61 protein-coding genes, 1 tRNA gene and 2 pseudogenes (1 of these 64 only partly in view) are annotated in these 56469 nt (G+C 71.6%); 58 read left to right on the top strand and 6 right to left on the bottom strand.

All coding sequences use genetic code 11. From position 1 onward, the window contains the following. Positions 1 to 881 (bottom strand): SGNH/GDSL hydrolase family protein (locus HH311_RS26745; RefSeq protein ID WP_169186771.1); only part of this gene is annotated, 881 nt, incomplete at its 3' end. Between the two features lie 78 nt (positions 882 to 959). Further along, positions 960 to 2210 (bottom strand): pyridoxal phosphate-dependent aminotransferase, encoded by a 1251-nt coding sequence (locus HH311_RS26750; protein WP_169186772.1) that lies wholly within the window; start codon positions 2208 to 2210, stop codon positions 960 to 962. 212 nt (positions 2211 to 2422) lie between these two features. Between HH311_RS26750 and HH311_RS26755 the strand changes: the two genes are divergently transcribed. The 50 genes and pseudogenes from HH311_RS26755 (at position 2423) to HH311_RS27000 (ending at position 47067) form a co-directional block, all read left to right on the top strand. Then, positions 2423 to 2495 (top strand) — tRNA-Trp (locus HH311_RS26755). Between the two features lie 104 nt (positions 2496 to 2599). Then, entirely contained in the window at positions 2600 to 3010 is a 411-nt protein-coding gene (gene secE, locus HH311_RS26760) for a preprotein translocase subunit SecE (protein ID WP_169186773.1), read from the top strand. Positions 3011 to 3116: 106 nt separating this feature from the next. Continuing rightward, positions 3117 to 4133: a transcription termination/antitermination protein NusG gene (gene nusG / locus HH311_RS26765; protein WP_312030431.1), complete on the top strand. Its 1017-nt coding sequence runs from the start codon at positions 3117 to 3119 to the stop codon at positions 4131 to 4133. A gap of 111 nt (positions 4134 to 4244) precedes the next feature. Next, entirely contained in the window at positions 4245 to 4679 is a 435-nt protein-coding gene (gene rplK, locus HH311_RS26770; RefSeq protein ID WP_169186774.1) for a 50S ribosomal protein L11, read from the top strand. A gap of 76 nt (positions 4680 to 4755) precedes the next feature. Next, complete coding sequence (gene rplA, locus HH311_RS26775; RefSeq protein ID WP_169186775.1) at positions 4756 to 5469, top strand: 50S ribosomal protein L1; 714 nt, start codon at positions 4756 to 4758, stop codon at positions 5467 to 5469. A gap of 334 nt (positions 5470 to 5803) precedes the next feature. Beyond that, positions 5804 to 6397, top strand: coding sequence for a 50S ribosomal protein L10 (rplJ, locus tag HH311_RS26780; protein WP_169186776.1), 594 nt, complete (start codon positions 5804 to 5806; stop codon positions 6395 to 6397). A 43-nt stretch (positions 6398 to 6440) separates the two neighbouring features. Continuing rightward, positions 6441 to 6830 carry a 50S ribosomal protein L7/L12 gene (rplL, locus tag HH311_RS26785; RefSeq protein ID WP_169186777.1) on the top strand — a complete coding sequence of 130 codons (390 nt, stop codon included), beginning with the start codon at positions 6441 to 6443 and terminating at the stop codon, positions 6828 to 6830. A gap of 357 nt (positions 6831 to 7187) precedes the next feature. Further along, positions 7188 to 8186, top strand: a pseudogene (locus HH311_RS32270) (ABC transporter ATP-binding protein); the annotation flags it as partial. 695 nt (positions 8187 to 8881) lie between these two features. Beyond that, positions 8882 to 9676 (top strand): ABC transporter permease, encoded by a 795-nt coding sequence (locus HH311_RS26795; protein ID WP_169186778.1) that lies wholly within the window; start codon positions 8882 to 8884, stop codon positions 9674 to 9676. 52 nt (positions 9677 to 9728) lie between these two features. Beyond that, positions 9729 to 10568 carry an ABC transporter permease gene (locus HH311_RS26800; RefSeq protein WP_169186779.1) on the top strand — a complete coding sequence of 280 codons (840 nt, stop codon included), beginning with the start codon at positions 9729 to 9731 and terminating at the stop codon, positions 10566 to 10568. Continuing rightward, a complete protein-coding gene (locus HH311_RS26805) occupies positions 10565 to 11980 on the top strand; it encodes an MCE family protein (protein WP_169186780.1) in 1416 nt (471 codons plus the stop codon). The genes HH311_RS26800 and HH311_RS26805 overlap by 4 nt, the downstream gene beginning before the upstream one ends. After that, entirely contained in the window at positions 11977 to 13032 is a 1056-nt protein-coding gene (locus HH311_RS26810) for an MCE family protein (protein ID WP_169186781.1), read from the top strand. Before HH311_RS26805 ends, HH311_RS26810 begins: the two co-directional genes overlap by 4 nt. Further along, positions 13029 to 14252 carry an MCE family protein gene (locus HH311_RS26815; protein WP_312030432.1) on the top strand — a complete coding sequence of 408 codons (1224 nt, stop codon included), beginning with the start codon at positions 13029 to 13031 and terminating at the stop codon, positions 14250 to 14252. The genes HH311_RS26810 and HH311_RS26815 overlap by 4 nt, the downstream gene beginning before the upstream one ends. Next, on the top strand, positions 14249 to 15571 hold the full coding sequence (locus HH311_RS26820; protein WP_169186783.1) for an MCE family protein: 1323 nt from the start codon (positions 14249 to 14251) through the stop codon (positions 15569 to 15571). The genes HH311_RS26815 and HH311_RS26820 overlap by 4 nt, the downstream gene beginning before the upstream one ends. A gap of 14 nt (positions 15572 to 15585) precedes the next feature. Then, complete coding sequence (locus HH311_RS26825) at positions 15586 to 16806, top strand: MCE family protein (RefSeq protein WP_169186784.1); 1221 nt, start codon at positions 15586 to 15588, stop codon at positions 16804 to 16806. A 1-nt stretch (position 16807) separates the two neighbouring features. Continuing rightward, positions 16808 to 18280 carry an MCE family protein gene (locus tag HH311_RS26830; RefSeq protein WP_169186785.1) on the top strand — a complete coding sequence of 491 codons (1473 nt, stop codon included), beginning with the start codon at positions 16808 to 16810 and terminating at the stop codon, positions 18278 to 18280. A gap of 137 nt (positions 18281 to 18417) precedes the next feature. Next, the gene (locus tag HH311_RS26835; RefSeq protein WP_169186786.1) at positions 18418 to 18891 is read left to right on the top strand and encodes a hypothetical protein; all 474 of its coding nucleotides are present in this window, start codon (positions 18418 to 18420) and stop codon (positions 18889 to 18891) included. Between the two features lie 16 nt (positions 18892 to 18907). Beyond that, a complete protein-coding gene (locus tag HH311_RS26840; RefSeq protein ID WP_169186787.1) occupies positions 18908 to 19885 on the top strand; it encodes a hypothetical protein in 978 nt (325 codons plus the stop codon). Between the two features lie 463 nt (positions 19886 to 20348). After that, the gene (gene rpoB, locus HH311_RS26845; protein WP_169186788.1) at positions 20349 to 23834 is read left to right on the top strand and encodes a DNA-directed RNA polymerase subunit beta; all 3486 of its coding nucleotides are present in this window, start codon (positions 20349 to 20351) and stop codon (positions 23832 to 23834) included. 96 nt (positions 23835 to 23930) lie between these two features. Continuing rightward, positions 23931 to 27842, top strand: a complete 3912-nt coding sequence (locus HH311_RS26850; RefSeq protein WP_169186789.1) for a DNA-directed RNA polymerase subunit beta' — start codon at positions 23931 to 23933, stop codon at positions 27840 to 27842. Between the two features lie 611 nt (positions 27843 to 28453). After that, on the top strand, positions 28454 to 28828 hold the full coding sequence (gene rpsL / locus HH311_RS26855) for a 30S ribosomal protein S12 (protein ID WP_169186790.1): 375 nt from the start codon (positions 28454 to 28456) through the stop codon (positions 28826 to 28828). Position 28829: 1 nt separating this feature from the next. Beyond that, positions 28830 to 29300, top strand: coding sequence for a 30S ribosomal protein S7 (gene rpsG, locus HH311_RS26860; protein ID WP_169186791.1), 471 nt, complete (start codon positions 28830 to 28832; stop codon positions 29298 to 29300). Between the two features lie 111 nt (positions 29301 to 29411). Continuing rightward, positions 29412 to 31514, top strand: coding sequence for an elongation factor G (fusA, locus tag HH311_RS26865; protein ID WP_169186792.1), 2103 nt, complete (start codon positions 29412 to 29414; stop codon positions 31512 to 31514). A 177-nt stretch (positions 31515 to 31691) separates the two neighbouring features. After that, positions 31692 to 32885 carry an elongation factor Tu gene (gene tuf, locus HH311_RS26870; protein ID WP_169186793.1) on the top strand — a complete coding sequence of 398 codons (1194 nt, stop codon included), beginning with the start codon at positions 31692 to 31694 and terminating at the stop codon, positions 32883 to 32885. 438 nt (positions 32886 to 33323) lie between these two features. Further along, positions 33324 to 33629 (top strand): 30S ribosomal protein S10, encoded by a 306-nt coding sequence (gene rpsJ / locus HH311_RS26875; protein ID WP_116708461.1) that lies wholly within the window; start codon positions 33324 to 33326, stop codon positions 33627 to 33629. Between the two features lie 8 nt (positions 33630 to 33637). Continuing rightward, complete coding sequence (gene rplC / locus HH311_RS26880; protein WP_248304259.1) at positions 33638 to 34327, top strand: 50S ribosomal protein L3; 690 nt, start codon at positions 33638 to 33640, stop codon at positions 34325 to 34327. Between the two features lie 215 nt (positions 34328 to 34542). Further along, positions 34543 to 35193, top strand: a pseudogene (rplD, locus tag HH311_RS26885) (50S ribosomal protein L4); the annotation flags it as partial. Next, positions 35190 to 35489 (top strand): 50S ribosomal protein L23, encoded by a 300-nt coding sequence (gene rplW, locus HH311_RS26890; protein WP_169186794.1) that lies wholly within the window; start codon positions 35190 to 35192, stop codon positions 35487 to 35489. The pseudogene rplD and the gene rplW, both read left to right, overlap by 4 nt. A 15-nt stretch (positions 35490 to 35504) precedes the next feature. Beyond that, on the top strand, positions 35505 to 36344 hold the full coding sequence (rplB, locus tag HH311_RS26895) for a 50S ribosomal protein L2 (protein WP_169186795.1): 840 nt from the start codon (positions 35505 to 35507) through the stop codon (positions 36342 to 36344). A gap of 20 nt (positions 36345 to 36364) precedes the next feature. Beyond that, on the top strand, positions 36365 to 36646 hold the full coding sequence (gene rpsS, locus HH311_RS26900) for a 30S ribosomal protein S19 (protein WP_169186796.1): 282 nt from the start codon (positions 36365 to 36367) through the stop codon (positions 36644 to 36646). 52 nt (positions 36647 to 36698) lie between these two features. After that, the gene (gene rplV, locus HH311_RS26905) at positions 36699 to 37121 is read left to right on the top strand and encodes a 50S ribosomal protein L22 (RefSeq protein ID WP_169186797.1); all 423 of its coding nucleotides are present in this window, start codon (positions 36699 to 36701) and stop codon (positions 37119 to 37121) included. Continuing rightward, the gene (gene rpsC, locus HH311_RS26910) at positions 37121 to 37957 is read left to right on the top strand and encodes a 30S ribosomal protein S3 (RefSeq protein WP_169186798.1); all 837 of its coding nucleotides are present in this window, start codon (positions 37121 to 37123) and stop codon (positions 37955 to 37957) included. The genes rplV and rpsC overlap by 1 nt, the downstream gene beginning before the upstream one ends. Before the next feature lie 3 nt (positions 37958 to 37960). Further along, positions 37961 to 38377, top strand: coding sequence for a 50S ribosomal protein L16 (gene rplP, locus HH311_RS26915; RefSeq protein ID WP_169186799.1), 417 nt, complete (start codon positions 37961 to 37963; stop codon positions 38375 to 38377). After that, positions 38377 to 38613 carry a 50S ribosomal protein L29 gene (gene rpmC / locus HH311_RS26920; RefSeq protein ID WP_169186800.1) on the top strand — a complete coding sequence of 79 codons (237 nt, stop codon included), beginning with the start codon at positions 38377 to 38379 and terminating at the stop codon, positions 38611 to 38613. The genes rplP and rpmC overlap by 1 nt, the downstream gene beginning before the upstream one ends. Continuing rightward, complete coding sequence (gene rpsQ, locus HH311_RS33775; RefSeq protein ID WP_396027464.1) at positions 38610 to 38987, top strand: 30S ribosomal protein S17; 378 nt, start codon at positions 38610 to 38612, stop codon at positions 38985 to 38987. The genes rpmC and rpsQ overlap by 4 nt, the downstream gene beginning before the upstream one ends. Positions 38988 to 39051: 64 nt before the next feature. Further along, positions 39052 to 39420, top strand: coding sequence for a 50S ribosomal protein L14 (gene rplN / locus HH311_RS26930; protein WP_018330916.1), 369 nt, complete (start codon positions 39052 to 39054; stop codon positions 39418 to 39420). 4 nt (positions 39421 to 39424) lie between these two features. Then, positions 39425 to 39745: a 50S ribosomal protein L24 gene (gene rplX / locus HH311_RS26935; RefSeq protein WP_169186801.1), complete on the top strand. Its 321-nt coding sequence runs from the start codon at positions 39425 to 39427 to the stop codon at positions 39743 to 39745. Then, a complete protein-coding gene (gene rplE, locus HH311_RS26940; protein ID WP_169186802.1) occupies positions 39745 to 40305 on the top strand; it encodes a 50S ribosomal protein L5 in 561 nt (186 codons plus the stop codon). The genes rplX and rplE overlap by 1 nt, the downstream gene beginning before the upstream one ends. Position 40306: 1 nt before the next feature. Beyond that, complete coding sequence (locus HH311_RS26945; RefSeq protein WP_169186803.1) at positions 40307 to 40492, top strand: type Z 30S ribosomal protein S14; 186 nt, start codon at positions 40307 to 40309, stop codon at positions 40490 to 40492. Positions 40493 to 40497: 5 nt separating this feature from the next. Then, positions 40498 to 40743 carry a hypothetical protein gene (locus HH311_RS26950; RefSeq protein ID WP_169186804.1) on the top strand — a complete coding sequence of 82 codons (246 nt, stop codon included), beginning with the start codon at positions 40498 to 40500 and terminating at the stop codon, positions 40741 to 40743. After that, the gene (gene rpsH / locus HH311_RS26955) at positions 40740 to 41138 is read left to right on the top strand and encodes a 30S ribosomal protein S8 (protein ID WP_169186805.1); all 399 of its coding nucleotides are present in this window, start codon (positions 40740 to 40742) and stop codon (positions 41136 to 41138) included. The genes HH311_RS26950 and rpsH overlap by 4 nt, the downstream gene beginning before the upstream one ends. A gap of 19 nt (positions 41139 to 41157) precedes the next feature. After that, positions 41158 to 41694 carry a 50S ribosomal protein L6 gene (rplF, locus tag HH311_RS26960; protein WP_169186806.1) on the top strand — a complete coding sequence of 179 codons (537 nt, stop codon included), beginning with the start codon at positions 41158 to 41160 and terminating at the stop codon, positions 41692 to 41694. Then, a complete protein-coding gene (rplR, locus tag HH311_RS26965) occupies positions 41694 to 42095 on the top strand; it encodes a 50S ribosomal protein L18 (protein WP_169186807.1) in 402 nt (133 codons plus the stop codon). Before rplF ends, rplR begins: the two co-directional genes overlap by 1 nt. 34 nt (positions 42096 to 42129) lie before the next feature. After that, positions 42130 to 42723: a 30S ribosomal protein S5 gene (gene rpsE / locus HH311_RS26970; protein ID WP_169186808.1), complete on the top strand. Its 594-nt coding sequence runs from the start codon at positions 42130 to 42132 to the stop codon at positions 42721 to 42723. 3 nt (positions 42724 to 42726) lie between these two features. Next, complete coding sequence (gene rpmD / locus HH311_RS26975; RefSeq protein ID WP_169186809.1) at positions 42727 to 42906, top strand: 50S ribosomal protein L30; 180 nt, start codon at positions 42727 to 42729, stop codon at positions 42904 to 42906. A gap of 2 nt (positions 42907 to 42908) precedes the next feature. Further along, positions 42909 to 43361 carry a 50S ribosomal protein L15 gene (rplO, locus tag HH311_RS26980; RefSeq protein ID WP_169186810.1) on the top strand — a complete coding sequence of 151 codons (453 nt, stop codon included), beginning with the start codon at positions 42909 to 42911 and terminating at the stop codon, positions 43359 to 43361. A 292-nt stretch (positions 43362 to 43653) separates the two neighbouring features. Next, complete coding sequence (secY, locus tag HH311_RS26985) at positions 43654 to 44973, top strand: preprotein translocase subunit SecY (protein ID WP_169186811.1); 1320 nt, start codon at positions 43654 to 43656, stop codon at positions 44971 to 44973. A 97-nt stretch (positions 44974 to 45070) separates the two neighbouring features. Then, positions 45071 to 45628, top strand: a complete 558-nt coding sequence (locus tag HH311_RS26990) for an adenylate kinase (protein ID WP_169186812.1) — start codon at positions 45071 to 45073, stop codon at positions 45626 to 45628. A gap of 114 nt (positions 45629 to 45742) precedes the next feature. After that, positions 45743 to 46534: a type I methionyl aminopeptidase gene (gene map, locus HH311_RS26995; RefSeq protein ID WP_396027467.1), complete on the top strand. Its 792-nt coding sequence runs from the start codon at positions 45743 to 45745 to the stop codon at positions 46532 to 46534. A gap of 56 nt (positions 46535 to 46590) precedes the next feature. Continuing rightward, on the top strand, positions 46591 to 47067 hold the full coding sequence (locus tag HH311_RS27000) for a DUF1707 domain-containing protein (protein ID WP_169186813.1): 477 nt from the start codon (positions 46591 to 46593) through the stop codon (positions 47065 to 47067). Positions 47068 to 47165: 98 nt separating this feature from the next. Here HH311_RS27000 and HH311_RS27005 read toward each other — a convergent pair whose 3' ends face one another. Beyond that, on the bottom strand, positions 47166 to 47960 hold the full coding sequence (locus tag HH311_RS27005) for a 3-hydroxyacyl-CoA dehydrogenase (RefSeq protein WP_169186814.1): 795 nt from the start codon (positions 47958 to 47960) through the stop codon (positions 47166 to 47168). Positions 47961 to 48318: 358 nt separating this feature from the next. Here HH311_RS27005 and infA point away from each other — a divergent pair, with 358 nt between their 5' ends. The 8 genes from infA to truA all read left to right on the top strand — a co-directional run bounded on the left by infA (position 48319) and on the right by truA (position 53247). After that, the gene (infA, locus tag HH311_RS27010) at positions 48319 to 48540 is read left to right on the top strand and encodes a translation initiation factor IF-1 (RefSeq protein WP_030532868.1); all 222 of its coding nucleotides are present in this window, start codon (positions 48319 to 48321) and stop codon (positions 48538 to 48540) included. A 22-nt stretch (positions 48541 to 48562) separates the two neighbouring features. Next, complete coding sequence (gene rpmJ / locus HH311_RS27015; protein ID WP_169186815.1) at positions 48563 to 48676, top strand: 50S ribosomal protein L36; 114 nt, start codon at positions 48563 to 48565, stop codon at positions 48674 to 48676. Between the two features lie 171 nt (positions 48677 to 48847). Continuing rightward, complete coding sequence (gene rpsM / locus HH311_RS27020; RefSeq protein ID WP_169186816.1) at positions 48848 to 49228, top strand: 30S ribosomal protein S13; 381 nt, start codon at positions 48848 to 48850, stop codon at positions 49226 to 49228. Positions 49229 to 49270: 42 nt separating this feature from the next. Continuing rightward, positions 49271 to 49681, top strand: a complete 411-nt coding sequence (gene rpsK / locus HH311_RS27025) for a 30S ribosomal protein S11 (RefSeq protein WP_169186817.1) — start codon at positions 49271 to 49273, stop codon at positions 49679 to 49681. A gap of 20 nt (positions 49682 to 49701) precedes the next feature. Continuing rightward, a complete protein-coding gene (gene rpsD / locus HH311_RS27030; protein WP_169186818.1) occupies positions 49702 to 50307 on the top strand; it encodes a 30S ribosomal protein S4 in 606 nt (201 codons plus the stop codon). Between the two features lie 110 nt (positions 50308 to 50417). Further along, positions 50418 to 51482, top strand: coding sequence for a DNA-directed RNA polymerase subunit alpha (locus tag HH311_RS27035; protein ID WP_169186819.1), 1065 nt, complete (start codon positions 50418 to 50420; stop codon positions 51480 to 51482). A gap of 101 nt (positions 51483 to 51583) precedes the next feature. Further along, complete coding sequence (gene rplQ / locus HH311_RS27040) at positions 51584 to 52267, top strand: 50S ribosomal protein L17 (RefSeq protein WP_169186820.1); 684 nt, start codon at positions 51584 to 51586, stop codon at positions 52265 to 52267. A gap of 158 nt (positions 52268 to 52425) precedes the next feature. Next, on the top strand, positions 52426 to 53247 hold the full coding sequence (gene truA, locus HH311_RS27045) for a tRNA pseudouridine(38-40) synthase TruA (RefSeq protein ID WP_312030437.1): 822 nt from the start codon (positions 52426 to 52428) through the stop codon (positions 53245 to 53247). A 16-nt stretch (positions 53248 to 53263) separates the two neighbouring features. On the opposite strand, the gene HH311_RS27050 is transcribed toward truA, so the two are convergent. The 3 genes in view from HH311_RS27050 to HH311_RS27060 are tightly spaced (at most 38 nt apart) and all read right to left on the bottom strand, a layout consistent with a single transcriptional unit that may run on beyond the window. Then, entirely contained in the window at positions 53264 to 53932 is a 669-nt protein-coding gene (locus HH311_RS27050) for a hypothetical protein (RefSeq protein WP_169186822.1), read from the bottom strand. Positions 53933 to 53970: 38 nt separating this feature from the next. After that, on the bottom strand, positions 53971 to 55137 hold the full coding sequence (gene eccE / locus HH311_RS27055; protein WP_169186823.1) for a type VII secretion protein EccE: 1167 nt from the start codon (positions 55135 to 55137) through the stop codon (positions 53971 to 53973). Continuing rightward, on the bottom strand, positions 55134 to 56469 hold the 3' portion of the coding sequence (locus tag HH311_RS27060) for a S8 family serine peptidase (protein ID WP_169186824.1). 38 nt of this gene lie beyond the right edge of the window; only the last 1336 of its 1374 coding nucleotides appear in the window; its start codon lies off the right edge, out of view — the gene reads right to left on this strand; its stop codon occupies positions 55134 to 55136. The genes eccE and HH311_RS27060 overlap by 4 nt, the downstream gene beginning before the upstream one ends.

Raw genomic sequence — 56469 nt, forward strand, 5'->3', positions numbered from 1 at the left:
CTGGCCGCCGCGGTCGACCCGCCGCCGAGTGCCGCCACCACGGCCCGCGAGAGCGCCGCCGAGCCCAGCGCGTTCGGGTGCACCGGGAACGCGGGCGCGGTCGGGACGATGCCCTCGATCCACTTGGTGCCGGGCGCCTGGCAGATGTCGTGGCCGACCGTCGAGGTGTAGGTGTCCACGTACGTCGCCGACCCGGCGCCGGCGCTGCGCTGGATGCGGGTGTTCAGGTCACCCAGCACCCCGCGCAGGTACTCCACGTCGCCCGGGGTGATCGGCACCGCCGGGTAGCAGCCGGGGCCGGTGGCCGGCAGGACCGACGGGTAGCCGACCAGCGCCACGCGCGCGGACGGCGAGCGCCGGTGGACCTCCTTGAGCACCGTGGCGAGATTGCCGCCCAGCGCGTTGATCCGCTGCCGGAGCTCGTCGGTGCCGCCGGCGGTGTAGCGGTCCTTGCAGGGCGTCCCGAACGGCGTGGCCGACAGGCAGCTCCGCACGATCTCGGAGAACCCGATGTCGTTGCCGCCGATCCCGACCGTGACGAGCTCCGTGGCCTTCGTCAGCGCCGAGTACTGCGGCGGGTTCACCCCGGCGTCGGTGGTCTGCGCGGTCCCGAACTCCTTCGTGGTCGCGCCGGAGCAGCTCACGTCGGTGAGCTGCGCTCCCAGCGCGGTCGCCGTGAGGTGCGGGTAGTTGTTCACCGAGCGGAAGCACCCGGGGGGCGGGCCCGCGCTCGCCCCGGTCAACGGGGAGGCGGTGTAGGAGTCGCCGAGCGCCACGTAGGGCGATGTCCCCCCGCCCGCCGGGTCCGCCGACGCGACGCCGGCCGCGCCCCACAGCAGTGCGCCCGTGACCAGGCAGCACAGGACCGACCGAACCCCCACGTGTCCCCCTCGCCGATGTGCTCGGTGCCCGACGCGGCGGCCGGCTCGCCCCGGCGCCCTCGTCGATCCTGGCGGTCGTCAGGACATCTCGGCGAGCAGGTCAGCCATCCGGCTGACCCCGGTGCGCAGGTCGTCGTCCCCCAGCGCGTAGGAGAGCCGGAAGTAGCCCGGCGTCCCGAAGGCCTCGCCGGGGACGACCGCGACCTCCGCGTGCTCGAGGATCGCCGCCGCGAGGTCCACCGAGGTCTGCGGGCGCTCCCCGCGCAGCTCGCGCCCGAGCAGCCCCCGCACGTCGGCGTAGGCGTAGAAGGCGCCGCGCGGCGTCGGGCACTCGACCCCGTCGATGGCCGAGAGCATCTCGACGATCGTGCGGCGGCGGCGGTCGAAGGCGGCGCGCATCTCCTCGACCGCGTCCAGCGACCCGGTCACGGCCTCGAGGGCGGCGCGCTGGGCCACGTTGCAGACGTTCGAGGTGACGTGGGACTGCATGTTCGCGGCGGCCTTCACCACGTCGTCGGGGCCGATGAGCCAGCCCACGCGCCACCCGGTCATCGCGTAGGTCTTCGCGACGCCGTTGACGACGATGCAGCGGTCGGCGACCTCGGGGACCGCGACGGGCATCGACACGTGCTCGGCGCCGTCGTAGACGAGGTGCTCGTAGATCTCGTCGGCGATCACCCAGATGCCGTGCTCGGCGGCCCAGCGGCCGATCGCCTCGACCAGCTCGCGCGGCGCGACCGCGCCGGTCGGGTTGGAGGGCGAGCACCACAGCAGCACCTTCGTGCGCGGGGTGCGGGCGGCCTCGAGGGCCTCGACGGTGGGCAGGAAGCCGGTGGAGGCGTCGGTGTCGACCTGCACCGGGTCGCCGCCTGCCATGCGCGCGGCCTCGGGGTAGGTGGTCCAGAACGGGGCGGGGAGCAGCACCTCGTCGCCCGGGTCGACGATCGTCGCGAACGCCTCGAACACCGCCTGCTTGCCGCCGTTGGTGATGAGGACCTGGGAGGGCCTGACGTCCCACCCGGAGTCGCGGCGGGTCTTCGCGGCGACGGCCTCGCGCAGCTCGGGGAGCCCGCCCGCGGGGGAGTAGCGGTGGTTCTTCGGGTCGGAGCACGCGGCGACGGCGGCGTCGACGACCGGCTGGGGCGTCGGGAAGTCGGGCTCGCCGGCGCCGAAGCCGATGACCGGGCGCCCGGCGGCCTTGAGTGCCTTGGCCTTCGCGTCCACCGCCAGCGTCGCCGACTCCGCGATGCCCCCGATGCGCGCCGAGATGCGGCGATCGGTGGCGGCAGGCGCGAGGTGGGACGAGCTGGAGGACGTGACTGCGGTCATGCCCGGGATTCTCGCAGACGTGCTCCCCCCGCCAGCGAGCAGATTCTCCTCGTCGGTGGGGCCCCAGGAGGGCGGCCGACCGTCGCGCGTCGGGGGTGCCGTAGGATCGGCCGCACGGGACGACGGGTCCTCGGTCTCGGCATGCGTGCACCGCGGTGGATGCGCGCCGGGCAGGGGATCCCGGCGTCCGGCGGCTCCCGACGGGCCGCCACAGGGGCGTAGCTCAATTGGCAGAGCAGCGGTCTCCAAAACCGCAGGTTGCAGGTTCAAGTCCTGTCGCCCCTGCATTCCGGGCCGCCCGCGGCGCGGACACGACGGACGCGGTGACCCGGCCGGGCCGCCGGGCGGAGCCGGTGGAGATGGTCCAGCCGGGGTGAGGACGGGAAGAGTTGAGCGAGGACACGGGCGGGCGGCGCCGCTCCGGTGCCGACGGCGCCGGGCGCCCCGACGCCTCCGGCTCCCGTCCCGTCACCGCGGCCGGCCGCCGTCGCCGCGGGGCGGCGGACGGGGACGGCGAGACCGGGGGGACCACCCGGGTCGCCACCACGGCGCGCGGGGACAAGGGCGCCCCCACGCCGTCGCGCGACGCCGCCCGGGCGTCGTCGGAAGGCTCGGTGATCGCGCGGCTGCAGCGCTTCCTGCGCGAGGTGGTCGCGGAGCTGCGGAAGGTCCACTGGCCGACGCGGCGCCAGATCGTCGTCTACACGGTGGTCGTCCTGGTGTTCGTCGCGTTCATGGTCACGCTGGTCGGGCTGCTGGACGTCGGGTTCCAGAAGCTCACGTTCGCCCTGTTCGGCTGACCGGCGTCCCGGCCGTCCGCGGTCGGGCACCACGACGGCCGGCACCACCGCGCGGGAGGGCCGCGCACCACGCCCGGACCCGCAGTTGAGGGAAGTGAGACGAGAAGTGACCTCCGGAGAAGTTGGCGAGCACGGCAACGACGGCGAGCCCGAGCTCGTCGCCGAGGCCCGCACGCGCGGGGTGATGGTGCGGGAGGGCTCGGACCTCAGCACCGAGGAGGCCCCGGCCACCCTCGACGACGCCCAGGTGGCCGCGGCCGCCGCGCAGGCGCGCGAGGAGGCGGGGGACGACGGGACCGACGCCGACGCCGACGCCGGTGACGCGGAGGCGGAGATCGCCGCCGCCCGCGAGGCGCTGGGCGCGTCGTCCGACGACGAGCCCGCGGACCTGCCGGAGCAGGCGGTGACCGACGCGGACGAGACGGCCGTCGGCGCCGAGGGCGCGCCCGCCGAGGAGCCCGTGGCCGCCGAGCCCGCCGAGGACGCCGAGCCCGCCGAGGACGAGGACCCGGTCGCGACGCTCAAGGCGCAGCTGCGGCTGCAGCCGGGCGACTGGTACGTCGTGCACTCCTACGCCGGCTACGAGAACAAGGTGAAGACCAACCTCGAGACGCGCGTGCAGACGCTCGACGTCGAGGACTTCATCTTCCAGGTCGAGGTGCCCACCGAGGAGGTCACCGAGATCAAGAACGGGCAGCGCAAGCAGGTCCAGCGCAAGGTGCTGCCCGGCTACATCCTCGTGCGGATGGACCTGAACGACGCCTCGTGGAGCGCGGTGCGCAACACCCCGGGCGTCACGGGCTTCGTCGGGGCGACGTCGCGGCCCTCGCCGCTCACGCTCGACGAGGTCACCAAGTTCCTGCTCCCGCGGCAGGAGACGCCCAAGAAGGCCAAGGGCGCCGACGCCACGACGGGTGCCGCGGCCGCCGCGAGCGGCCCGTCGCCGGTGGAGGTCGACTTCGAGGTCGGCGAGTCGGTCACCGTCATGGACGGCCCGTTCGCGACGCTCCCGGCGAGCATCTCCGAGGTCAACGTCGACGCCCAGAAGGTCAAGGTCCTGGTCTCCATCTTCGGCCGCGAGACCCCCGTCGAACTGGGGTTCAACCAGGTCTCGAAGATCTGAGCGGGAACACCGAACCGTCCCCCGGCGCTGTACCCACGGCGTCGGGGGCGACGCCGGTCGTGGTCCGGACACGACCGGTCGCCCCGATGAACACGTGAGGAAGCTGTAGGGATGCCCCCGAAGAAGAGGCGACTGTCCGCGGTCGTCAAGCTGCAGATCAAGGCGGGCGCGGCGACGCCGGCCCCGCCGGTCGGCCCCGCGCTGGGCCAGCACGGCGTCAACATCATGGAGTTCTGCAAGGCCTACAACGCCGCCACCGAGGCGCAGCGTGGTCAGGTCGTGCCGGTCGAGATCTCGATCTACGAGGACCGCTCCTTCGACTTCAAGCTCAAGACGCCGCCGGCGGCGAAGCTGCTGCTGGCCGCCGCGGGCATCCAGTCGGGCAGCGCGACGCCGCACACCAAGAAGGTCGGCTCGGTCACCGACGCGCAGGTCCGCGAGATCGCGCAGACCAAGATGGCCGACCTCAACGCCAACGACATCGACCAGGCCGCCAAGATCATCGCCGGGACCGCCCGGTCGATGGGCCTGACGGTCACCGGCTGAGGACCCTCACGCCGGACCCGTGGGAGGGCGCGCGCCGCCCGTCACCACACCTGATCCACGAAGGAACGGACAGCTCATGAAGCGCAGCAAGGCCTACCGCCAGGCCGCCGAGCTCATCGACGAGGAGCGGCTGTACGCGCCGCTCGAGGCCGTCGAGCTCGCCAAGAAGACGTCGACGACGAAGATGGACGCCACCGTCGAGGTGGCGATGCGTCTCGGCGTCGACCCCCGCAAGGCCGACCAGATGGTGCGCGGCACCATCAACCTGCCGCACGGCACCGGCAAGACGGCCCGCGTCATCGTGTTCGCCACCGGTGACAAGGCCGCCGAGGCCGAGGCCGCCGGCGCTGACGTGGTCGGCTCGGACGACCTCATCGAGCGCATCCAGGGCGGCTGGCTCGAGTTCGACGCGGCCGTCGCCGCGCCGGACCAGATGGCCAAGGTCGGGCGGGTCGCCCGCATCCTCGGCCCCCGCGGCCTCATGCCGAACCCGAAGACCGGCACGGTCACCCCGGACGTGGCCCGTGCGGTCTCCGACATCAAGGGCGGCAAGGTCAACTTCCGGGTCGACAAGCAGGCGAACCTGCACCTCGTCATCGGGAAGGCCAGCTTCGACGCCGAGAAGCTCGTCGAGAACTACGGGGCGGCTCTCGACGAGATCCTCCGCGCGAAGCCCTCGGCCGCCAAGGGCCGGTACGTCAAGAAGATCACCGTCACGACGACGATGGGCCCCGGCATCCCCGTGGACCCGAACCGCACGCGGAACCTGACGGCGGCCGAGACCGCCTGACGTCCCCTCCCGCGCCGCACCGGCCCGGGCCACCCCGCTCGACGGGGAGGCCCGGGCCGTCGCGTATCCTGGTAAGGACACCTCCGGTGGAGCGCTCTCGTCCACCGGCATCGTCACCGAGCTCCACCCGAGACCGCTGGTCTCCTCCCCGTCCGCGGGGAGGACGAAGGTCCGATCGACGGACGGCCCGCGCAGGAGGACGAGGCAGCGATGCGTGCCGGCCCCAGGCCTGCCGCCCCTCACGCCCCGTGCGCCTGCGCACGGGGCGTTCGTCGTCTCCGGCCCCCGGGTGGTCCTCGCCGAACCGACGCCCGAGTGAGGAAAGGAGGCGCGGATGGCCGAACGTGCACCGGCCGCCGAGAAGGTGGCCGCCGTCGCCGAGATCACCGCGGAGTTCCGCGACGCCTCGGCCATGGTCGTCACCGAGTACCGGGGCCTGTCGATGTCGCAGATCACGCAGCTGCGGCGCTCGCTGGGCTCCGACGTGAACTACACCGTCGCCAAGAACACGCTGGTCAAGCGGGCCGCCGCCGACGCCGGCGTGGAGGGCCTCGACGACCTGCTCGTCGGGCCGACGGCGATCGCCTTCGTCTCCGGGGAGCCCGTCGACGCCGCCAAGGCGCTCCGCGAGTTCCAGAGGGACAACAAGGCACTCGTGGTCAAGGGCGGCTACATGGAGGGCCGCGCGCTCTCCGCCGCCGAGGTCGACCAGCTGGCCGACCTCGACTCCCGCGAGGTGCTGCTGGCCAAGCTGGCCGGCGCCATGAAGGGCAACCTCGCCAAGGCCGCCGGCCTGTTCAACGCCCCGGCGTCCCAGATCGCCCGCCTCGCGCAGGCCCTGCAGGACAAGCGGGCCGCCGAGGGCAGCGGGAGCACCGAGGAGGCCGTCGCCGCGGTCGAGTCGGCCGACGCCGCTGCCGAGTCCTGATCACCGACACCACCCCCTGAACGCAGAAAGAGGGACCGCCACCATGGCGAAGCTGTCCACCGACGAGCTGCTCGACGCCTTCAAGGACATGACGCTGCTCGAGCTCTCGGAGTTCGTGAAGAAGTTCGAGGACACCTTCGAGGTCACCGCCGCGGCGCCGGTCGCCGCCGCGGCCGCCCCGGCCGCCGGCGGTGCCGCCGCCCCGGTCGAGGAGGAGAAGGACGAGTTCAACGTCGTCCTCGAGGCCGCGGGTGACAAGAAGATCCAGGTCATCAAGGTCGTCCGCGAGGTCGTCTCGGGCCTGGGCCTCAAGGAGGCCAAGGAGCTCGTCGAGAGCGCCCCGAAGCCGCTCCTCGAGGGCGTCAACAAGGAGGCCGCCGAGGCGGCCAAGGCCAAGCTCGAGGAGGCCGGCGCCAAGGTCAACCTGACCTGAGCCGACCACCTGAGCTGACCGGTCCGCCCGCTGCGACGAGGGGCGGTCGGGTCCTCCGCCACGACGGGGCGGGGTCCTCCGGGACCCCGCCCCGTCGTCGTTTCACGGTCCGTTCGGCCTATTGCGCCCGGCCTCGACTCACCTGAACGGTCCCGTCCGACGTGCCCCCACCGGGGCGCTCTGCCACCCACGGGTGAGCAGAGTTACCCCTCCAGTAACCTCCCCTCGCGCCCGTCGTTGTCGCTGTGATGCCCGACTCGTCGGGGGACCGCGCCGTCGCTCGGCGCACATCCGCGCGAGGTCGAGCCACGGCCGTTCGCCGCGGCGAGGTCGGACACCATGCCGGGAGGAGACTCGATGGGTGGCGTCGAGGTCGGGATCAAGAATCTCTCGAAGTCGTTCGGGAGTTCGAACATCTGGTCCGACGTGACGTTGACGCTGCCGGCGGGTGAGGTCAGCGTGCTGCTGGGTCCGTCGGGGACGGGCAAGTCGGTGCTGTTGAAGTCGATCATCGGGCTGCTCAAGCCGGAGAAAGGATCGATCTTCATCCACGACACTGACCTGGTGCGGTGTTCGGAGTCGAAGCTCTACGAGATCCGCAAGTTGTTCGGGGTGCTGTTCCAGGACGGCGCGTTGTTCGGGTCGATGAACCTCTACGACAACATCGCGTTCCCGCTGCGGGAGCACACCCGCAAGGGCGAGTCCGAGATCAAGGACATCGTCATGGAGAAGCTCGACCTGGTCGGGCTCGGCGGCGCGGAGGACAAGCTCCCGGGGGAGATCTCGGGGGGGATGAAGAAGCGGGCCGGGTTGGCGCGGGCGCTGGTGCTGGACCCGGAGATCATCCTGGTCGACGAGCCGGACTCCGGGCTGGACCCGGTGCGCACGGCGTACCTGAACCAGTTGATCGTGGATCTGAACACGCAGCTGGACGCGACGATCCTGATCGTGACCCACCACCTGGGCACGGCGCGGTCGTTGCCGGACAACATCGGGATGCTGTTCCGGCGGAACCTGGTGATGTTCGGGCCCCGCGAGGTGCTGCTCACCAGTGAGGAGCCGGTGGTGCAGCAGTTCCTGCAGGGCCGCCGTGTCGGGCCCATCGGGATGAGTGAGGAGAAGGACACCGCCCAGATGGAGGCCGAGCTCGAGGAGCTCAAGAAGCAGGGCGGCTCGGCGGAGTCCGAGGAGTCGTTCATCGATCCGCAGTTGCTGCCGACCGAGGGGCTCGGGGAGCGCAAGGCGGTGCAGCGGCGCAAGGACCGGGTGATGCAGATCCTGCACACGCTGCCGGAGAAGGCGCAGACCGCGATCCTGGAGTCGCTGACCGAGGAGGACATGGCGCGCTATGGCATCTCCAAGGACCAGGACCGCACCGAGCTGATCGAGGTCACCCGCGACAACCCGCCCGAGGACGCGGACCCGTTCGGCTACCAGGCGATGCAGGAGAGCCAGTCGGAGTCGATGGTCGAGGGCTCTCCCGCGGGGGAGGGCGAGGGGGAGGGTTCCCAGGCCGGGTCGGGGGATCCGAACGCCGACGCCGAGGCCCGCAAGGCCCCGCCGGACCCGCCGGAGTCCGACGAGCCGCTGGTCGGGGTGCCCGTCGACGACTACGCCGGGGGCACCGTGGTCCTGCCGCAGGCCGGGGAGCACACCAAGTCCGAGGACGAGAAGACCGGCGCTTCGGGCAGCACCGACGGGGACCAGACCCAGGACCAGCAGTCCGACCAGACCCGGGACCAGCAGTCCGACGAGGACGAGCAGCGCACCGAGCAGATCCCCGTCGCCGGCGGCGCGCAGGGCACGAACGGCCGGGACCAGCAGTCCGGCGGACCGACCGGGCTCGTCGGCCCCGACCCGTCCCGGCAGGACGGCGGACGCGGCGGCCCCGCCGCCCCCGCGGCCGCGGACGGCGCCGGGACGCCGCAGTCCGGCGCGGAGCAGCTCGCCGGCAGCCCCGCCCCGCAGGGCCCGACCGGCTCCGGGTCGGGCGGCTCCTCCGAGCAGCGCCACGAGGGCGGCCTGCGCCGCCTCTTCCGCCGGAGCGACTCGTGACCTCACGGATCACGGCGGGACGCTTCCCCGGCGCCGGGGCGCTCTCGGCGACCGGCAAGCTCTTCGCGCTCGGCCTGGACATCTTCGTCGGCATCTTCCAGCCGCCGTTCCAGACCAAGGAGTTCATCGAGCAGTGCTGGTTCGTCTCGCGGGTGTGCATCCTCCCCGCGGCGCTGGTCTCGATCTCGTTCGGTTCGGTCATCTCGCTGCAGCTGGGGTCGCTGATCCGCCAGTTCGGCGCCCAGTCGTTCTCCGGCGCCGCCAGCACCCTGGCGGTGATCCAGCAGGCGGCCCCCGTCATCTGCGCCCTGCTGGTCGCCGGGGCCGGCGGGTCCGCCATCTGCGCGGACCTCGGTGCCCGGACCATCCGTGAGGAGATCGACGCGATGGAGGTGCTGGGCATCAACCCGATCCAGCGCCTCGTCGTCCCGCGCGTGCTCGCGGCCATGCTCGTGTCGGCGCTGCTGTTCGGCCTCGTCTCGATCGTCGGCGTCGCGGGCGGCTACTACTTCAACGTCGTGCTCCAAGGGGTCACCCCCGGCGCCTACGTGCAGGGGTTCTCGGCGTTGTCCAAGCCCACCGACCTCGTCGTGGGCTTCGTCAAGGCGTTGCTGTTCGGCCTCGCGGCCGGAGTCGTGGCGGCCTACCGGGGGCTGAACCCCTCGGGTGGCCCCAAGGGCGTGGGCGACGCGGTCAACCAGGCCGTCGTCATCACGTTCGTCCTGCTGTTCGCGATCAACGTGATCGTGACGGCCGTGTACCTGAACCTCGTCCCCCCGAGCAAGTTCTAGCGCGAATGCACCTTCCGACGCTGTTCGCTCCCCACAGGGCCGGAGACATCCCATGGCAGTGATCACCCGCCGAGCGCGGGCACTCGTCGACGCACCGCTCGGTGTGCTCGACACGATGGGCGACCAGGCCGCCTTCTACGCGAAGACGATCGGCTGGATCCCCCGCACCCTGCGCCGCTACAAGCGCGAGGTGCTGCGCCTGCTCACCGAGGTCGCGTTCGGGTCCGGTGCGCTCGCCCTCATCGGCGGCACGGTCGTCATCGTCGCGACGCTGACGTTCTTCACCGGCTCCGTCGTCGGCCTGCAGAGCTACTCGGCCCTGAACCAGATCGGCACCTCGGCGTTCGCGGGCTTCGTGACCGCCTACTTCAACACCCGCGAGGTCGCGCCCCTGGTCGGCGCGCTGGCGCTCTCCGCGACGGTCGGCGCCGGCTTCACCGCCCAGCTGGGCGCCCAGCGGGTCTCGGAGGAGATCGACGCGCTCGAGGTCATGGCGGTGCCCTCGCTGCCGTTCCTGGTGACCTCGCGCGTCATCGCCGGGTTCATCGCGGTCATCCCGCTCTACGTGATCGGTCTGGTCGCCTCGTACCTCGCGTCACGCCTGCTGGTCACGAACTTCTACACGCAGTCGTCGGGGACCTACGACCACTACTTCAACCTGTTCCTGCCACCGACGGACGTCGTCTACTCGTTCGCCAAGGTCCTGATCTTCGCGTTCGCGATCATCCTGATCCACTGCTACTACGGCTACAACGCCGGCGGCGGCCCCGCCGGCGTGGGCGTCGCCGTCGGGAACGCGGTCCGCAACTCGATCGTCGTCTTCACCGTCCTCGACAACCTGCTGACCCTGGCGATCTGGGGCACCACGACGTCGATCCGGATCGCCGGATGACCGCGCCCACGAAGGACCTCCGGCCGCCGCTCTCGCCCACCCGGCGGCGCGTGTACGGCCTCGTGCTGCTGCTGGTCATGGCGCTCGTGGTGACCCTGTGCCTGCTGAACTTCAACAAGGTCTTCAAGCCCGTCGACATGGTGACGCTGCAGACCGACACCGTCGGCAACCAGCTCTCCAAGCAGGGCGACGTGAAGGTCCACGGCGTCATCGTCGGCGAGATCAAGTCCGTCGAGTCCGACGGGCAGAAGGCCACCGTCCAGATGGCCATCGACCCCGACGCCATCGCCTCGATCCCGAGCAACGTCACCGCGATGCTCATCCCGAAGACGCTGTTCGGTGAGCGCTACATCTCGCTCGTCTTCCCGCCGAACCCGTCGTCGCGGCCGCTGGCCGACGGCGACCTGATCACCGAGGACCGGTCGCAGAACGCGACCGAGACCGAGCAGGTGCTCAACGACCTGCTGCCGGTGCTGACCGCGGTGCAGCCGCAGAAGCTCTCGGACACCCTCGGCGCGATCTCCGAGGCGCTCTCCGGGCGGGGCCAGCAGTTCGGCGGCACCCTGGTGCAGCTCAACCAGTACCTCCAGGGCCTCAACCCGTCGCTGCCGGACCTCCTCGCCACGATCAACCGGTTGGCGCCGACCGCGGACATCTACAACGCGGCGACGCCGGACCTGATCAACGCGCTCGACAACCTGGTCACCACCAGCCGCACGCTGGTGCAGGAGCGCGCCGCGTTCGAGTCCACGTTCCGGACGGTGACCTCGGCGTCGAACACGACGACCGACTTCCTGCTCGCGAACCGCGCGAACATCATCAACCTGGCCGCGACGTCGCTGCCGGTCCTGGACCTCCTGGCGCGCTACAGCCCGGAGTTCCCCTGCCTGCTGCAGCAGCTGACCGACCTGACACCGAAGATCAACGCCGTCCTCAAGCCGGACACCGGCATCCAGATCGCGGCCTCGCTGGTCCAGAACCGCGGGCCCTACCTGCCGAGTGACTCCCCGGCCTACGCCGACAAGCGCGGTCCGCGCTGCTACATCATCAACGGCCGGGCCCCGCAGTACCCGCCGGGAGGACCGTTCGCGGACGGCTCATACGCGCCGCCCCCGGCGGCCGGACCGCCGCTCGGCGTCCTCCCCGGGACGGGCTCTGCGGCCCCCACCACCCAGCAGTCGACGGCGACCACCGGGTCGACCACGACCGGCGGGACCACCCAGGGCCAGAGCGCGGCGGGGATCGACGCCGCGAACATCGGGCTGCCGAACACCCCGAACTCGCCGGAGGAGCGTCAGCTCGTGACCACGCTGACCGGGATGGAGATGAAGGTGCCGCAGGGGCAGGTGCCCGCCTTCGCCCCGTACCTGACGGCCGCGACCATGCGCGGCACGACGGTGGGGATCTCGTGAGGGGCGTCCTGGCACCACTGATCAAGCTGGGCATCTTCGCCCTGGTCACCGTGCTGTCGGTGCTGCTGCTCCTGACGACGATCCAGAACCAGTTCTTCGGGTCGACGGAGACCTACAAGGCGCTCTTCACCGACGCGTCCGGCCTCATCCCCGGCAGCGACGTCCGCATCGCCGGCGTCCGCGTGGGCGAGGTCTCCGACGTGCAGATCGTCAACCGCGACGTCGCCCAGGTGTCCTTCGACGTCCAGGACGACCGCAAGCTCCCGACGGGTGCCCGGTTCGCGATCAAGTACCAGAACCTCGTCGGGCAGCGGTACCTGGAGATCCAGCGCGGCAACGGCCCGATGAACCAGTACCTGCAGCCCGGCGCCACCATCCCGGTGACGATGACCGACCCGCCGCTGAACCTGACCACGGTGTTCAACGGCTTCAAGCCCCTGTTCCAGGCGCTCAATCCCGACGACGTCAACCGGCTCTCGTTCGAGATCATCCAGGTGCTCCAGGGCGAGGGCGGGAACATCAACCAGCTCCTCGCGAACACCGCGTCGCTGACCTCGACGATCGCCGACCGCGACGCCGTGATCGGCGACGTCATCAACAACCTGAACCTGACGCTGGACACGGTGAACGCCCGCGACGACAAGCTCTCCGGGCTGATCGTCTCGCTCCAGCAGCTGGTCACCGGCCTCGCGCAGGACCGGGTCGCCATCGGCTCGTCGCTGCAGCCGATCGCGGACCTCACCAACGTCACCGCCGGATTCCTCCAGCAGGCCCGCCCGCCGCTGGCCGACGACATCGTCAAGCTCGGCCAGGAGTCGGACATCCTCAACCGCAACCGAGGCCTCGTGGAGAACGCCTTGCGGAACATCCCGCAGAAGGCCAACAACTTCGGCCGGGCCGGCAGCTACGGGTCGTGGTTCAACTTCTACCTCTGCCAGGCGGGGGTCACGATCGACACCACACTGCCCGGGGGCGTGGCGATCCCCGGCGTCCCGCCGTCGATCTCCGGATCGCTCCCGATCCCGGGAACGGGGTACCGATGCGGAGGATGAAGCCGTTCCGCAAGCGGAACCCGATCGTCATCGGCGCGGTGAGCATCATCGTGCTGGTCCTGCTGGTGCTCGCGTCGCTGAACATCCGCGACCTGCCCCTCGTGGGGCAGGGGGCGACCTACACCGCGCGGTTCGCCGAGGCCGCCGGGGTGCAGCCCGACGACGACGTCCGTGTCGCGGGCATCCGGGTCGGGACCGTCACCGACGTCGCCCTCGACGGCAACGACGTCGTGATCTCCTTCAAGGCGCCGGACGCCTGGATCGGGGACCAGACCCGGGCCTCCATCGAGATCAAGACGCTGCTCGGGCAGAAGTTCATCGCGCTCGAGCCCGCCGGGACCCAGCCGCTGAACCCCGACGTCGCGATCCCGCGGACCCGGACGACGGCGCCGTTCGACGTCATCGACGCGTTCTCGCAGCTCACGACGACCGTCGAGGGCGTCAACACCGACCAGGTGGCCGAGAGCCTCAACACGCTCTCGCAGACCCTGGACGGGGCGAGCGGGCCGATCCGGCCCGCGCTCGACGGGCTCTCCCGGCTCTCGCAGACGATCTCCTCGCGGGACGCCGAGCTCGCCCACCTGCTCGCGAACACCCGGGCCACGACCCAGGTGCTGGCGGCCCGCGACGGCGACATCGCGACGCTGATCCAGAACGGCAACCTGCTGCTCGGGGAGCTGCGCAGCCGCAAGGCGGCGATCGACGACCTGCTCAACGGCACGATCGCGCTGTCGAACCAGCTGCGGGGCCTGGTCGCCGACAACCGGGCGACGCTCGGCCCGACGCTGGACAAGCTGAACGGGGTCCTGACCACCCTGCAGCAGAACTCGGCGAACCTCGAGAACGGCATCCGGCTCTTCGCGCCGTTCGTGCGGGTGTTCGGCAACGTCGTCGGCAACGGCCGGTGGTTCGACGCGTACATCTGCAACTTCGACCCGCCGGGCGACTCGAACTGCGTCCCCAACGACAGCCAGAACCAGCTGGCGTTCGCGCAGTCGCTGCTCGGCAACCTGTCGCCGTCGCCGGCACTGATCACCAATGCCGTCAACGGCCTCGGCCAGCCGCTGCTGCAGGCCGGCCAGGCGGCCGGGATCAACCTGAACACGCTGTTCCCGAACGGTGTGCCGCTGATCAACCCGGCCGCGATCGGCACGGCCCAGGGCACCACCCAGGCGCCCGCCGCGGCGCCGGCCCCGGCCCAGGGAGGGGGTAACCGGTGACGACCCGCCTCACCGACGTCTTCGACAGCCTGGCCCGCACGCTGGCCGTGGTCCTCATCGTCGCGCTCCTGGCGACGGCCGGGCTCTGGTACGCCCTGCAGCGCGGCAGCTCGCGCACCATCACGGCGTACTTCACCAGCGTCGTCGGGCTCTACACCAAGAACACCGTCGACGTGAACGGCGTGCCGGTCGGATCGGTCGAGGAGATCGTCCCGCAGGGCAACGTCGTGCGGGTGACCCTCAAGGTCGACAACAAGGTGCCGGTCGCGGCCGACGCCAAGGCCGTCATCGTCGCGCCGACCCTGGTCTCCGACCGCTACGTGCAGCTCGGCCCGGACTACACCGGCGGGCCGATGATGAACGACGGCGCCGTGATCCCCGTGCAGCGCACGGCAGTGCCGGTCGAGCTCGACCGCGTCTACAAGAGCCTCGACCAGATCGCCACCGCCCTCGGGCCGAACGGGGCCAACAAGGACGGCGCCCTCAACCGGCTGCTCCAGTCCTCGGCCGGCGCGCTGGGCGGCAACGGCGAGGCGATCAAGCAGACGATCACCCAGCTCGCCGGGGCCGTCGGGACGCTCTCGGACAACCGCGAGAACCTGTTCGCCACCGTCGACAACCTCGGGCAGTTCACGAACATGCTGGCCCGCAACGACGGCCAGGTGCGCCTGCTGAACAACCAGCTCGCCGACTTCTCCGGCTTCCTGGCGGCCGAGCGGGGCAACCTCTCGCAGGTCCTCCAGGTCCTGCCGCCGGCCCTCGAGGACGTCGCCTCGTTCGTGCGCGACAACCGCGACGGCCTGCACACCGACGTCAGCAAGCTCGCGAGCATCACCGACATCCTGGTGCGTCAGCAGAAGGCCCTCACCGAGACCTTCGACGTCGCTCCGCTCGCCCTGAGCAACCTGACGAACTCCTACAACGCCAAGTACGGGACGCTCGACGTGCGTCCGGTCCTGGTCCCGGGGCTCAACCTGCCGACGCTCGAACCGCAGGCGCTCCTGTGCGGGCTCCTCAGCGGGAACCCGCTCGGGGGGCTCCTCGGCACCGTCGCACCGGGCCAGCTCCCGACCCAGGTGTCGCAGGCGGTCACCACGTGCGCGGCGCTGTCGCAGACCGGAGCGACGTCGCTCCAGTCGGCGGTGGCCCCCTACGCCCAGCTCGCGACGCTGCTGAACCAGAACCAGGCTGCGGCGGCCGCGGTCGGGAACGTCCTCCAGAACGCGACCACCGCGGTGGCCCCCGCGCCCACGGTCGCCGACCAGCCCGCCCCGACCCAGCCGGGGCAGGGCCTGTTGCAGGGGCTGACGACGCGATGAGGGAGACCGTGCCCATGGAGAGGCCGACGGTCGTCGGCGCCCCGGCCGGACGGGGACGGCGGTTCCGCACGATCTCGCGACTGCTGCTCGTCGTCCTCGTGTCCGCCGTCGGCCTCGCCGGTTGCGGCTACCAGTCGGTGCAGGAGGTGCCGCTGCCCGGCGGCGCGGTCCTCGGGAGCCACCCGTACGACGTGACCGCGCTGCTGTCCAACGTCGTCGACCTCGTCCCGAACGCGAGCGTGCGCACCAACGACGTCCCGGTCGGTGTCGTCCGCGAGGTCCGGTTGGCCCCGGACGGCTGGACCGCCGAAGTCCGGATGTCGGTGAACGGGGACGTCACGCTGCCGGCCAACGCGACGGCCAACCTGCGCCAGACCAGCCTCCTCGGCGAGAAGTTCGTCGAGCTGGCGCCGCCGACGATGGGGGCGCCGCAGGGCAAGCTGGCGAACGGCGCGGTGATCCCGCTCGACCGCACCGACGTCGGCGCTCAGGTCGAGGAGGTCCTCGGGGCGCTCTCGCTGCTGCTCAACGGCGGCGGCGTCGAGAAGATCCAGACGATCTCCCGCGAGCTCAACGCGGCGATGTCCGGCAACGAGGACCAGATCCGCAGCCTGGTCGACAACCTCAACGTCTTCGTCGGGTCGCTGAACCAGCAGCGCGGCGACATCGTCCGGGCCCTGGATTCCGTGGACCGCCTCTCGCGGACGCTCGTGGCGCAGCGCGCCAAGATCGCGAACGTCCTCGACAACCTCCAGCCGGGCCTGGACGTGCTCAACCAGCAGCGCGGTCTGCTCGTCGGGACGCTGCAGTCCCTGCAGCGCCTCTCCGGGGTGGCGACCGACGTCATCAACCGCAGCCAGGCGAACACCGTCGCCGATCTGCAGCGCCTGGAGCCGATCCTGGGCAACCTCATCGCCGCCGGCGACGCCCTCCCGGGGTCGCTGCAGATCCTGCTGACGATCCCGTTCGCCGACAACTCGCTCACCGTCATCAAGGGCGACTACGCGAACATCGACGTCTCGCTGCAGCTCTCCCTGTCCGACATCCTCAACCTGGTCACGTCCGGTGTGAACGCGCCGGGCGTGGACCAGGTGTTCGCGCTCCTGGCGAACCAGCAGGTGTCGTCGTCGGCGGGCACGACCGCGGCGCAGGCCGCGACCAACCAGGTCCGGCGCAGCAACGGGGTGCCCCTGGCGATCCCCGGCCTGACCTCCGGGCAGGGGAGCGGGAACTGAGATGACCAAGAAGATCCGGAACCTGCTCATCCTCTTCGTCGTCATCTCGGTCGTCGGCATCGGCTACATCGCCTTCCGCTACGTCGGCGCCGACTCGCTGATCGGCCTCGGGCCCTACGTGGTCAAGGTCGAGATGACCGACTCCGGCGGCATCTTCCCCAAGGCGTCGGTGAGCTACCGGGGTGTCGAGATCGGCAAGGTCGGCGACATGCGGTTCACGCCGACCGGGCTCGAGATGGACCTCGAGATCGAGAAGGACAGCCCGGACGTGCCGGCCTCGGCGATCGCGGTGATCGCCAACCGGTCGGCCGTCGGCGAGCAGTACGTCGACCTCGAGCCGCCGCGCGACGGCGGGCCGTACCTGCACGACGGCTCGGTGATCACCGCGAACAACGTGCGCACCCCGGTGCCGGTCGACTCGCTGCTCAAGGACGTCAACCAGCTCGCGACGTCGGTGCCGCTGCCGCAGCTGCAGACCACGGTGAACGAGCTGTACACCGCCTTCGACCGCACCGGCCCGGACCTGCAGCGCCTGCTCGACAGCTCCAACACGCTGGTGTCGACCGCGATCAGTCAGCTCCCGCAGACCACACAGTTGCTGCGCGACAGCCGCACCGTGCTCACCACGCAGAGCCAGCTCGGCCCGCAGATCGTCTCGTTCAGCCGGAGCCTCGACCTCTTCACCGCCCAGCTCAAGGCCGACGACCCGAACCTCCGGCGCCTGGTGCACGCCGCGCCGCCGGCGGCCACCCAGCTCGAGGGCCTCATCCGGGAGACCGGCCCGGACCTGTCCCGCACGCTCGCGAACCTCCTCGACGTGGTCCGGATCGTCCAGCCGCGCCTCGCCGGCGTCGAGCAGTTCCTCGTGACCTACCCCGGTCTCTCCGCGGCGGCCCCGTCGGTGGTCCCCGGCGACGGCCGGGTGCACTTCGGCCTCGTGCTCAACATCCAGGACCCGCCCTACTGCCAGAACGGGGCCTACCTGCACCAGGCCGGCGACGGCGACCCGCAGACGACGTGGCAGCAGGCCAACGTGCCGCCGCCGGACCCGAGCAACCCCGTGACCGGGGGTCAGCCCCTGACCAACCCCGGCCACTTCCCCATGAACACCACGGTGTGGTGCCAGCAGACCAACGGCCAGGGCTTCAATCCCGCCATCGACCCGCGCGGGTCCCAGCGCGCCCCGCTGCCCAACGGCGCCAAGCGGCCGCAGGGCTCGCTCCTGGACCCGAACACGGCCTACGGGCCGCGGAGCCTGCCGGACCCGGCGCGTGCCGACTCCGGCGACACCAGCCAGCCCGTCCAGGGCGGGGCCGCGCAGAGCCAGGCCTCCCCCGCTGCGTCGAGCTCTCAGGCCTCGTCGCAGAATGCGAACCAGACCACTGCGTTCTCCGGCGTGTCGTCCTCCCCAGCGGACGCCCTCGCCAACGCGAAGCGCGGTGCCCCGCCGATCGTCATCCCCGGCCTGGGATGAGCCGTTGACGCGGGGGTGACCCCGAGGAGCTGACCATCACGTCTCCGACCGACACCGCCCCCGAGACGAGCGCGACCCCGACGCGTAAGGCACGGCTGCGGGCGCCCTCCCAGAAGACCCGGATCACCGTCCTGGCGGTGCTGACCGTGCTGGCCTTCGCCGCCGCGGTCGGCGCCGGGATCTACTGGTGGCTCGGCACCCACGGCACGACGGCGACCCAGTCGGCGGACCGGGACGTCGCGGTCGACGCCGCCGAGCAGATCGTCGTCAACATCAACACGGTGCACCCGCAGACGATCGACCAGGACCTCGCGGCGGCACAGTCCTCGCTGACCGACCCGATGCTCACCGAGTACGGGAAGGTCCGCCAGCAGTTCGCCGACAGCCTCAAGAAGGCCGGGGCGTCGGTGGTGGCCAAGCCCGCCGGCGCGTCGCTGACCGCGTTCGACGACGACAAGGGCACCGCGTCCGCCCTCGTCGCCATCAACGTGACGGCCTCCAGCGCCAACCAGCAGCCCACCCAGAAGCAGCAGCTGTTCCAGGTCGACATGACGCGCACCCCGGACGGCTGGAAGGCCGCCAAGGCGTCGCCGACCGCGGGCCAGAGCTGAGGAAGGGGACAGCGTCGTGCCACCCCGTACCCGTGCCATCACCAGCACCTCCCCGGCCGGCCGCCGGCCCAAGGTCGCCGGCCTGCGCGACCCGCGCCGCGGCAGCGGCGAGCCGGCGCGCCCGGACACCGAGGACGCCGTCGGCGTCGAGGACCCCGACCCGTCCGCGGCCGGGACCGACGCCGCCGTCGAGGACGCCGTCGACGAGCGGACGACGACCGCGGCCGGTGCCGGTGCCGCCGAGGACACCGGTGCCGAGCGACCCGCACCCGCGTCCAAGGCCCGTCGCGGCGGCGCCATGAGCGCGGCCGCCGGCCCGGCCCGCGACGAGGGCGGACCCCGCTCCGGCACCGCCGTGCTCGAGCGCCCCGCCCGCCGCCCCCGCGAGGAGGCCCCGCGCGAGCGGGCCGGGTCCGCGCCGGCCCGGCGCGGACGCCTCGCGGGCGCCCTCGGCGGCGCCGCGGCCCCGTTCCGCCGCCTCGGCGGCCGCCCGGGCCTGCTGCAGGGCGTCCTGGGCGCGGTCGTCGTCGTGTGCCTCGTCCTCGCCGGCCTGGCGTTCTGGCAGGGCCGCCAGGCGTGGACGCAGGGCCCCGTGGCCAACCAGGCGGTGATCGACACCGGCGCGACCGCCGAGGTGGTCGGCCAGACGCGCCAGGGCCTCGAGCAGATGCTCTCCTACGACTTCACCAAGCTCGACGACTCGGTGAACGCCGCGAAGGCGGACGCGACGGGCGCGTTCCAGTCGCAGTACCTGGCGGTCTTCGAGCAGACCATCCGCGGGCCGGCAACCCAGCAGAAGCTGCGCCAGACCGCGAGCGTGCTCAACATCGGGGTCAAGCAGCTCGACGCCGACCACGCCACGCTGATGGTCCTGGTGCAGTTCACCGCGCAGCGGACCACCAACCAGCAGTCGACCAACGCGCCCGGTCTGCTCAACGTCGACGTGGTCCGCCAGGACGGTCGCTGGAAGGTCAGCGCGCTGAACCCCATGTGACACCCGTGTGATGCGCGAGACGCGCATGTGAGGGACCCGAACGGAGCACACCGCCCGGGTCGAGCGTCGGTGAGATGACTCGACCCGGGCGGTGTCGTGTCCGGGCCGGATGCTCTGACCTGCGGCGAGAGGCAGCGGACCGCTCGACGGAACTGCGCGTCGGACTTGACGGGGACCGCATGGGCGGTCACTCTGTTCCCAGCGCGAGACCCCGCGTCCGACCCCCCGGTCGGGCAGGGACCTCATCGAGGTCCAGGCCCCCGGAGGCGTGTCACGAGGGGGGCGTTCGACACGTGCTGCCAGTCATGGCTAGACTGTCGGATCGCGCTGCCTTCACGTGTCTCCACCCCACGAGTGTGGGTACCCGCCAGGCCGCGCCACCGGCCGCCCGGGGCACTGCGCTGCGTCTCGAGCGGACGAGCTACTGACAGCGTCAGACAGCGTTGTTCCGGAAGGACGCATCTTGGCAGTTACCCGCGCCACCAGGTCCTCGAACCACCACGCGTCGTTCCCCGGGGCTCCCCTCCGGGTCTCCTTCGCCAAGCTCGACCAGCCGCTGGAGGTCCCTGACCTCCTCGACCTGCAGACCAAGTCCTTCGAGTGGCTGGTCGGCAGTGAGGAGTGGTTCGAGCGCCGCGTGGAAGCGGGCGAGGACTCCCCGGTCGGCGGTCTCGAGGAGGTCCTGGCCGAGATCTCCCCGATCGAGGACTTCTCCGGCTCGATGTCCCTGTCCTTCTCCGACCCGCGCTTCGACGAGGTGAAGGCCTCCGTCGAGGAGTGCAAGGACAAGGACATGACGTACTCGGCGCCGCTCTTCGTGACGGCCGAGTTCACCAACAACACCACCGGCGAGATCAAGTCCCAGACGGTCTTCATGGGCGACTTCCCCGTGATGACCGACAAGGGCACGTTCATCATCAACGGCACCGAGCGCGTGGTCGTCTCGCAGCTCGTGCGCTCGCCGGGCGTGTACTTCGACCGCTCGGTCGACAAGACGACCGACAAGGACGTCTTCAGCGTCAAGATCATCCCCAGCCGCGGCGCGTGGCTGGAGTTCGACGTGGACAAGCGCGACACCGTCGGCGTGCGCATCGACCGCAAGCGCCGCCAGCCGGTCACCGTGCTGCTGAAGGCCCTGGGCTGGACCACCGAGCAGATCCAGGAGAAGTTCTCCTTCTCCGAGACGCTGCTCGCGACCCTCGAGAAGGACGCCACGGCCGGCCAGGACGAGGCCCTGCTCGACATCTACCGCAAGCTGCGCCCGGGCGAGCCGCCGACGCGCGAGTCCGCGCAGACGCTCCTGGAGAACCTGTTCTTCAAGGACAAGCGCTACGACCTCGCGAAGGTCGGCCGCTACAAGGTCAACAAGAAGCTGGGCCTGGACGTCGACCCGTCCACCGGCACGCTGACCGAGGACGACATCATCCAGACGATCTCCTACCTCGTGCGCCTGCACGCGGGGGAGACCGAGGAGCAGGCGCCCGACGGCTCCGGCGAGATCCCGGTCGAGACCGACGACATCGACCACTTCGGCAACCGTCGTCTGCGCACCGTCGGCGAGCTCATCCAGAACCAGATCCGGGTGGGCCTCTCCCGCATGGAGCGCGTCGTGCGCGAGCGCATGACGACCCAGGACGTCGAGGCGATCACGCCGCAGACCCTGATCAACATCCGGCCGGTCGTGGCCGCGATCAAGGAGTTCTTCGGCACCTCGCAGCTCTCGCAGTTCATGGACCAGACCAACCCCCTCGCGGGCCTGACGCACAAGCGCCGGCTCTCCGCGCTGGGCCCGGGCGGTCTGTCCCGTGAGCGCGCCGGCATGGAGGTCCGCGACGTCCACCCGTCGCACTACGGCCGCATGTGCCCGATCGAGACCCCGGAGGGCCCGAACATCGGCCTGATCGGGTCGCTGTCGAGCTTCGCGCGGGTCAACCCGTTCGGCTTCATCGAGACGCCGTACCGCAAGGTCGTCGAGGGCGTGGTCACCGACCAGATCGACTACCTGACCGCGGACGAGGAGGACCGCTACGTCGTCGCGCAGGCGAACGCCCCGCTCGACGACGACGGTCACTTCCAGGACGACCGTGTCCTGGTCCGGCGCAAGGGCGGCGACGTCGACCTCATCGCCCCGGCGCGGGTCGACTACATGGACGTCTCGCCGCGCCAGATGGTGTCGGTCGCGACGGCGATGATCCCGTTCCTCGAGCACGACGACGCCAACCGCGCGCTCATGGGCGCGAACATGCAGCGTCAGTCGGTACCGCTGCTCCGCTCCGACTCGCCGCTGGTCGGCACCGGGATGGAGCTGCGGGCGGCCGTCGACGCCGGCGACGTCATCGCCGCGGACCGCGCGGGTGTGGTCGAGGAGCTGTGCGCCGACTACATCACGATCATGGACGACGACGGCCAGCGCACCACGCACCGGCTGCACAAGTTCACGCGCTCCAACCAGGGCACCTGCATCAACCAGAAGCCGATCGTCTCCGAGGGCGACCGCGTCGAGGCCCGTCAGGTCCTCGCCGACGGGCCGTGCACCGAGAACGGCGAGATGGCCCTGGGCAAGAACCTGCTCGTGGCGATCATGCCGTGGGAGGGCCACAACTACGAGGACGCGATCATCCTGTCGCAGCGTCTCGTGCAGGACGACGTCCTGACCTCGATCCACATCGAGGAGCACGAGATCGACGCCCGCGACACGAAGCTCGGCGCCGAGGAGATCACCCGGGACATCCCGAACGTCTCCGAGGAGGTCCTCGCCGACCTCGACGAGCGCGGCATCATCCGGATCGGTGCCGAGGTCGCGGACGGCGACATCCTGGTCGGGAAGGTCACGCCCAAGGGCGAGACGGAGCTGACCCCCGAGGAGCGCCTGCTCCGCGCGATCTTCGGCGAGAAGGCGCGCGAGGTCCGCGACACCTCGCTCAAGGTCCCGCACGGCGAGACCGGCAAGGTCATCGGCATCCGCGTGTTCTCGCGCGACGACGACGACGAGCTGCCGCCCGGGGTGAACGAGCTGGTCCGCGTCTACGTGGCCCAGAAGCGCAAGATCTCCGAGGGTGACAAGCTCGCCGGCCGCCACGGCAACAAGGGCGTCATCGGCAAGATCCTGCCGGTCGAGGACATGCCGTTCCTCGCCGACGGGACCCCGGTGGACATCGTCCTCAACACCCACGGTGTGCCGCGACGCATGAACATCGGCCAGGTCCTCGAGACCCACCTCGGGTGGATCGCGAAGACCGGCTGGGAGGTCGACCCGGAGAACACCGAGGAATGGGCGGTGAACCTCCCCGACGACATGCGCTCCGTGGCGCCGGACACGAAGACCGCCACCCCGGTGTTCGACGGTGCCCGGCAGGCCGAGATCTCGGGGCTGCTGTCCTCGACGCTGCCGACCCGCGACGGCGTCCGGCTCGTCGGCGAGGACGGCAAGGCGCAGATCTTCGACGGACGTACCGGTGAGCCCTACCCGCACGCGATCGCGGTGGGCTACATGTACATCCTCAAGCTGCTGCACCTGGTCGACGACAAGATCCACGCCCGCTCGACCGGCCCGTACTCGATGATCACGCAGCAGCCGCTGGGTGGTAAGGCGCAGTTCGGTGGCCAGCGCTTCGGCGAGATGGAGTGCTGGGCGATGCAGGCCTACGGCGCGGCGTACACGCTGCAGGAGCTGCTGACGATCAAGTCCGACGACGTGCTCGGTCGCGTCAAGGTCTACGAGGCGATCGTCAAGGGCGAGAACATCCCGGAGCCCGGGATCCCCGAGTCGTTCAAGGTGCTCCTCAAGGAGCTCCAGTCGCTGTGCCTCAACGTGGAGGTGCTGTCCTCGGACGGTGCCGCGATCGAGATGCGCGACGGCGACGACGAGGACCTCGAGCGCGCCGCGGCCAACCTCGGCATCAACCTGTCCCGCAACGAGTCGCCCTCCGTGGACGACGTCGTCAACTGACCTCGCCCGCCGGCCCCCGGACCTGAAGCTCTGCTCAAGCCCCGGGGCCGGCTCGCGGCCCTCTAGAAAACAGCTCACCCATCCAGGGGAGAACCTTTGCTCGACGTCAACTTCTTCGACGAGCTCCGGATCGGTCTGGCCACCGCCGACGACATCCGGCAGTGGTCGTACGGCGAGGTCAAGAAGCCCGAGACCATCAACTACCGCACCCTCAAGCCCGAGAAGGACGGACTCTTCTGCGAGAAGATCTTCGGCCCCACCCGGGACTGGGAGTGCTACTGCGGCAAGTACAAGCGCGTCCGCTTCAAGGGCATCATCTGTGAGCGCTGCGGCGTCGAGGTGACCCGCGCCAAGGTGCGCCGCGAGCGGATGGGCCACATCGAGCTGGCCGCGCCCGTCACGCACATCTGGTACTTCAAGGGCGTCCCGTCGCGGCTGGGCTACCTGCTCGACTTGGCCCCGAAGGACCTCGAGAAGATCATCTACTTCGCCGCCTACGTGATCACGGACGTGAACGCGGACCAGCGGCACAACGATCTCTCGACCCTCGAGAACGAGATCGCCGGCGAGCGCAAGCGGCTCGAGACCCAGCGCGACAACGACCTCGAGGCCCGCGCCCAGAAGCTCGAGAGCGACATCGCCGAGCTCGAGGCCGAGGGCGCGAAGTCCGACGTGCGCCGCAAGGTGAAGGAGGGCGGCGAGCGCGAGATGCGCCAGCTGCGCGACCGCGCGCAGCGCGAGCTCGACCGCCTCCAGGAGGTCTGGGACACCTTCACCAAGCTCGACCGCGGGCAGCTCATCCAGGACGAGTCGCTCTACCGCGAGCTCTACGACCGCTACGCGGACTACTTCACCGGCGCCATGGGTGCCGAGGCGATCCAGAAGCTCCTGCAGACCTTCGACATCGACGCCGAGGCCGACAACCTGCGGGAGACGATCCGGTCGGGCAAGGGGCAGCGCAAGCTGCGCGCGCTCAAGCGGCTCAAGGTCGTCGCGGCGTTCCAGGCCACCGGCAACCGCCCCGGCGGCATGGTGCTCGACTGCGTGCCGGTCATCCCGCCGGACCTGCGCCCGATGGTGCAGCTCGACGGTGGCCGCTTCGCCACCTCGGACCTGAACGACCTGTACCGCCGGGTCATCAACCGCAACAACCGCCTCAAGCGACTGATCGACCTCGGCGCGCCCGAGATCATCGTCAACAACGAGAAGCGGATGCTGCAGGAGGCCGTCGACGCGCTGTTCGACAACGGCCGCCGCGGCCGGCCGGTGACCGGGCCGGGCAACCGCCCGCTCAAGTCGCTGTCCGACCTGCTCAAGGGCAAGCAGGGCCGGTTCCGCCAGAACCTGCTCGGCAAGCGCGTCGACTACTCGGGCCGTTCGGTCATCGTCGTCGGCCCGCAGCTCAAGCTGCACCAGTGCGGCCTGCCCAAGCAGATGGCGCTCGAGCTGTTCAAGCCGTTCGTCATGAAGCGGCTGGTCGACCTCAACCACGCCCAGAACATCAAGTCCGCGAAGCGGATGGTCGAGCGTCAGCGCGGCCAGGTCTGGGACGTGCTCGAGGAGGTCATCAACGAGCACCCGGTGATGCTCAACCGGGCGCCGACGCTGCACCGCCTCGGCATCCAGGCCTTCGAGCCGCAGCTCGTCGAGGGCAAGGCCATCCAGCTCCACCCGCTGGTGTGCGAGGCGTTCAACGCCGACTTCGACGGTGACCAGATGGCGGTGCACCTGCCGCTGTCGGCCGAGGCGCAGGCCGAGGCCCGCATCCTCATGCTGTCGGCGAACAACATCCTGTCGCCGGCGTCGGGCAAGCCGCTCGCCATGCCGCGCCTCGACATGGTCACGGGGCTGTACTACCTGACGATGCTCTCCGAGGGCGGGAACGGCGAGGGCCAGGCCTACTCGTCGCCCGCCGAGGCGATCATGGCCTACGACCTGGGGGCCCTCGACCTCCAGGCGAAGATTCGGATCCGGCTCGACGGCTCCGTCGTCCCGGGCCCGGGCATGGCCCCGGAGGACCACGAGCCCGGCGTGCCGTGGCTCGCGGAGACCACGCTCGGCCGGGTGCTCTTCAACGAGCTCCTGCCCGAGGACTACCCCTTCGTCAACGACCTGCTGCCCAAGAAGCGGCAGGCGGCGATCATCAACGACCTCGCCGAGCGCTACTCGATGACCGAGGTCGCCATGACGCTGGACCGGCTCAAGGACGCCGGCTTCCACTGGGCCACGCGCTCGGGCGTCACGATCGCCATCGACGACGTCGTCGTGCCCCCGCGCAAGCAGGAGATCCTCGACGAGTACGAGGGTCGCGCCGAGCAGGTCAACAAGCGCTACCAGCGCGGTGCGCTCTCCTTCCAGGAGCGCAACGACGAGCTGGTGCGCATCTGGGGCCAGGCCACCGAGGAGGTGGCGAAGGCGATGGAGGACAACTTCCCCGAGGACAACTCGATCTCGCGGATCGTCGCCTCCGGCGCGGCGGGCAACATGACCCAGGTGCGCCAGCTCGCGGGCATGAAGGGCCTGGTCGCGAACCCGAAGGGCGAGTTCATCCCTCGGCCGATCAAGTCCAACTTCCGCGAGGGCTTCTCGGTGGTCGAGTACTTCATCTCGACCCACGGCACGCGCAAGGGTCTCGCCGACACCGCGCTGCGCACCGCCGACTCGGGCTACCTGACCCGGCGCCTGGTCGACGTCTCGCAGGACGTCATCGTCCGCGAGGTCGACTGCGGCACCGAGCGCGGCATCCCGATGCCGATCGCGGAGGAGGGCCCCGACGGGTCGCTCATGCGCGACGTGCACGTCGACACCAGCGTGTACACCCGCACCGCGGCCTCCGAGGTCACCGACTCCGAGGGCAACGTCGTGCTCGCCAAGGGCGGCGACATCGGCCAGCAGGCCATCGACGCGCTCATCGCGGCGGGGATCGGCAAGGTCCGCGTCCGCAGCGTCCTGACGTGCGACTCGGCCCAGGGCGTCTGCGCGATGTGCTACGGGCGGTCCCTCGCGACCGGCCAGCTCGTCGACGTCGGCGAGGCGGTCGGCATCGTCGCCGCCCAGTCGATCGGTGAGCCCGGCACGCAGCTCACGATGCGCACCTTCCACACCGGTGGTGTGGCCGGCGAGGACATCACGACCGGTCTGCCCCGTGTGCAGGAGCTCTTCGAGGCCCGCGTCCCCAAGGGCAAGGCGCCGATCGCCGACGTCGACGGCCGGGTGCAGCTCGAGGACGGCGACAAGTTCTGGAAGATCACCCTCATCCCGGACGACGGGAGCGAGGAGGTCATCTACGACAAGCTGTCCAAGCGCCAGCGGCTCGCGACGATCCCCGTCGACGGCACCGAGCGCCCGCTGCAGGACGGCGACCACGTCGGCGTCGGACAGCAGCTGCTCGAGGGCACGGCCGACCCGCACGAGGTGCTGCGGGTCATGGGCCCCCGCGAGGTGCAGCTGCACCTCGTCGACGAGGTCCAGAAGGTCTACCGCTCGCAGGGCGTGTCGATCCACGACAAGCACATCGAGGTCATCGTCCGGCAGATGCTCCGCCGGGTGACGATCATCGACTCGGGCGCGACGGAGTTCCTGCCCGGCGGTGTCGTGGACCGCGCCGAGTTCGAGGGCCAGAACCGCAAGGTCGTCGCCGAGGGCGGCGACCCGGCGGCGGGGCGTCCGGTGCTCATGGGCATCACGAAGGCCTCGCTGGCCACCGAGTCGTGGCTGTCGGCGGCGTCGTTCCAGGAGACGACCCGCATCCTCACCAACGCCGCGATCGAGGGGAAGTCCGACAGCCTCGTGGGGCTGAAGGAGAACGTCATCATCGGGAAGCTGATCCCGGCCGGCACCGGCATCAACCGGTACCGGAACATCCAGGTGCAGCCGACCGAGGAGGCGCGCGCCGCGGCGTACGCCCTGCCGAGCTACGACGACGGGTACTACTCGCCCGACGTCTTCGGCACCGGCAGCGGCGTGGCCGTCCCGCTGGACGACTACGACTTCGGTCAGTACCGCTGACCTGAGCCGTCCCGAACGCCCCCGCCCGGTCCGCCGGGCGGGGGCGTTCGTCATGTCCGGGGCGGTGCGCCCTTAACTCGGAACGGGGTGGAGCGCCGGCGAGGGGTACGTCAGGCAGGCGCGGCGGCGTCGGATGCCGCGTGGTGTGCTCCTCGACCTCAGGGCCGCGGACCGAGCGCGAGCGCGCGGGGGAATGCGGGCCTCCCGGGTGACGTTGCACGCCCCGGAGGCGGCGCTCGTGTATCGTCGCGGCAGCCCGTTCGACGGCGAGGAGTACACCGCCGGCGATATGGAGGTCCGGAGAGGACCTTCGAGGGCGCGCAGGGTCCGTCGAGGGATGCCTCCGTGGCCGGATCCGGACCCACCTGCGAACCCGCGCGCATGCGCAGGTATCGTCGTACCCGGTGCCCGACGCGATCGGGCCGTTGCGCTGCGCCCGCCACGGGCGGTGTGACGGCGACCGGGAGCGTCGGCGGTGTCGGTCACGAGGGGCCAGCGGTCCACCGACGACACGCCCGACCCCGCGATCCACGGACCCACCGGCCCGTGCGGTGCGGACGACACCGACAGACGTAGCGACACGACGAGCAGGACACGAGCCAGAGGAACGAATGCCCACCATCCAGCAGTTGGTCCGACGGGGCCGCGAGGACAAGGTCGAGAAGACCAAGACCGCGGCCCTCAAGGGGAGCCCGCAGCGGCGCGGCGTGTGCACGCGCGTCTACACGACGACCCCGAAGAAGCCGAACTCCGCGCTCCGCAAGGTCGCGCGCGTGCGCCTCTCGAACCAGATCGAGGTCACGGCGTACATCCCGGGCGAGGGCCACAACCTGCAGGAGCACTCGATCGTGCTCGTGCGCGGCGGTCGCGTGAAGGACCTGCCGGGCGTTCGCTACAAGATCATCCGCGGCGCGCTGGACACGCAGGCGGTCAAGAACCGCAAGCAGGCCCGCAGCCGCTACGGGACGAAGAAGGACAAGAGCTGACATGCCGCGCAAGGGACCCGCTCCGAAGCGTCCGCTCGTCGCCGACCCGGTCTACGGGTCGCCGCTGGTGACGCAGCTGGTGAACAAGGTGCTCGTCGACGGCAAGCGGTCGCTCGCCGAGCGCATCGTCTACGGCGCGATGGAGGGCTGCCGGGAGCGCAACGGCGCCGACCCGGTCGTCACGCTGAAGCGCGCGCTGGACAACGTCAAGCCGGCCCTCGAGGTCCGCAGCCGCCGCGTCGGTGGCGCGACCTACCAGGTGCCGATCGAGGTGCGCGCCGGGCGCTCGACCACGCTCGGCCTGCGCTGGCTGATCACCTACTCGCGGGCGCGCCGCGAGAAGACGATGGTCGAGCGGCTCACCAACGAGCTGCTCGACGCCTCGAACGGCCTCGGCGCCAGCGTCAAGCGGCGCGAGGACACGCACAAGATGGCCGAGTCGAACAAGGCGTTCGCCCACTACCGCTGGTAGGGGGCCGGCGGCCCCGTCCCCTCCCGGTGCGAACCACCGGGTGCGGGCGGGCCGCCTCGCGAACATCAGCCGCGGGACCCGCGGCGACGATCCGACGGGAAGAGGAATTCCGTGGCACGCGACGTGCTGACCGACCTGGGCAAGGTCCGCAACATCGGGATCATGGCCCACATCGACGCGGGCAAGACCACCACGACCGAGCGCGTCCTGTACTACACCGGCATCAACTACAAGATCGGTGAGGTCCACGACGGCGCGGCCACGATGGACTGGATGGAGGAGGAGCAGAAGCGCGGCATCACGATCACGTCTGCCGCGACGACGACCTTCTGGAAAGACCACCAGATCAACATCATCGACACCCCCGGGCACGTCGACTTCACCGTCGAGGTGGAGCGCTCGCTGCGCGTGCTCGACGGCGCCGTCGCCGTGTTCGACGGCAAGGAGGGTGTCGAGCCCCAGTCGGAGACGGTGTGGCGCCAGGCCGACACCTACAACGTCCCGCGCATCTGCTTCGTCAACAAGATGGACAAGCTCGGTGCGGACTTCTACTTCACCGTGCGGACCATCAAGGAGCGGCTGAACGCCAAGCCCCTGGTCCTGCAGCTGCCGCTGGGCTCCGAGTCCGACTTCTACGGGGTCATCGACCTCGTGCGGATGCGGGCGCTCACCTGGCGCGGTGAGGTCCAGAAGGGCGAGGACTACGCGATCGAGGAGATCCCGGCGGACCGCCAGGACGAGGTCGCGGAGTACCGCGAGGCGCTGATCGAGGCCATCGCCGAGAACGACGAGGCCCTCATGGAGCGCTACTTCGCCGGTGAGGAGCTCACGGTCGAGGAGATCGAGCACGGCATCCGCGCCGTGACGCTCGCCGGCGAGTACTACCCGGTCATCTGCGGCACGGCGTTCAAGAACAAGGGCGTGCAGCCCATGCTCGACGCCGTCATCGCCTACCTGCCCGCGCCGACCGACGTGAAGCCGGTCGAGGGCACGCTGCTCGACGGCGAGACCCCGGTGGTCCGGCACGCGACCACCGACGAGCCGTTCTCGGCGCTGGCCTTCAAGGTCGTCTCGCACCCGTTCTACGGGAAGCTGACCTACGTCCGGGTCTACTCGGGCAAGGTCAACCAGGGCGCGCAGATCATCAACTCCACGAAGGACCGCAAGGAGCGCATCGGGAAGCTCTTCCAGATGCACTCCAACAAGGAGAACCCGGTCGACGACGCCATGGCCGGGCACATCTACGCCTTCGTCGGGCTGAAGGACACGACGACGGGCGACACGCTCTGCGACCCGCAGAACCCGGTCGTCCTCGAGTCGATGGTCTTCCCGACGCCCGTCATCTCGGTGGCGGTCGAGCCGAAGTCGAAGGCCGACCAGGAGAAGCTCTCCACGGCCATCCAGCGTCTCGCCGACGAGGACCCGACCTTCCAGGTCGCCCTCGACGAGGAGACCGGCCAGACGATCATCTCCGGCATGGGCGAGCTCCACCTCGAGGTGCTCGTCAACCGGATGAAGTCCGACTTCAAGGTCGAGGCCAACATCGGCAAGCCGCAGGTCGCCTACCGCGAGACGATCCGCAAGCCGGTCGAGAAGTACGAGTACACGCACAAGAAGCAGACCGGTGGCTCCGGCCAGTTCGCGCGCGTGATCATCAAGCTCGAGCCGATGGAGAAGAACGAGGACGGCGCGCTCTACGAGTTCGTCAACAAGGTCACCGGTGGGCGCGTGCCGCGCGAGTACATCCCGTCGGTCGACGCCGGTGCCCAGGACGCCATGCAGTACGGCGTGCTGGCCGGCTACCCGATGACGGGCCTGCGCCTGACGCTGCTCGACGGCCAGTACCACGAGGTGGACTCGTCGGAGATGGCGTTCAAGGTCGCCGGCTCGATGGCGCTCAAGGAGGCGGCCCGCAAGGCGGACCCGGCCATCCTCGAGCCCCTCATGGCGGTCGAGGTGAACACGCCCGAGGACTACATGGGCGACGTCATCGGCGACCTGAACTCCCGCCGTGGCCACATCCAGGCCATGGAGGAGCGCAGCGGCAACCGCATCGTCAAGGCGCTGGTGCCGCTCTCGGAGATGTTCGGCTACGTCGGTGACCTGCGGTCGAAGACCCAGGGGCGAGCGAACTACTCCATGCAGTTCGACTCGTACGGCGAGGTCCCGGCCAGCGTGGCCAAGGAGATCATCGCCAAGGCGACCGGCGAGTGACCTCCCACCGCGGCCCCGATTCCCGACGACGGGATGACGGGTCGCGGTGAGGCCGGGGAAAAGCCCCCGTTAGCCTCGTAGAGGTCACCTCGGGTCCTCCGCCCGGCGCCACGCCCACCCAGAGGACCGCACCACCAGACGACGTAAGACCCTCAGAAGTCCAGGAGGACGAGAGCAGTGGCGAAGGCCAAGTTCGAGCGGACCAAGCCCCACGTCAACATCGGCACCATCGGTCACATCGACCACGGGAAGACGACGCTGACCGCGGCCATCACGAAGGTCCTGCACGACAAGTACCCGGACCTCAACCAGGCGTCCGCGTTCGACATGATCGACAAGGCGCCCGAGGAGCGCCAGCGCGGCATCACGATCTCGATCGCGCACGTCGAGTACCAGACCGAGAAGCGGCACTACGCGCACGTCGACTGCCCCGGGCACGCCGACTACGTGAAGAACATGATCACCGGTGCCGCCCAGATGGACGGCGCCATCCTGGTCGTGGCCGCGACCGACGGCCCCATGCCGCAGACCCGTGAGCACGTGCTGCTCGCCAAGCAGGTCGGCGTGCCCTACATCGTCGTCGCGCTCAACAAGGCCGACATGGTCGACGACGAGGAGATCATGGAGCTCGTCGAGATGGAGGTCCGTGAGCTCCTCTCGGCGCAGGAGTACCCCGGCGACGACCTCCCCGTCGTGCGCGTCTCGGCGCTGAAGGCGCTCGAGGGCGACGCCGAGTGGGGCGAGGCCATCATCAGCCTCATGGACGCCGTCGACGACTCGATCCCGTCGCCGGAGCGTGACACCGACAAGCCGTTCCTCATGCCCGTCGAGGACGTCTTCACGATCACCGGTCGCGGCACCGTCGTCACCGGCCGCGTCGAGCGCGGCATCGTCAAGGTGAACGAGGAGGTGGAGATCGTCGGCATCCGCGAGAAGTCGATGAAGACCACCACCACCGGCATCGAGATGTTCCGCAAGCTGCTCGACGAGGGCCGCGCCGGCGACAACGTCGGTCTGCTGCTCCGCGGCATCAAGCGCGAGGACGTCGAGCGCGGCATGGTCGTCGTGAAGCCGGGCTCGATCACCCCGCACACCGAGTTCGAGGGCCAGGTCTACATCCTGGGCAAGGACGAGGGCGGTCGGCACACGCCGTTCTTCAACAACTACCGCCCGCAGTTCTACTTCCGGACGACCGACGTCACCGGCGTCGTGACGCTGCCGGAGGGCACCGAGATGGTCATGCCGGGCGACAACACGGAGATGTCGGTCCAGCTGATCCAGCCCATCGCCATGGAGGAGGGCCTCCAGTTCGCCATCCGCGAGGGTGGCCGGACCGTGGGCGCGGGCCAGGTCACGAAGATCAACAAGTAGGGGTTCCTCCGCACCCCACCCCCGGTGTCGGCGCGCCACGGCGTGCGTGCGACACTTGACGGGTTGCTTGCCCGGGCGGTCGGCTCAGTCGGTATCGAGCCGACCGCCCCGGCGTGAGCGGGGTCCGTGTCGGGAGTCCAGCCAGGACGCTCAGCGCGCGGCACCGCATCGAGCGGGAACCGGGCACCCCCCGAGGGTGCCCACCGTGCCGCCGACCGGCCACCGGTCGGGGCGGGACGGACACACCATGAACAGCGAGGGTCTCGAGCCAGCCGGCGAGGGCCTGAAGCCGCGGAGCGACGAGCGTCCGGGGCGCGCCAGCCGACGGAGTCGACACGCCCGACCGCGTGGACCGGAGAGGTCCGCGAGATCGAGGTGGGACGGCCTCCGGGGCGCCGGTGCGGTCCGGAGGACCGAGAAGAGGAACGGCAAGCCACCATGGCGGGACAGAAGATCCGCATCAGGCTCAAGGCCTACGACCACGAGGCGATCGACGCGTCGGCCCGCAAGATCGTGGAGACCGTGACGCGCACCGGCGCCTCGGTCGTCGGCCCGGTGCCGCTGCCCACCGAGAAGAACATCTACTGCGTCATCCGCTCGCCGCACAAGTACAAGGACTCGCGCGAGCACTTCGAGATGCGCACCCACAAGCGACTGATCGACATCGTCGACCCGACGCCCAAGACGGTGGACGCGCTCATGCGCATCGACCTGCCGGCGAGCGTCGACGTCAACATCCAGTGAGGCGTCTGATGACTGCAGATCCCCTCCGGACCCACGAGCGGCAGATGACCGGCGTCCTCGGCACCAAGGTCGGCATGACCCAGGTGTTCGACGAGGCGAACCGGGTCGTCCCCGTGACCGTCGTCAAGGCCGGGCCCTGCGTGGTCACGCAGGTGCGGACCCCCTCCACCGACGGCTACAACGCGGTCCAGTTCGCCTACGGCGCCGTCGACCCGCGCAAGGTGAACAAGCCCGAGACCGGGCACTTCGCCAAGGCCGGCATCACGCCGCGGCGCCACCTCGTCGAGCTGCGCACCTCCGACGCCTCGTCCTACGAGGTCGGCCAGGAGGTGACGGCCGAGACCTTCAGCGCGGGCGCCGTCGTCGACGTCTCCGGCACCACCAAGGGCAAGGGCACCGCCGGCGTCATGAAGCGCCACGGCTTCGGCGGTCTCGGCGCGAGCCACGGCACCCAGCGCAAGCACCGTTCGCCCGGCTCCATCGGCGGCTGCGCCACCCCGGCGCGCGTCTTCAAGGGCACGCGCATGGCCGGCCGCATGGGCAACGTCAAGAGCACCACGCAGAACCTGACCGTGCACGGCGTGGACGCCGACGCGGGCCTGCTGCTGATCCGCGGCGCCGTCCCCGGCCCGCGCGGCGGCCTGGTCCTCGTGACCTCCGCGGCCAAGGTCCACCCGAAGGGCGGTGACCAGCAGTGACCTCTCCTGACGGCCACACCCCGGGTGTGAGCGACACCGAGGGCCACGACGCAGGTGAGCAGGTCGGGTCGGGCGCGTCGTCCACGACGGCCGCGGCCACGGCGACCCTCACCGTGTCCTCCCGGCAGAGCCGGCGCCCGTCGTTCACCGCCGGCGAGGCCCGTCGCGTCGCACGTCGCGAGGCGGACGCCGCCGCGGGCACGGGCGAGACCCGGTCGGTCCCCGTCCACACGCCGACCGGTGGCACCGACGGCACGGCCGAGCTCCCCGGCGAGCTCTTCGACGCGCCGGCCAACACCGCGCTGATGCACCAGGTCGTCACCGCGCAGCTCGCGGCGGCCCGCCAGGGCACGCACGACACCAAGACGCGCGGCGAGACCCGCGGCGGCGGCAAGAAGCCCTACCGGCAGAAGGGCACCGGCCGTGCCCGCCAGGGCTCGACCCGCGCGCCGCAGTTCACCGGCGGCGGCACCGTCCACGGCCCGACGCCGCGGGACTACAGCCAGCGGACCCCGAAGAAGATGAAGGCGGCGGCCCTGCGCGGGGCGCTGTCCGACCGCGCCCGCCACGAGCGGGTGCACGTCTTCTCGGCGCTGATCGAGGGCACCACGCCGTCGACCAAGGGCGCGCGCGCCGCGCTCGAGGGCGTCATCACGGCCGACCGCGAGCACCGCCACGTCCTGGCGGTCGTCGCGCGCGACGACGAGGCGACCCGCCGCAGCGTCGCGAACCTGCCCGCGGTGCACCTGCTGACGGCCGACCAGCTCAACACCTACGACGTGCTGCGCGCGGACGACGTGGTCTTCACGACCGCCGGCCTCGACGCGTTCGTCGGCTCGCGGACCGTGCAGGAGGCAGACCAGTGATCGCGGACGCGCGCGACGTCATCCTCGCGCCGGTGATCTCGGAGAAGAGCTACGGCCTTCTCGAGGAGCGCCAGTACACGTTCCTGGTGCGGCCGGACGCGAACAAGACCCAGATCAAGATCGCCGTCCAGGAGATCTTCGACGTGCAGGTGGAGAGCGTGAACACGCTCAACCGCGAGGGGAAGCGCAAGCGGTCCCGGCGCGGCTTCGGCAAGCGCAAGGACACCAAGCGCGCCGTGGTGACCGTGACGCCGGAGAGCCGGACGATCGACGTCTTCGGCGGACCCGGGGCGTAGGGGAGCACTGAGGACATGGGAATCCGCAGGTACAAGCCGACGACCGCCGGGCGGCGCGGCGCGAGCGTCTCGGACTTCGCCGAGATCACGCGCGACCACCCGGAGAAGTCGCTGATCCGCCCGCTGCACAACAAGGGCGGCCGCAACGCCACCGGCCGGATCACGACCCGGCACCAGGGCGGCGGCCACAAGCGGGCCTACCGGCTCATCGACTTCCGTCGCAACGACAAGGACGGCGTGCCGGCCAAGGTCGCGCACATCGAGTACGACCCGAACCGCAGCGCCCGCATCGCGCTGCTGCACTACGCCGACGGCGAGAAGCGCTACATCATCGCCCCGGAGCGGCTGGGGCAGGGCGACGCGGTGGAGAGCGGCCCCCGGGCCGACATCAAGCCCGGCAACAACCTGCCGCTGCGCAACATCCCCACCGGCACCGTGATCCACGCGATCGAGCTCCGCCCCGGCGGCGGCGCGAAGATCGCGCGGTCGGCCGGCGCGCGGGTGCAGCTCGTGGCCAAGGACGGGCCGTACGCCCAGCTGCGGATGCCCTCGGGCGAGATCCGCAATGTCGACGTCCGCTGCCGCGCCACCATCGGCGAGGTCGGCAACGCCGAGCACTCGAACATCAACTGGGGCAAGGCGGGCCGCAACCGCTGGCGCGGCAAGCGCCCGACGGTGCGCGGTGTCGCGATGAACCCGGTCGACCACCCGCACGGCGGTGGTGAGGGCAAGACGTCCGGTGGACGCCACCCGGTCAACCCGGCCGGTACCCCGGAGGGCCGCACCCGTGGCCGCAAGGAGAGCGACCGCATGATCGTGCGCCGCCGGCGTACCGGCAAGAACAAGAAGCGCTGACGGGCAGGGAGGAGACAGCGATGCCGCGCAGTGTCAAGAAGGGGCCGTTCGTCGACGACCACCTGCTCAAGAAGGTCGACGCGCTGAACGAGTCGAACCGGAAGTCCGTGATCAGGACCTGGTCGCGCCGGTCCACGATCATCCCGGACATGATCGGCCACACGCTGGCCGTCCACGACGGGCGCAAGCACGTCCCGGTCTTCGTCTCGGAGGCCATGGTCGGGCACAAGCTCGGCGAGTTCGCCCCGACCCGCACGTTCCGCGGGCACGTCAAGGAGGACCGCCGGTCCCGTCGCCGCTAGGCGACGGACGGCGGTCACCCGTCCCGCGAGACCGCAGAAAGGGAACCGAACGATGGCTGCACCAGCCGACACCGACGCCCCCGAGGGGGCCGTGCAGAGCGCGGTGGCGAAGGCCCGCTACGTGCGCATGTCGCCGATGAAGGTCCGCCGCGTGGTGGACATCGTCCGCGGCATGCCGGTCGGCCAGGCCGCCTCGGTGCTGCAGTTCGCCGAGCAGGCGGCCGCCAAGCCGGTCGCCAAGCTCGTGGCGAGCGCCGTGGCGAACGCCGAGAACAACTTCGACCTGGACCCCGCCACGCTCGTCATCTCGACGATCACCGTGGACGAGGGCCCCACCATGAAGCGGTTCCAGCCCCGGGCGCAGGGGCGTGCGTACCGCATCCGCAAGCGGACGAGCCACATCACCGTCGAGGTCACCTCGGTGCCCGAGGGTGCCAGGGGCGGCCGCCGGCGCTCGAAGGGAAGGACCCGCTGATGGGTCAGAAGATCAACCCGCACGGGTTCCGACTCGGCATCACCACGGACTGGAAGTCCCGCTGGTACGCCGACAAGCAGTACGCCGACTACGTGGCCGAGGACGTCAAGATCCGCCGCATGCTCTCCAAGGGCATGGAGCGGGCCGGCATCTCCAAGGTCGAGATCGAGCGCACCCGCGACCGCGTGCGCGTCGACATCCACACCGCCCGCCCGGGCATCGTCATCGGCCGCCGCGGCGCGGAGGCCGACCGGCTGCGGGGCAACCTCGAGAAGCTGACCGGCAAGCAGGTCCAGCTCAACATCCTCGAGGTCAAGGGCGCCGAGGCCGACGCGCAGCTCGTGGCGCAGGGCGTCGCCGAGCAGCTGTCCAACCGCGTGTCCTTCCGCCGCGCGATGCGCAAGGCCATGCAGTCGGCCATGCGCTCGCCGGGCGTCAAGGGCATCCGCGTGCAGTGCTCGGGCCGCCTCGGTGGCGCCGAGATGTCGCGCTCGGAGTTCTACCGCGAGGGCCGGGTGCCGCTGCACACGCTCCGCGCCGAGATCGACTACGGCCTGTTCGAGGCCCGGACCAACTTCGGCCGCATCGGCGTGAAGGTCTGGATCTACAAGGGCGACGTCGTCGGCGGGAAGCGCGAGTCCGAGCGCCAGGCGGCCCTCGACGCCGCCACCCGCGAGCCGCGCCGCGGCCGGGGCGACCGCGGCGACCGTCCCCGCGGCCGTCGGTCGGGCTCGTCCGGCACCACCGCGACGAGCACCGAGGCCGGGCGCGCCGCCGCCGAGGCCGCGTCCTCCGGGGCGCCGGCGTCCACCACCGGCTCCGGATCGGAGGGCTGACGCGTGCTGATCCCCCGCAAGGTCAAGTTCCGCAAGCAGCACCGGCCGGACCGCTCGGGTGCGGCCAAGGGCGGCACGCAGATGGCCTTCGGTGACTACGGCATCCAGGCCCTGGAGCACGGCTACGTCACCAACCGCCAGATCGAGTCGGCCCGTATCGCGATCACGCGCCACATCCGCCGTGGCGGCAAGGTCTGGATCAACATCTTCCCGGACCGTCCGCTGACCAAGAAGCCCGCCGAGACCCGCATGGGTTCCGGCAAGGGCTCGCCGGAGAAGTGGATCGCGAACGTGAAGCCCGGCCGGGTCATGTTCGAGATGAGCTACCCGAACGAGGCCACCGCCCGTGAGGCACTGCGTCGCGCGCAGCACAAGCTGCCGATGCGCTGCCGCATCGTCACCCGTGAGGAGGCGTTCTGATGGCAGCGGGAACCCCCGCCAGCGAGCTGCGCGAGCTGACCGGCGAGGAGCTCGTCGCGCGTGCCCGCGAGGCGAAGGCCGAGCTGTTCAACCTCCGGTTCCAGATGGCCACCGGGCAGCTCGACAACAACCGCCGGCTGCGGACCGTCCGCCACGACATCGCGCGCATCTACACGGTGATGCGCGAGCGTGAGCTCGGGCTGTCCGTCGCCCCTGACGAGGAGGGAGCGGCATGAGCGAGACGACCGCGACCAGCTCGGGGGCGACCGCTCCCGAGCGCGACGAGGAGCAGCAGGTCCGCTCCGAGACCAAGCAGGCCGGCAAGGCCGAGCAGAGCCCGGTCTCCGCGCGGAACGACGACCGCGGCCTGCGGAAGACCCGCGAGGGCCTCGTCGTCTCGGACAAGATGTCCAAGACGATCGTCGTCAGCCTCGAGGACCGGGTGAAGCACCCGCGCTACTCGAAGGTCATCCGCCGGACCAAGAAGGTCAAGGCGCACGACGAGCACAACACCGCCGGCCCGGGCGACCGCGTGCTCCTCATGGAGACCCGGCCGCTCTCGGCGACGAAGCGCTGGCGTCTCGTCGAGGTCCTCGAGAAGGCCAAGTAAGTCCCCTCCGGGGCCACATCGAAACCATCCGGCGCCCGGCGCCGGGAAGGTCAGGAGAGAAGCAGTGATCCAGCAGGAGTCGCGACTCCGGGTCGCCGACAACACGGGAGCCAGGGAAATCCTGTGCATCCGTGTGCTCGGCGGCTCCTCCCGCCGCTACGCGGGGATCGGCGACGTCATCGTGGCCACCGTCAAGGAGGCCATCCCGGCGTCCGGCGTGAAGCGCGGCGACGTCGTCAAGGCCGTCGTGGTGCGCACCGTCAAGGAGAAGCGCCGCCCGGACGGCTCGTACATCAAGTTCGACGAGAACGCCGCGGTGATCATCAAGAACGACCGCGAGCCGCGCGGGACCCGCATCTTCGGCCCGGTCGGCCGGGAGCTGCGCGACAAGCGCTTCATGCGGATCATCTCCCTCGCGCCGGAGGTGCTGTAGCCAGATGAAGGTCAAGAAGGGCGACACCGTGCTGGTCATCGCCGGCAAGGACAAGGGCGCGAAGGGCAAGGTCATCAAGGCCTACCCCGACCGCGACCGGGTCCTCGTCGAGGGCGTGAACCGGATCAAGAAGCACACGGCCCAGTCCGCGAACCAGCGGGGCGCGCAGTCCGGCGGGATCGTCACGCAGGAGGCGGCCATTCACGTCTCGAACGTGATGGTCGTCGACGGCGACGGCAAGCCGGCCCGCGTCGGCTACCGCGAGGGCGGCGAGGGCGAGCAGAAGCGCGTGCGCGTCTCGCGCCGCAACGGGAAGGACATCTGATGACGAGCACCGAGACTCGTCCCCGGCTGCAGCAGCGCTACCTGGACGCGATCCGTCAGGAACTGACGGACCAGTTCGGCTACGCGAACCCGATGCTCGTGCCCGGCGTCACCAAGGTCGTCGTCAACATGGGCGTCGGCGAGGCCGCGCGCGACTCGAAGCTGATGGAGGGCGCGGTCCGCGACCTCACCCTGATCAGCGGCCAGAAGCCCGAGATCCGCCGGGCCCGCAAGTCGATCGCGCAGTTCAAGCTGCGCGAGGGGATGCCGATCGGCGCCCGCAGCACGCTGCGCGGCGCGCGGATGTGGGAGTTCCTCGACCGCCTGGTCTCGATCTCGCTGCCGCGCATCCGCGACTTCCGCGGCCTCTCGCCCAAGCAGTTCGACGGCTCGGGCAACTACACGTTCGGTCTGTCCGACCAGTCGATGTTCCACGAGATCGACCAGGACTCGATCGACCGGCCGCGGGGGATGGACATCACCGTGGTCACCTCCGCGACCACCGACGAGGAAGGCCGGGCCCTGCTGCGTGCCCTCGGCTTCCCGTTCAGGGAGAACTGAGATGGCGAAGAAGGCACTGGTCAACAAGGCGGCGCGGACCCCGAAGTTCAAGGTCCGCGGCTACACCCGCTGCAACCGCTGCGGGCGTGCGCGCGCGGTCCTGCGCAAGTTCGGGCTGTGCCGCGTCTGCCTGCGCGAGATGGCGCACCGGGGCGAGCTCCCGGGCGTCAGCAAGTCCTCGTGGTGAGCCGCGTGCACGACGAGACCGTCGACGCCCTCGTCGAGGAGGAGCTGCCGGGCCGCGCGATCGACCCGCAGCTGTTGACCCTGATCCAGCGCGTCGCCCACCGCGAGCACCTGCTCGACGGCACCGCGAGCGCCGCGCACCCCCGCAACGACAACTTGACCCGCCCCGGACGCCGCAGGCCCGCCACGGGGTCGTCCGCCCGCCGGACGACCCGGGGTACCACGGCGAGGAAGGTGACCTGGTCGCGATGACGATGACCGACCCGATCGCGGACATGCTCACGCGCATCCGGAACGCCAACTCGGCGTTCCACGAGAACGTGACCATGCCGCACAGCAAGCTGAAGGCCCACGTGGCCCAGGTCCTGCTCGAGCAGGGCTACATCGCGGGGTACCGCAGCGAGCCGGCGGCCGTGGGCAAGAGCCTGGTCGTGGACCTCAAGTACGGACCGAACCGCGAGCGCAGCATCGCCGGCATCAAGCGAATCTCGAAGCCGGGCCTGCGGGTCTACGCCAAGTCCACCGAGCTCCCCCGCGTGCTCGGCGGCCTCGGCGTCGCGATCATCTCGACGTCCTCGGGCCTGTTGACCGACCGGCAGGCCTACCAGCGGCGAATGGGCGGGGAAGTCCTCGCCTTCGTCTGGTAGCGGAGAGGGGAACCGAACCATGTCACGCATCGGCAAGGCCCCGATCACCGTGCCGTCCGGCGTCGACGTCACCGTCGAGGGCCAGCACGTCACCGTGAAGGGGCCCAAGGGCACCCTCAGCCACACCGTCGACCAGCCCATCGGGGTGACCCTCGAGGACGGCGTCCTCTCGGTGTCGCGCCCCGACGACGAGCGGGAGAACCGCTCGCTGCACGGGCTCTCGCGCTCGCTGCTGAACAACCTCGTCGTCGGGGTGACCCAGGGCTTCGAGCGCAAGCTCGAGATCCACGGTGTCGGCTACCGCGTGCAGCTCAAGGGGAACACCCTCGAGTTCGCGCTGGGCTACAGCCACCCCGTGCGCATCGAGGCGCCTGACGGCGTCTCCTTCGCGGTGGAGAGCCCCACCCGCTTCTCGGTGCAGGGCGCCGACAAGCAGGTCGTCGGCCAGATCGCCGCGAACATCCGCCGCCTGCGCAAGCCCGACCCCTACAAGGGCAAGGGCGTGCGCTACGCCGGCGAGCAGATCCGCCGCAAGGTCGGGAAGACGGGTAAGTGATGGCTGAGACCACCGAGAAGAAGCGCACCCAGATCGGGAAGAACGTCTCCGAGACCCGCCGTACGGGGCGCGTGCGCCGTCACGCCCGCCTGCGCAAGAAGGTCGAGGGGACCCCGGTCCGCCCGCGCCTCGTCGTCACCCGCTCCGCGCGGCACATCACCGCCCAGGTGGTGGACGACCTCGCCGGCCACACGCTCGCGCACGCGTCGAGCATGGAGGCCGACGTCCGCGGGCTGGAGGGCGACAAGAAGGCGCAGGCCGCCAAGGTCGGCGAGCTCGTCGCCAGCCGTTCGAAGTCCGCGGGGATCGAGGCGGTCGTCTTCGACCGCGGCGGTCGCCGTTACCACGGCCGCATCGCGCAGCTCGCGGATGCGGCCCGCGAGGGGGGCCTGACGTTCTGATGGCTCTCCGGAACCAGCAAGGGAAGGACGCCTGATGCCGGGCACCCAGCGCCGCGAAGGCGGCCAGGGCGGCCGCGACCGCCAGGGCGGCGGCCGCGGCGGCGCCCAGGACCGGACGCCGCACCTCGAGCGCGTCGTCGCCATCAACCGCGTGGCCAAGGTCGTCAAGGGCGGCCGCCGCTTCAGCTTCACCGCCCTGGTGGTCGTCGGCAACGGCGACGGCGAGGTCGGCGTGGGCTACGGCAAGGCCAAGGAGGTGCCGGCCGCGATCGCCAAGGGCGTGGAGGAGGCGAAGAAGAACTTCTTCCGCGTCCCGCGGGTCGGCGGCACCATCACGCACCCCGTGCAGGGCGAGGACGCCGCCGGCGTCGTCCTCCTGCGCCCCGCGAGCCCCGGTACCGGTGTCATCGCCGGTGGGCCGGTGCGCGCGGTCCTGGAGTGCGCGGGGATCGCGGACATCCTGTCCAAGTCCCTGGGCAGCCAGAACGCCATCAACATCGTGCACGCCACGGTGGCCGCGCTGAAGGCGCTGCAGGTCCCCGAGGCCGTCGCGGCCCGCCGCGGCCTGCCGCTGGACGAGGTCGCGCCGGCGCGCATGCTCCGCCAGCGCGCCGGTCAGGGGGTCTGAGCCATGGCCGACCTCAAGGTCACGCAGACCCGGTCGAGCATCGGGGGCAAGCGCAACCAGCGCGAGACCCTCCGGACGCTCGGCCTGCGCCGGATCGGCGCGACGGTCACGCGGCCGGACACCCCGCAGAACCGCGGGCTCGTCCACACCGTGCGGCACCTCGTCTCGGTCGAGGAGGTCTGAAGATGAGCGACGGACCGCTCAAGCTCCACCACCTGCGCCCGGCCCCGGGCAGCAAGACGGAGAAGACGCGCGTCGGCCGCGGTGAGGCCTCGAAGGGCAAGACCGCCGGCCGCGGCACCAAGGGCACCGGCGCCCGCAAGAACGTCCCCGCGGCGTTCGAGGGCGGCCAGATGCCCCTGCAGATGCGCCTGCCGAAGCTCAAGGGCTTCCGCAACCGCAACAAGGTCGTCGCGCAGATCGTCAACGTCGGTGACCTGGCGCGGCTGTTCCCCGACGGCGGCGAGGTCGGCCCGGCCGAGCTCGTGGCCGCCGGCGCCGTCCGTGCCGGGCACCCGGTGAAGGTGCTCGGCGAGGGCGACCTCGGCTCGGTGAGCCTGCAGGTGAGCGCGCACGCGTTCTCCGGCTCGGCCACCGAGAAGATCACCGCGGCGGGCGGGACGACCACGGTCGTCTGACCCCGCACCGCATCACGACCCGGGCCCGGGGTGCCGATCGGCACCCCGGGCCCGTGGTCTGTCGGCTCCGGCTCCGGCTCCGCTGCGTGCCCCCGTGTATCGGCGCCGTGCCGCCCGCGCGTCGGGGCCGGTCGGGGCCCTCCCGGCCTGCTGTTACCCTCGCCGCAGGCCCCGCCCGTTCCCGGAACGCCCGACGCCGGAACGTGAGCGCACCGGCCCGCCCCTCCCCGGGGCGCCGGCCGCGACCTCCTCGAGCGGCGGAGCCGGAATCGACGACCAGCTGGAGGTCCGAGTGCTCGGCCCCGTGCGGTCCGCGCTGGCGACGCCGGACCTGCGCAAGAAGATCCTGTTCACGCTCGGCATCGTCGCGGTCTACCGGCTCGGAGCGACGCTGCCCGCCCCCGGGGTCTCGTACACCAACGTGCAGGCCTGTCTGCGCCAGGTCCAGGGCGGCGACGCGGCGAGCGTCTACTCGCTGATCAACCTGTTCTCCGGTGGCGCGCTGCTCCAGCTGTCGATCTTCGCGCTGGGCATCATGCCCTACATCACGGCGAGCATCATCATCCAGCTGCTCACCGTGGTCATCCCGCGGTTCGAGCAGCTGAAGAAGGAGGGCCAGTCCGGTCAGGGCACGCTGACGCAGTACACGCGCTACCTGACCATCGCGCTGGCCATCCTGCAGTCGACCGGCATCGTCGCGCTCGCCGACCGGGGGCAGCTCTTCCAGAACTGCGACCCGTCGCAGTACCCGATCCTGCCCAACGCCGGCATCTTCGACCTCGCGGTCATCGTGCTGGTCATGACGGCGGGCACGGCCGTGATCATGTGGTTCGGCGAGCTCGTCACCGAGCGCGGCGTCGGCAACGGCATGTCGCTGCTGATCTTCACCTCGATCGCGGCGCGCATCCCCGCCGAGGGCCAGCAGATCCTCTCCAGCTCCGGCGCCCTGGTCTTCACCGTGGTCTGCGTCTTCGGGCTCGCGATCATCGCGAGCGTCGTGTTCGTCGAGCAGGGCCAACGACGCATCCCGGTCCAGTACGCGAAGCGGATGGTCGGGCGCCGGATGTACGGCGGCACGTCGACGTACCTGCCGCTGAAGGTCAACCAGGCCGGCGTCATCCCGGTCATCTTCGGCTCGTCGCTGCTCTACCTGCCCGACCTGCTGTCCCGGCTGGTCGGCAACTCGACGTCGGGCTTCGCGGTCTTCGTCCAGAACTACCTGGCGAACCAGTCCAACTGGCTCCACATCCTCCTGTACTTCGCCCTGATCATCTTCTTCACGTACTTCTACGTCGCGATCACGTTCAACCCCGAGGAACGTGCCGACGAGATGAAGAAGTTCGGCGGCTTCATCCCCGGCATCCGCCCGGGGCGCCCCACGGCGGAGTACCTCCAGTACGTGCTCTCGCGGATCACCTTGCCGGGATCGATCTACCTCGGCATCATCGCTGTCCTCCCGAACTTCTTCCTGGGCCTCACCGGCGGTCAGAGCCAGCAGAACTTCCCCTTCGGGGGCACCGCGGTGCTGATCATGGTGGGCGTGGGCCTGGACACCGTGAAGCAGATCGAGAGCCAGCTGATGCAGCGCAACTACGAGGGCTTCCTGCGCTGACGGGCACCCCCCGCCCGGTGGTGGGGGCCGGGGACGGTCCCCGCGGGGCAGGATGGATGCGTGCGCCCGACGACGGGTGCGCAGGAGAGGAGTGGACATGAGGATCGTTCTGGTGGGGCCGCCCGGAGCAGGCAAGGGGACGCAGGCGGCGCGGTTGTCGGAGCGGCTGGACGCCCCGCACATCTCCACCGGCGACCTCTTCCGCGACAACATGAAGAACGGCACCGAGCTCGGCAAGGAGGCCCAGCGCTACGTCGACGCGGGCGACCTGGTGCCCGACGAGGTCACCGTCGCGATGGTCAAGGACCGGCTCGCGCAGCCCGACGCCGCCGACGGCTTCCTGCTCGACGGGTTCCCCCGCAACACCTCGCAGGCCGAGGAGCTGAAGAAGGTCCTCTCCGACCTCGACCAGCGTCTCGACGCCGTCCTGCTCTTCGAGGTCGACGACGAGGAGCTGATCCAGCGCCTCACCGCCCGCGGCCGTTCGGACGACACCGAGGACGTCATCCGCAACCGGCAGGAGGTCTACCGCCGGGAGACCGCGCCGCTGATCGACTACTACCGCGACATCCTCGTGACGGTGGACGCGATGGGCTCGATGGACGAGGTCACCGACCGGGCGATGGACGCGCTGGCCGACGAGCCCGAGGACTGAGCCGCGGTGGGGCTCGCCCGCATCGTGCGCGGCGCCGGCCAGCTCGGCGGGGCGAGCCTCGCCGACGTGGGCGTGGAGCTCGGGCGGGTGGCCGGGCGGCTCTCCGGCGGGCGGATCGGGAACGACGTGCAGATCAAGTCCCGGGGCGAGCTCCAGGCGATGCGGGCCGCCGGCCTGGTCGTGGCGGACACGCTCGCGCGCGTGTCCGCGGCGGCCGTGCCCGGGGCGACCACGGCCGACCTGGACGCGCTCGCCGAGGCGACGATCCGCGGGGCGGGCGCCGTCCCGTCGTTCCTGGGCTACCACGGGTTCCCGGGCAGCATCTGCACCTCGGTGAACGCCGAGGTCGTGCACGGGATCCCGGGGCCCGGCACGGTGCTGGGCGAGGGCGACCTGCTCTCGGTGGACTGCGGCGCGATCCTGGACGGATGGCACGGCGACGCCGCGGTCACCGTCTCGGTGGGCACGCCGGCCCCCGGCGACACCGAGCTGTCCGCGGCGTGCCGCGCGGCGATGTGGGCGGGGATTGCCGAGGTCCGGCCCGGCAACCGCCTCGGCGACGTCTCGCACGCGATCGAGGCCGAGGCCCGCCGCCACCGCACCCCGGCGGGGGAGGGCTTCGGGATCGTCGAGGACTACGGCGGGCACGGCATCGGCACCGAGATGCACATGGAGCCGTTCCTGCCGAACCTCGGCCGGCCCGGCACCGGGCCGCGGCTGCGCGAGGGCCTCGTCCTGGCCGTGGAGCCGATGCTCACCGCCGGCGACGCCGAGACCGAGGAGCTCGACGACGAGTGGACCGTCGTCACCGCGGACGGTGCCCGGGCCGCGCACTGGGAGCACACGGTCGCGGTCACCGACTCCGGGCCGTGGGTGCTGACCGCCCCGGAGAATACAGATAGCTGAACTGTCCGCTATCCGCTACGCTGGTTCCCGGGTCAGGGGAACCGGAGGTGGTCGTGGTGTCGGTGGACGGTGCGGTGCGGTGCTCGGACGCGGAACGCGCGCAGGTGGCGGACCGGTTGGCGACGGCGCACGCGGAGGGCCGGCTGACGCTGGCCGAGTACGACGAGCGGGTACGCGCGGCCCACGGGGCCGTGGTGCGCGACGACCTCGCGCCGCTCACGGGCGACCTGCCGGGGCGCCCGGCCGCGCCCGCCGTCGTCGGGAGGTCCCGGACGGAGCCGGCGCGGCGCTCGCGGTCCTGCGCGTTCGGGGGGCCGTTCCCGGGGCCGTTCCCGGTATCGGCGGGTGGCGTTCGCGGCGCGGTCGCGGCGTGGGCGGTCGTCAGCGCGGTGAACCTGCTGATCTGGCTCGCCGTCGTGCTGGGGAGCGGGGCGGCGGTGTACCCGTGGTGGATCTGGGTGGCCGGGCCGTGGGGCGTGGCGCTGCTGGTCGGCGCGCTCGGCCGGTCGGCGCAGCGCTCGGCCACCCCCTGAGCGCACGAACGGCCGGTTCGTGACCTTCTTCGGTGACGAACCGGCCGTTCGTCCGGAGGGGCGGGTGAGGCGGGCCGGGCCGGGCCGGGCGCTCCGGCCTACTTGGGCGCCATCCGGATCGCGCCGTCGAGGCGGATGGTCTCGCCGTTGAGCATCGGGTTCTCGACGATGTGCGCGACGAGGGCCGCGTACTCGCTCGGGTCACCGAGGCGCGACGGGTGCGGCACCTGGGCGCCGAGGGAGTCGATGTGCTCCTGCGGCAGCGTCGCGAACAGCGGGGTGTGGAAGAGGCCCGGGGCGATGGTGCAGACCCGGATGCCGATCGAGGCGAGGTCGCGGGCGATCGGCAGCGTCATGCCGACGATGCCGCCCTTCGACGCCGAGTAGGCGGCCTGTCCGATCTGGCCGTCGAAGGCCGCGACGGAGGCGGTGTTGACGACGACGCCGCGGTCGCCGGTGCCGACGGCCGCGTCGGTCAGCGGCTCGGTCTCGCTCATCGCCTGGGCGGCGAGGCGGATGACGTTGAACGTGCCCACGAGGTTGACGTTCAGGACCTTGGTGAACTCCTCGAGCGGGAACGGGCCCTTGCGCCCCGCGGTGCGGTGGGCGTTGCCGATGCCCGCGCAGTTGACCGCCACGCGCAGCGTGCCCCCGACCCGTGAACCCAGCCCCGCGGCCGCGTCGATCGCCTGGGTCACCTGCTCGGGGTCGGTGACGTCGGCCGGGGCGAAGACCGCCCGCTCGCCCAGCTCCTTCGCGACCTCCCCGCCCGCCGACGACGGCAGGTCGACGATCACCACCGACGCGCCCTGCGCGTACAGCTTCTCCACGGTCGCCCGGCCCAGGCCGGACGCTCCGCCGGTCACCAGCGCGACGGCCCCGTCGACGTCCACGTTCGTCCTCCGTGTGTCCTCTCGGCGATCAGGTGGCCGCCATGGTGGTCCGACGCGGAGAAACGGTCAATGCTGACTCCTCACCGGGGGCGTGACCCGGTGATCGGGCCCTCGACACGCCCCGCGTACACTCGATGGCTGGTGCGCGTGTCGTGCCGGTGTCCGCACGCGTTCACCACATCCCCCGGCGTCCGAGCCGGTGGAGGGTCCGGAGTGGGGTCGCCGAACGCTCGCGTACCCGATCCGGTGTGCACCCGCACGTCGGTGGTGCGGGACGACGTGGTCGTCCGGCGAGCGTCCCCGGTCCACCGCGGCCGGGTGCGGGAGCGGGACGGCCGGCGAGAGAAGTGCGGAGGACATGGCGAAGAAGGACGGCGCCATCGAGGTCGAGGGCCGGGTCATCGAGCCCCTGCCCAACGCGATGTTCCGGGTCGAGCTCGAGAACGGGCACAAGGTCCTGGCACACATCAGCGGGAAGATGCGTCAGCACTACATCCGGATCCTCCCCGAGGACAAGGTCGTGGTGGAGCTGTCGCCGTACGACCTGTCGCGCGGCCGGATCGTCTACCGCTACAAGTGATCTCCCAGAGCGAGGAAGCGACGTGAAGGTCCAGCCGAGCGTCAAGCGCATCTGCGCCAAGTGCCAGGTGGTCCGCCGTCACGGGCGGATCATGGTCATCTGCGACAACCTGCGGCACAAGCAGCGCCAGGGCTGACGCCCCGGCGCCCGGGACACCGGGCGCCCGACGAGAACATCCCCGTACCTACGCCGACCAGCCTCGGCGGAACCACCCCCGGCCCGGGAGGCCGGGGCCCGCGACGGTGACACGCCGTCCGGGACGGGCGGGGACCGACACCTCCCGACGACACGAGGAGTACGCGCCGACATGGCACGCATTTCCGGCGTCGACCTCCCCCGCGAGAAGCGGATGGAGATCGCGCTGACCTACATCTTCGGGATCGGCCGCAGCCAGTCCCGGACGATCCTCGCCGAGACGGGGATCGACCCCGATCTCCGCAGCAAGGACCTGAGCGACTCCGATGCCGCGGCCATCCGCGCGTTCATCGAGGGCAACCTCCGGGTCGAGGGTGACCTGCGCCGCGAGATCCAGGCGGACATCCGGCGCAAGGTCGAGATCGGCAGCTACCAGGGCCTGCGTCACCGGCGCAACCTCCCGGTCCACGGCCAGCGGACGAAGACCAACGCCCGCTCGCGCAAGGGCCCGAAGAAGACCGTCGCCGGCAAGAAGAAGGCCGCCCGCAAGTAACGGGCGACCCACTCGACGCAGAGACTCGGAGAGAAGCACCGCATGCCACCCAGGACCCGCACCGGCGCCGCCGGCGCCAAGAAGGTGCGCCGCCGGGAGAAGAAGAACGTCTCCCAGGGCCAGGCGCACATCAAGAGCACGTTCAACAACACGATCGTCTCGATCACCGACCCCTCGGGCGCGGTGATCAGCTGGGCCTCCGCCGGCCACGTCGGCTTCAAGGGCTCGCGCAAGTCCACGCCGTTCGCCGCCCAGATGGCCGCCGAGAACGCGGCCCGCAAGGCGGCCGAGCACGGCATGAAGAAGGTCGACGTCTTCGTCAAGGGCCCGGGCTCGGGCCGCGAGACGGCGATCCGGTCGCTGCAGGCCGCGGGGCTCGAGGTCGGGACGATCTCCGACGTCACCCCGCAGCCCCACAACGGCTGCCGCCCGCCGAAGCGTCGTCGGGTCTAGGGCCGGAGAGGAGAGGAACCATGGCTCGCTACACCGGCCCCGCCACGCGCAAGTCCCGTCGCCTGAAGACCGACCTGATCGGTGGCGACAAGTCCTTCGAGCGCCGTCCGTACCCCCCGGGGCAGCACGGGCGGATCCGCATCAAGGAGTCCGAGTACCTGCTGCAGCTCCAAGAGAAGCAGAAGGTCCGGTTCACCTACGGCGTCCTCGAGAAGCAGCTGCGCGCCTACTACGAGGAGGCGAACCGTCGCGAGGGCAAGACCGGCGACGAGTTCCTGCGCCTGCTCGAGTCGCGCCTGGACTCCGTGGTCTACCGCGCGGGCCTGGCCCGCACGCGTCGTGCCGCCCGCCAGCTCGTGGGGCACGGCCACTTCCTCGTCAACGGCGAGAAGGTGGACGTCCCCAGCTTCCGGGTGACCCAGTACGACATCATCGACGTCCGCGACAAGTCGCGGAACATGCTGCCCTTCGTGGACGCGAAGGAGTCGTTCGGGGACCGTCCGGTGCCCGGCTGGCTCCAGGTTGTCCCGGACTCGCTGCGCATCTTCGTGCACCAGCTGCCGGAGCGGACCCAGATCGACACGCCCGTGCAGGAGCAGCTGATCGTCGAGTTCTACTCCAAGTAGCACAGACGGGGGGCTCCGCCCCCCGTGGACCCCCCGGCCCGGGGTCGACCCGGGTCGGGGCCGTTCGGCGTCAAATAGCGGATGCCCGAGCACCGGAAGGAACACCAGAAGTGCTGATCTCCCAGCGCCCGGCCCTCTCGGAGGAGCCGGTCGACGAGACCCGGTCGCGGTTCGTCATCGAGCCGCTCGAGCCGGGCTTCGGTTACACCCTCGGCAACTCGCTGCGGCGGACCCTGCTGTCGTCCATCCCGGGCGCGGCCGTGACCTCGATCCGGGTCGACGGGGTCCTCCACGAGTTCACCACCGTCCCGGGGGTGAAGGAGGACGTCACCGACATCATCCTGAACCTCAAGGAGCTCGTCGTGAGCTCCGAGGAGGACGAGCCGGCGACGATGTACCTGCGCAAGCAGGGCCCGGGCACGGTGACGGCGGGGGACATCGTCCCGCCGGCCGGCGTGACCGTGCACAACCCGGACCTGCACATCGCGACCCTGAACGACCAGGGCCGTCTCGAGGTCGAACTCGTGGTCGAGCGGGGTCGTGGTTACGTCCCCGCCGCCCAGAACAAGGCCTCCGGCGCCGAGATCGGCCGCATCCCGGTCGACTCGATCTACTCGCCGGTGCTCAAGGTCAGCTACAAGGTCGAGGCGACCCGCGTCGAGCAGCGCACCGACTTCGACAAGCTGATCCTCGACGTCGAGACCAAGCCGTCGATCACCCCGCGCGACGCCATCGCGTCCGCCGGCCGCACGCTCGTCGAGCTGTTCGGCCTGGCCCGCGAGCTCAACGTCGACGCGGAGGGCATCGAGATCGGGCCCTCGCCCGCCGAGGCCGACTCGATCGCGGCGTTCGCGATGCCCATCGAGGACCTCGACCTCACGGTCCGGTCCTACAACTGCCTCAAGCGGGAGGGCATCCACACGGTCGGCGAGCTCGTCGGCCGGTCGGAGGCCGACCTGCTGGACATCCGCAACTTCGGTGCGAAGTCCATCGACGAGGTCAAGATGAAGCTGGCCGGCCTCGGGCTGGCCCTCAAGGACAGCCCGCCCGGGTTCGACCCGAGCGCGGCCGCGTCCGACTACCCGTCGGAGGGGTACGACTCCTACGACGGCGGCGGGTACGGGTCGTTCGGCACCGACGACGGCCAGGACTACGCCGAGACGGAACAGCTGTAGAAAGCACAGCAGCTCTGACGTTCGTAGAGCTCTGACGTACTGCCCCCTCCCCGGCCCGACGAGGGCCGGGGAGGAAAGGCGCCCGAGACAGGAGCAATGCCATGCCCCAGCCCACCAAGGGCCCGCGGCTCGGGGGATCCCCCGACCACCAGAAGCTGCTGCTGGCCAACCTGGCCACGTCGCTCTTCACCCACGGGCGCATCCACACGACGCGGGCCAAGGCCGAGCGCCTCCGCCCGTACGCCGAGCGCCTGATCACGAAGGCCAAGAAGGGCGACCTGCACAACCGTCGCATCATCTCGGAGCAGATCCGGGACAAGGACGTCGTGCACCGCCTGATCGCCGAGATCGGCCCGTTCTTCGCGGACCGTCCCGGCGGCTACACGCGCATCGTCAAGACGCTGCCGCGCAAGGGCGACAACGCCCCCATGGCGATCATCGAGCTGGTGAACGAGCGGCTCGCCTCCACCGAGGCGTCCGCGGCGACCCGCTCGGCGGCCAACCGCGAGGTCGGTGGCCAGGCCACCGGTGCCGCCGCCACGGCCGCGTCCATCGCGGACGCGGAGTCGGCGGAGTCCTCGGCGTCGTCGGAGCCCTCCGACCTCGCCCCGTCCGACGACGCCACCGAGGCCGCACAGGCCGAGGAGGCGGTCGGCACCGACGCCGAGCCGGAGGTCCCCGAGGCCGAGGCCGCGGCGTCCGACGAGGTGCCCGAGCCGATGGCGGAGAACGCCGCGGCCGCCGCCGGTCTCGAGACCGACGACGACACCGAGGGGAAGTCCTGACCGGACCGACCCCCGCGCACGACCCCGGGCCCGCCGTCGAACCCGACGGCGGGCCCGCGGTGTCTCCGGGCGCTGACGACGCGGCTTTCCTGCCGCTCGATGCAAGCGATCAGGACGAGCACGCCGATAGGGCTCCGCTGGCACCGGGGGTACGACGGATCCGGCTCGACCTGGCCTACGACGGCACCGACTTCGCCGGCTGGGCCCGCCAGCCCGGGCTGCGCACCGTGCAGGGGGTGCTCGAGGAGACCCTGGCCGTCCTCGCCCGCCGCGACGTCGCGCTCACCGTCGCCGGCCGCACCGATGCGGGCGTGCACGCCGACGCCCAGGTCGCCCACGCCGACGTCCCCGCCTCCGGGTCCGCGCTGCTCGACGCGGGCACGGTGCCCGACGGCCTCGTCCGCCGGCTCGCCCGCATGCTCCCGCCGGACGTCCGCGTCCACGCCGTCACCCTGGCCCCCGCGGGGTTCGACGCCCGCTTCTCCGCGGTCCGCCGCCACTACGCCTACCGCGTGTGCACCGCGCCCTGGGGTCCCGAGCCGCTGCGGGCCCGCGACACGCTGCGCTGGCCCCGCGGCCTCGACGTGGCGGCGATGGACGCCGCCGGGCGGGGCCTGCTCGGCGAGCACGACTTCGCGGCGTTCTGCCGTCCCCGCGAGGGCGCGACCACGATCCGCGAGCTCCAGCACCTGCGCTGGGCCGCGGTGCCCGGCGAGCGCGACGTCGTCGAGGCGCGCCTGTCCGCCGACGCGTTCTGCCACTCGATGGTCCGCTCGCTGGTCGGCGCGCTGCTGGCGGTGGGGGAGGGGCGCCGCGACGTCGACTGGCCGGCCTCGCTGCTGACCCGCCGGGAGCGGGCGGCCGAGGTGCACGTCGTCGCCGCCCACGGGCTGCGGCTCACCGGCGTCGACTACCCCGACGACGCCGGCCTCGCCGCCCGCGCCGCGACGACGCGGGCGGTGCGGACCCTGGGCTCCTGAGTGGGATCGCCGGGGCTCAGCTGCGCCGGACGGGCCCGAGCAGCGCGGTCTCCCGCTCGGCGGTGACGAGGTCCAGGCGCCGCCACAGGTTGCGGCCCAGTACGACGACGCCGTGGTCGGGCAGCGTCCGGAGCGTCTCGGCCATCGGCTCGGTGAGCCGCCACAGCCGGGCGGCCAGGTCGGCCTCCTGGGGCGGCATCCGCCCGAGGAGCACGACGTCGGCGTCGTCCGCCGCGTCGGCGACCGCCGGGGACAGCGCGGGCAGGACCAGCAGCGTGGCCCGCCACGGCCCGGTGGGCGCCGAGGGGCCGGTGGCGGTGGCGCCGCGGTCGTGGACGGTGAGCAGCGCGTCGGTGTCGCCCGGCTCCGGATCGGCGCGGTGCTCCTCGGCGGGTTCGTCGGGCCCGATCCGGACGCGGTCGGGGTCGGCCGCGGCGCGGGCGACCGGCTCCCAGGCGGCGCGACGGCCGGTGACCACGGTGAGCCGGGCGCCCTGGCCCACCGCCCGCAGCGCGACCTGGCGGGCGAGGTGCAGCGCGCCGAGGACGACGACGCGGGTCGGGACCGGTCGCAGCAGCGCGAGCGCGACCGGCGCGCCCTGCGGGTCGGCGCCGAGCACGACCCCGGCCGGGGAGGCGGGGGCGGTCAGAGCGTCGAGGGCCGCGGCCGGCACCGTCGCGGCCACGCGGCCCGTCGCCGGCCGACGTCCGCCGGGCCGGGCCGTCACGGCGGGCCCCCGAGCGGCAGCGTCCCGCGCAGCCCGGCGGCCTGCCGCCCGTGCCACGGGTCGAGCCGCACCCCCCGGGCGCGGGCCGCGGCGACGACACCGCGTCCGGCCTCGGCGAGCTCGTCGGGGGTCCGGGCGCTGACCCGGACGCGGACCGAGACGCCCACCCACGGGTCGCCGTCCGGGCCGGGCGGCCCGGGCCGCAGCGTGAGGGCCACGGTGGTGGCGGCCTCGGGCGCGGCGAGGTCGTCGAGGTCGAGCGGGCCGCCGGCGGGCACGGGGAGGTCGGCCGCGTCCCGGGTGGCGTGGCCGACCTCCCCGACCACCACCGCGTCCCACCGCTCCTCGATGCCGCTGTCGGGCGCACGGTCGAGGTCGACCACGGCCGCCGTCGCCACCGCGTCGCGCAGCCCCGCGCGGTCGAGCGGGCGCACCGGGAGGTCGTGGTCGGCGAGCACGCGGGCGATCCGCGCGAGCGCCCCGACGAGGGCCCGCCGTGCCCCCAGCACCCCGCCGCCGCGCTCGGCCACCGCACCGGGACAGCGGTCCGGGTCCAGGCTCACCACGAGCCAGGCGCTGCGGTGGGCGGCGTCCGCGAGCGGGCCGAGGACCTCGCGGTGCGCCTGGCGGGCCGGGGAGTCGGCGGGCCCGGGCCGGACGTGGCGCACGACGCTCAGCGCGTCCAGCACGACGCCGCGGTCGGACAGGGTCCCCGCGAGCGCGCCCAGTGGGAAGTCCGCGGCGGTCCCGGGCCCGACCAGCAGCGGCAGCTCGTCGGTGTCGGGCACGAGGACCGCGGTCCACGTGCCGTCGTCGGTGCGGGCGAGCGCGACGGGGCGCCCGTCGTGGTCACGGTCGTCGACCACGACGACCTCGCCCAGGACGGCGTCCAGCGGCCCCAGGCCCAGGCCCTCGTCGTCGGGGGTGTCCGGCTCGGCGGTGGTGTCGCGGGGCCGCGCCCGGTGGCGCACGGCGAGCAGCGCCCAGGTCCCGACCAGCTCGCCCCGCACCCGCACGAGCCCGGCGACGAGCGCGACGGAGAGGACGATCCCGGCGACCGGCAGCAGCGCGGGGCCGAGCGCCAGCAGCCCGAGCGCCACCGCCAGCCCGATCTCCACGACGAGGACCCCGCCCAGGCGGTCGGGCGCCGTCCGCGCGCTCACCGCGCGCTCCGGCGGCGGACGAGCAGGAGGACGGCGACGGCGAGGACGACGACCACGGTGCCCGCGGCCACCCACGGCAGGACGGAGCCACCCGACGGGGCCGGCGGCGCGGGGGGCGGGGCCGGTCGGGCTCCCGCCAGGGCCGCGTCCACGTCGAGCGCGCCGGCGCCGACGAGCGGGTCGCGGCCGGGGCCCGTCCCCGGCACCGGCGCCGCGGTCCCGACGAGCCGCGCCACCACCTGCTCCGCCGTCAGCGCCGGGAAGCGGGCGCGCAGCAGGGCGGCGGCCCCGGCCACCCGCGCGGCCGCGAAGCTCGTGCCGGTCACCGGCCCCGGAGCCGAGCCCGGGAGCGTGAGGTCGGCGGTGAGCCCGGCCGAGCGCGCGTCGAGGGCGGCCGGGACGGTGCCGGGCGCGGCGAGGTCCACCCACGGGCCGGCGAGGGACGCCGGGTCCGGCCGACCGGCGTCGTCGAGGGCGCCGACGGTGAGGACGTCGTCGTCGAACCAGCCCGGGGCGGGGACCGTGGTGACCCGCTCGCGGGCCTGCGCCGGGTCGTTCGCCGGGCAGGCCGGGCCGGCGTTGCCCGCCGCGGCGACCACGACGATGCCGCGCGCGGCGGCGTCGTGCACGGCCGCCCGCAGCGCGCCCAGGGCCGGGTCGGTGGTGCCCACCAGGCCGGCCGCGGGCCGGCACGCCGCGACCGCGAGGGTGAGCACCCCGACGCCCGGCCGCGTCGCGGCGCGGACCGCCCGGGCCAGCGTCGCCTCGTCGCCCGCGCTCGCCCCGTCGGCGGTGGCCGACCACGCGCTGTCCGCCCGCACCGCCAGCACGCGGGCCCCCGGGGCGACCCCGACCAGGCCGTCGTCGGCGGCCGGGGCCGCCGCGACCAGCCCGGCGACGGCCGTGCCGTGGCCGTCGCAGTCGTCGGTGGCCGAGCGCCCGGCGACGAAGTCCCCGCCGTCGGTGACGCCCCCGCCCAGCCGCGGGTGGCGCGCGACCCCGGAGTCGACGACCGCGACGGTCACCCCGCGCGCGTCGGCGCCGGGCACGGTGTCCGGGGCCGGCGTCAGGGCGGTGAAGGTGTCCGGGGCGACGCCCGCGGGGCACGCGCCCCGCGACCGCAGCCCGGGGAGCGCGCCCGGCGCGTCGGGGAGGGCGGCGAGCGCGGCCGGGTCCGGCGCCGGCGGGGCGGGCGGCGCGACCGCGATGGCCTGGGCGGCGGTGTCCTGGGCGGCGGTGTCCTGGCCGGCGATGTCCTGAGCCGGGGCGGGCGCGGCCAGCCCGAGCAGGGCCGTGAGCACGACGGCGGCGACGGCGGCCGCGGCGGCCCCG

Source organism: Actinomycetospora sp. TBRC 11914 (genome assembly GCF_012933465.1).
Lineage (GTDB): Bacteria > Actinomycetota > Actinomycetes > Mycobacteriales > Pseudonocardiaceae > Actinomycetospora.

What these genes read in the sequence shown, in the direction of transcription:
- HH311_RS26750 (WP_169186772.1), bottom strand. Translation starts at nt 2,210, where the DNA reads ATGACCGCAGTCACGTCCTCCAGCTCGTCCCACCTCGCGCCTGCCGCC.
- rplK (WP_169186774.1), top strand. Translation starts at nt 4,245, where the DNA reads ATGCCCCCGAAGAAGAGGCGACTGTCCGCGGTCGTCAAGCTGCAGATC.
- rplA (WP_169186775.1), top strand. Translation starts at nt 4,756, where the DNA reads ATGAAGCGCAGCAAGGCCTACCGCCAGGCCGCCGAGCTCATCGACGAG.
- rplJ (WP_169186776.1), top strand. Translation starts at nt 5,804, where the DNA reads ATGGCCGAACGTGCACCGGCCGCCGAGAAGGTGGCCGCCGTCGCCGAG.
- rplL (WP_169186777.1), top strand. Translation starts at nt 6,441, where the DNA reads ATGGCGAAGCTGTCCACCGACGAGCTGCTCGACGCCTTCAAGGACATG.
- HH311_RS26800 (WP_169186779.1), top strand. Translation starts at nt 9,729, where the DNA reads ATGGCAGTGATCACCCGCCGAGCGCGGGCACTCGTCGACGCACCGCTC.
- HH311_RS26805 (WP_169186780.1), top strand. Translation starts at nt 10,565, where the DNA reads ATGACCGCGCCCACGAAGGACCTCCGGCCGCCGCTCTCGCCCACCCGG.
- HH311_RS26815 (WP_312030432.1), top strand. Translation starts at nt 13,029, where the DNA reads ATGAAGCCGTTCCGCAAGCGGAACCCGATCGTCATCGGCGCGGTGAGC.
- HH311_RS26825 (WP_169186784.1), top strand. Translation starts at nt 15,586, where the DNA reads ATGGAGAGGCCGACGGTCGTCGGCGCCCCGGCCGGACGGGGACGGCGG.
- HH311_RS26830 (WP_169186785.1), top strand. Translation starts at nt 16,808, where the DNA reads ATGACCAAGAAGATCCGGAACCTGCTCATCCTCTTCGTCGTCATCTCG.
- rpsL (WP_169186790.1), top strand. Translation starts at nt 28,454, where the DNA reads ATGCCCACCATCCAGCAGTTGGTCCGACGGGGCCGCGAGGACAAGGTC.
- rpsG (WP_169186791.1), top strand. Translation starts at nt 28,830, where the DNA reads ATGCCGCGCAAGGGACCCGCTCCGAAGCGTCCGCTCGTCGCCGACCCG.
- rpsJ (WP_116708461.1), top strand. Translation starts at nt 33,324, where the DNA reads ATGGCGGGACAGAAGATCCGCATCAGGCTCAAGGCCTACGACCACGAG.
- rplC (WP_248304259.1), top strand. Translation starts at nt 33,638, where the DNA reads ATGACTGCAGATCCCCTCCGGACCCACGAGCGGCAGATGACCGGCGTC.
- rplB (WP_169186795.1), top strand. Translation starts at nt 35,505, where the DNA reads ATGGGAATCCGCAGGTACAAGCCGACGACCGCCGGGCGGCGCGGCGCG.
- rpsS (WP_169186796.1), top strand. Translation starts at nt 36,365, where the DNA reads ATGCCGCGCAGTGTCAAGAAGGGGCCGTTCGTCGACGACCACCTGCTC.
- rplV (WP_169186797.1), top strand. Translation starts at nt 36,699, where the DNA reads ATGGCTGCACCAGCCGACACCGACGCCCCCGAGGGGGCCGTGCAGAGC.
- rpsC (WP_169186798.1), top strand. Translation starts at nt 37,121, where the DNA reads ATGGGTCAGAAGATCAACCCGCACGGGTTCCGACTCGGCATCACCACG.
- rpmC (WP_169186800.1), top strand. Translation starts at nt 38,377, where the DNA reads ATGGCAGCGGGAACCCCCGCCAGCGAGCTGCGCGAGCTGACCGGCGAG.
- rpsQ (WP_396027464.1), top strand. Translation starts at nt 38,610, where the DNA reads ATGAGCGAGACGACCGCGACCAGCTCGGGGGCGACCGCTCCCGAGCGC.
- rplX (WP_169186801.1), top strand. Translation starts at nt 39,425, where the DNA reads ATGAAGGTCAAGAAGGGCGACACCGTGCTGGTCATCGCCGGCAAGGAC.
- rplE (WP_169186802.1), top strand. Translation starts at nt 39,745, where the DNA reads ATGACGAGCACCGAGACTCGTCCCCGGCTGCAGCAGCGCTACCTGGAC.
- HH311_RS26945 (WP_169186803.1), top strand. Translation starts at nt 40,307, where the DNA reads ATGGCGAAGAAGGCACTGGTCAACAAGGCGGCGCGGACCCCGAAGTTC.
- rpsH (WP_169186805.1), top strand. Translation starts at nt 40,740, where the DNA reads ATGACGATGACCGACCCGATCGCGGACATGCTCACGCGCATCCGGAAC.
- rplF (WP_169186806.1), top strand. Translation starts at nt 41,158, where the DNA reads ATGTCACGCATCGGCAAGGCCCCGATCACCGTGCCGTCCGGCGTCGAC.
- rplR (WP_169186807.1), top strand. Translation starts at nt 41,694, where the DNA reads ATGGCTGAGACCACCGAGAAGAAGCGCACCCAGATCGGGAAGAACGTC.
- rpsE (WP_169186808.1), top strand. Translation starts at nt 42,130, where the DNA reads ATGCCGGGCACCCAGCGCCGCGAAGGCGGCCAGGGCGGCCGCGACCGC.
- rpmD (WP_169186809.1), top strand. Translation starts at nt 42,727, where the DNA reads ATGGCCGACCTCAAGGTCACGCAGACCCGGTCGAGCATCGGGGGCAAG.
- rplO (WP_169186810.1), top strand. Translation starts at nt 42,909, where the DNA reads ATGAGCGACGGACCGCTCAAGCTCCACCACCTGCGCCCGGCCCCGGGC.
- HH311_RS26990 (WP_169186812.1), top strand. Translation starts at nt 45,071, where the DNA reads ATGAGGATCGTTCTGGTGGGGCCGCCCGGAGCAGGCAAGGGGACGCAG.
- infA (WP_030532868.1), top strand. Translation starts at nt 48,319, where the DNA reads ATGGCGAAGAAGGACGGCGCCATCGAGGTCGAGGGCCGGGTCATCGAG.
- rpsM (WP_169186816.1), top strand. Translation starts at nt 48,848, where the DNA reads ATGGCACGCATTTCCGGCGTCGACCTCCCCCGCGAGAAGCGGATGGAG.
- rpsK (WP_169186817.1), top strand. Translation starts at nt 49,271, where the DNA reads ATGCCACCCAGGACCCGCACCGGCGCCGCCGGCGCCAAGAAGGTGCGC.
- rpsD (WP_169186818.1), top strand. Translation starts at nt 49,702, where the DNA reads ATGGCTCGCTACACCGGCCCCGCCACGCGCAAGTCCCGTCGCCTGAAG.
- rplQ (WP_169186820.1), top strand. Translation starts at nt 51,584, where the DNA reads ATGCCCCAGCCCACCAAGGGCCCGCGGCTCGGGGGATCCCCCGACCAC.